The following is a 51,974-nucleotide window of genomic DNA, read 5'->3' as shown; positions in this document are numbered from 1 at the left end:
AAATCCGACTCAGGATCGCTAAGCTGATCAGGGACGCTGGATCGCTTGCGGTGTACTACGTGACACGCCGGTCCTCGCCATCCCGTACAAGGGCCGGGGCTGGACCGGCGTCACCGGCGGGCGGGAACGGCCTGTTCCAGCCCGCGGCCCGGCCGGCGCTGGCCGCCTTCGAGGTCGGCTACGAGGACTACCGGCGGCTCAAGACCCTGGCCTGCGACGGTTTCGCGTTCACCGCGAACTTCGCGCCGGGCCCGCCTGGTGTTCGACGGCACGACGTTCTGCATGCACGACGATCCAGCGGTCGTGCTGCAGAAGACGTGTGCATCCGCCGGGCCGGCCTGGCCGGAGCAATGGTCTGGTCGCTGGAGGGCGACGATGGCGATGCCACGGTGAACGGGACGATCAGCCTCGGCCTCACGGCGCCGTAGCCGTACCTCGCGGTCCCGCTGGTGCCCCTGCCGCCCCATCCAGCAACCCCACCGACGTCGTCGGTGCGGTCGCCGCAGGGGGCGACTGACGGACCGATCTGATCGTTCAGCCCTATGCGATCGCCGAACGCGGCAGAGTTGGCGTCGCGCCACGTGCACTGGAGGAGGGCTCGTGCGATCAACGCACCGACGACTGCTGGCGCTACTCGGTATCACTGCGGCGGTTCCGCTGGCCGAGGTCCTCGTGCTGGTGCTGATCAGGTTCCTCACGGCAGAGGGGCTGGCGCCGCAGAGCACCGCAGTCTGGCCGTACGACTCCTACCACGACATGCGCTGGCTGCTCGTCTACCACAACACCTGGCTCATGTTCGGCGCCGGCCTGCTGGCCCTGATCGCCCTGCGTGGGCTGCTGTCCGCGACGATAGTCAGCCTGGCCTGGCCAGCGCGCAGCCCACGGCCGCCGTACCGGGCGCTGCTCCTGCGCAACATCGGAGTGGCGGCGTTCGGGGCGGTCCTCGTCCTGCCGTTCGCCGCCTACGCGGTCGCCGCGTCGGTGGTTTCGCTGTCCTGGTTCCTGTTCTCCGCCCTGATTCCGATGCTGCTGCTCGCCCCCTTCCTGCAGCGGATGTCGGTGGGTCGGGCGTGGTGGCGCGGACTGCCGTCGATTGAACTGGTCGGCTGGTCGCTACTCGACTTCGCCGTGATCACCGTTGGCGGCGCGCTGGTGTGGACCACGCCGGAAGGTTGGACGCCACTCGTCGCCGCTGCCGTCGGCGCGCTCAACGGTCTGCTCTGGCGGCAGACGGTGCACGCGGCCGTCCTGCAACAGCGGGTACGTTGGCCGCGGGTGCCGGTCGTGCCGATCGTCGTGGTGCTCGCCCTAGCCGTTCCGCTGGCGTCGCAGTGGCTCTCCCAACCCGGCAACCAGGCCAACACCTTTACACCGCCGATCTTCACCCGGCCGCTGCCGCCGCGCGTGCCCTACGCGGTGATCCTGCTCGCCGGACACGACTCCGCATACGACGGCCGCCCTGCGGCGGATCCGAACGTGGAGCTGTTCTCGTACGTCGGCCTGGACCCGCACGGTCACCCGCTGTCCTACCGGCCGAACGCCACCCACCGATCGTTGGAGTCCAGCGCACAGTTGCTGGCCGCGCAGGTCGAGGCGGTACACCGGCGGACCGGCCGGCCGATCGCCCTGATCGCACAGAGCGAGGGAGTGGTGGTGGCGCTCACCTACCTCCGGAACCGGCCTGGCCCTCCGGTGCAGGCGCTGGCAATGTTCAGCCCGCTGACCCGCGCCGGCCGCACCTACTATCCTCCGCCGGACGCCAGTACCGGTTGGGGGCTGGCCGCCGGGTGGCTGCTGCGGGTGATGTTCAAGGTGACGACCATCGGCAACCGGGCCGCCAGCACACCCGACGAGCCGTTCGTCCGCTCGCTGCTGGACCAGGCGCCCTTCTACCGCTTCCATATCCTGTGCCCGATCCCGGGCGTACGCGTTGTCGCGTTCCTGCCCACCGTGGCCGCGGCCGAGGCCCCACCCGGCCAGACGATCCCGATTCCGGTCGTCGAGGTACCGACCTTCCACGCGGGAATCATCGGCCGGATGAGCGCCAACGACATCCTGACCACCTTCCTCGCCGGCGCCGAGGTCAACCACCCCCGCCGCGAGTTCGGCCCCCTCCAGAAACTCGGAGATGCCTGGCTTGCACCCACCCTGGCGATCACGCTGAACCCGGTCTGGCGGCCCACCGCGCAGCCCGGCCCGCCCTTTACGATGGCCCGGTTCTGCCACCGGTGAGCGTCTCAGGTCTTCTACCTCACGGTGACCGACATCGGCGCGCTGAGCCGGCCCTCGTTCCCTCTGCGATCCAGCCCGGACACGCAGTAGGACAGCGGGAGCGACGACGCGACGTTGCTGGCTGAGACGATTACGGCAGAGCGGGTGCCCGAGTTACGGCATGCCGTCACGGCCGCCGCAGCAGCTGCCGGCCTTGCCGACGTAGAACCCCGTGTACAACCATGTCATGACGACGACGATCCCGATCAGGTACGCCGGCTCGGCCAGCCAGAGCCGGGTCAGCCGGTCCAGACCGACCGCCTCGAGGAGGTTGTTGAGCACACCACCCGCGTTGGACGGCGCAAAGACGTACTTCCAGACGATCGCGATGACCACGACCGACACCACTTGCGGAAAGAAGTAGACCACCTTGTATGCGGTCGACCCGCGCACCCCGGTGACCGCCCCACCCCGTCCCTGGCCGCCTACATTGAGCATGGACGCCAGGAACAGGGAGAGCAGCAGAGTCAGGACTGGGACGACCCAGGCGCGATGCCGACCTGGCGCTACCGGCTCGATGGCGAGTCGATGCCTTCACCTCTTCGTCGTTCGGCGGCTGATGTCTGCGGCATAGCTTGTCCAGTCGCCGGCGCTGGCGCGTTGCCAGGCCCTTCTCGTGGACTCCGCAGTCAGGTACCGGACAGCACCCACGTGTTCGATCGATTAACGTCAACGCTTCGCGGCTCAATCAGTCCATCGGGGAGGACACCATGAGCAGGCGACAGATGCTTTCGTGCGGCACGGCATTGTTGGCGCTGTCGTTGACCGGTTGCACAGCTGATCGCGAGAAGCCGGAACTGACGACGAAGGATGCCTTTACAGAGGCCGTCGAGGCGCTACGGCGGTCACCGGCCGTGCACTACACCTCCGACGTGGGCGGCATGGCGACCACGACACGAGCGACCAGCGGCGGGCATTCCCTGGGCATGATGACCTTTTCTGGCATCGGCATGGAGAGTTTGACGGTTGACGGCAGGACCTACCTCCGCTTCCAGCAGGGCCTTCCGATGCCTGGCGCCACCCGGGCCCAAGCCAGCTTGTTGAGCGGGAAGTGGATCACGGGAGCCGCCGCGGTCAATCCCGTCATCCAGCAGCCCTTCACGCCCCGATCCCTCGCCGACGCGGTCGACGAACGCCTACGCGCCACGGGTACCTCCTTTCCTTCCCGTGGCGAAACAACCTCGGTGGAGGGCAGGAACACCTGGAAGGCCACTACTTCGCAGGCTGACATCTATGTGACCGCTCAGAGCCCGCACCGTTTGGTGCAGATCGCACCGAAGAACAGAGCCGACGGACCCCCGTCACTGCCCAGCCTGCCGAACTTACCGAGCGGAGAGGGTTCTTCTGCCGCCCCTCCCGTGCCTAACCTGCCGTCGCTGCCAAAGTTGCCGACCCTGCAAGGCGCTCGGCGCTTGTCGACCGCCGCGGGCGGCAGCCGCGAATCCCGACAGGTGAGTTGGGGACGCATCACGTCTGCGGCGCCAGCGCCAGCACTGTCCGGGCGCGTCCGACTGGCCGACATGGGACAAGCCGAAGTGAACTCACTCTTCCGAGACCTGGTCAGCAATGCCAAGCAGTTGGAGGAGTCGTTCGACCTGTCCTACCAGTTCACCGCAAAGGGCAGTGCCAAGTTCACGGGATGCGGTCCCGGGGCATGCCGGGTGACCGTCATTGTCAACAGTCGATTCGTCGGCAAGGATCTGGAGGCTCCCAAGACCGCGAGCGCCACCATGACCGTCACCATGACGGGCGACGGCCGACCAGTAGGCGGCTGCACAACCACGGGCACGCTCCCAGTCAACGCAACCGGTCAACTGAGCTGCACCAACACCTCACCGGCTTGGACCAGCTGGTACCTGCGAGCCCGTAATCAGCGGGGTACGCACGTCTACGCGGCGCAAGCCGAAGTCTTAGCGCGTGCGATGACGCGGGTGCAGGTTCAGCGGATCGTCGACGAACTGCAGGAGTGGCTCGATGATGCCCTCAGTCGCCTGCAGCCAACGCCTTCCCCAACCCCAACTGCCGGTCCGGTACCAAGCTCCAGCGCCTCGCCCGCACCTATAACCCCATCGCCGTCCTCCACCAGGGCCGCCTGTTTAGTTTCCCGGCCCTCGGGTGCGAAGAGCAGCGGAGGCGGATGGATCCTCAACACCACCCAGCCGGTGACGCACCGCAACAAGACCACCGCCCCCGCGGGGCGCCCTGGCGCCCGCGCGACCCAAGCCACAGCCTGTCTGACCAAACCCCGAGGCCAGGGAAGCGCCGCCCAAGGCGACATCACCGGCTGGCAGGACGCGCAAATCTTCGCCGCCGCGAACGGCGGCGGCAGGCTCGCCCGATGCCACCTGGTCGCCAACATCCTCGGCGGGAAGGGCATCGCGGTGAACCTTGTCCCCTGCTGGCAGGTCGGGATGAACACCGGGACGCCCAGCATGCGGACATACGAGAGTGATACCCAAGCCGCAGTAGGCAGGCTGACTACAGGTGAAGCGGTGTACTACCAGGTGACACCCCACTATCGGGACGCCACCAGCACCATCCCCAAGTCCGTCACCATGAGCGCTACCGTTCAGATGAGCAATGGAATGACCCGGCCCCTGTTCAGCGGAGTCGTCATCCCCAACGATCGGACCGTCGGCGGAAGATTGCTCAACCTCGGAAACTGAAATCCCCGGGCCACCAGGAGCCGACATGACCCGCACCACCCCACCGCGGCCGGCGGACATCGTGGCGGTGTTCCCTCGGCTGGCCCCGTTGGCACGCACGGCGACCCGGCTGCACCCGCGCCCCGGCTCGCCGTCCCCCAATGGCAGTTCGATCGGCGGTCCGCTGCTGTGGCCAGCCGCCGAGCCGTGGCCGCACTGCGACGGTCCTCACGAACCGGACGGTAGGCCCGCCACGACACCGGCCGACGTTAGGCTGCTGCGACGGATCCTGGCGTCCGCAAATAACCGGCCGCAGGGCGACACGCTGTTCACCCCGGAGGAGCAGGCGGTGGTGGACCGGATCGATGTCGGTCATCCATGGCCCGAGGAACCGATCGCCATGCTGCCGGTCGCCCAGCTTTACGTGCGCGACGTGCCTCTCCTACGCCCGCCTGAGCAGGCGGACATGCTCCAGGTGTTGTGGTGCCCCTTCGACCACCCTGAACAGTACATACCCAAGACCGCGCTGTTCTGGCACTCCTCAACCGCCGTCACCGACATCCTCACGGCCCCCCCAGAGCCGGCTGTGGTTCAGCACGAGGGCTACGTGCCAGAACCGTGCCTCGTCCACCCGGAGCAGGTCGTGGAGTACCCCGCACCCCTGGAGTTGGACCGGGACCTGCGCGAGCAAGTAGAGCAGTGGAGCGCGCGCCACAAGGCTGGCGCCGAACCAGGCAGCGCCTACGACCAGGCAGAGGCGGCTTTCTACCAGTACGAGTTGTCCGTCGCACCCGGCTGGAAGGTCGGCGGCTGGGCTCCCTGGACCTTCACCGACCCCCACCCCCAGCACTGCCCCGCCTGCAACACGCAGATGGTGCCGCTGCTGACGATCGCGTCGAACGAATGGGACGACAGCAACCACAGCTGGATCCCGTATGAGGACCAAGCCGCCGCCTCACACACCACCTACCCCGACCCGGCACACCCGGCCATGGTGTCCATAGCCGGGTTCAACCAACAGATCTACGCCTGCCCCGCCTTCCCAGACCACCCACACACAGAGCTGATGCAGTAACGGCCCCCGCAGACGCAAATGTCAAGGTTGATCTTGTTCCCTCCTGACCGTTGACAGCTCGTCCAGCCGCCGCTGCCCCCAACTGCTCCATAACCCGCCTCCAGACGCATGCGACCGACATTCCAACCCTTCGTCGAGCAGCTTGCTCTGAACCGCCGCGGCAGTCCGCGCCCGATTCAACCGAGCCTGGCAAGCAGACGTGCCCGCCCGGCCCGGGCTGCGCATCCTGGACATGTTCGCCTCAGCCATCGCCGGACGGGTGCGGGGCCATGTACGTCATCGGCGAGGACATCGCACAAACCGACCCCGACAGCGGCAACGTGCGCGTGGCACTGGCCGCCTGCGACCTCGTCATCAACCACGACCTGTTCCTCTCCACCACCGCCGAACACGCCGACGTGGTGTTCCCGGCGGTGCCCTTCCTCGAAAAGGACGGCACCTTCGTCAACTTCGACCGCCGCATCCAACGAGTCCGCCCCGCGCTGGACCCACCCGGGCAGGCCCGCAGTGACTTCGACATCCTGCACCTGCTGGCCCGCACGATGGGCGCCGACCTCGGCTGCCCCACCCCTGCCGACGCGATGGCCGAATGCGCCGCACTGACCCCCACCTTCGCCGGCATCTCACACCCGACTCGACCGCGACGGGCCACTGCACTGGCCCTGCCGCAGCACGAACCAACCTAGCGAGGGGGACGCCTCTACCTCGACTCATTCGCCACCCCCGACGGCCGGGCCGCGCTGGCCGCCCGCCCGTACCTGCCGCCCGGAGAGCAACCAGACACCAGCTTCCCGTACATCCTCATCACCAGGCGTCGGCTGGTGCACTACAACAGCAGTCGATGAGCCGCCGCACCCCGAACCATCAACTCCGCCCGGACGAGGTCCTCGACCTGCACCCCGACGACGCCGCACGGCTCGGACTGAGCGACGGCGACCTGGTCCAAGTGACCAGCCGCCGCGCAACCGTCACCTTCCCCGTCCACCTGACCGACACGATCGCCCCCGGCCAGATGTTCACCGCGTTCAACTTCCCCGACACCCCCACCAACGCCCTCACCTCCGACGCCACCGACACCGAAACCGGCTGCCCCGAATACAAAATCACCGCCGTATCCCTGAGCCCTCTCCGCATTGGGCGGTGTCCCTATCGGGCCCCGGCTCGCGCCGTCGTCGACCCCCGCCAGCGTCCAGGAACCGATCAGCCCGACTGGGTCCACCTGCAGCCCACCCGCAGTCGACTCGGGAACGGCGGCCTGGCCCTACCTGCAGCGGTCGTCTCCGGCTGAGCCCGTTCGCCGCAGCCCGCGAGCAACGCCCCAACCGCCACCACTGCGACCAGCCACCTGTTCCGGCTCATCTTCTCTCCCGTCCCACCGGCCATCCGGGGTGCTGATTCCCTCACGCCTGTTGCTTGGACGGTGTCGGCCAGCGGTTGCTGACGTAGGTGATCCACTCGTGTTGCCAACCGACGAACGCGGGCCGCGGCCACCACGTGCCGCCGTCGAGCAAGGGGATCGCGACGGCGAGCGGGTACTCCCGGTACGAGCCGATCGCCTCTCACTGCAGATTCCTGGATGCGGCAATCAGCCTCGACACAGCCAGCAGTCTCAACGAAAATGCTTGGATGAGACGCCGGTCGTGGTATCTGTGGGCGACAATCGCAGCGGTTGGAACGGCCTGCCTGATCACGGCTTCCCTCATCTGGGGCGGCCAGGCGATAGAGTTTGCAAGCTGGATATCCGGGATTGGCAGTCTTGTCCTGGCGGCAGCGGCTCTGCTGACGGGCAGACCCGAAAAGGCGCCTGCGGAGCCGACCTTGATCGTGTCCACCCACGAGGACCCGACTTCTACCCTGTATGACGACGCGGGGAGCCTGCGCTACACAGCTCGACACGACGGCGGAATGCTGTTGATCGAGCCGGAGATCCCCTATCTGAATTCGGTACGCGATGGCGGCGAAATCACGCCACTACACTATTGGCACAGCCCGTGGGAGGAGTCGTTCCACTGGCCGATCCTCGATATCAAAATCGTCAACAACTCGAACAGGACAGTTCTGTTCCACGAGGCGGCGCTGCACGTCAAGGCGTCCCAATACGCACGGACGTGGGGCTAGGCAGACTCGTCGAGGACTCGTCAGGTCACCAGCTGTGGCGGCTGGACAGGGCCGAGTACGCGACATTGCGACTTCGCGCTCTCGGCCCGTTTCCCGACGGGCATGTGGAGCTCGCCGGAACGCTGCAGTACGACCAAGCCGAGATAGACGGGTCGCACACTCGTCGCACGAACGCGATTCGATCGGCAATATCCCTCAACGAGCCCGGGGCCGGTGCACCACTTCCGCCGTCACACAAGTATCTCGTGCAACTCCGTAGCGATGGTAAAAATTACATCGAGACTCTCCCGGTGTCCCATTCTTTGGCACCAGGAGAGAGTGACCGACTCCTCATCAGCATCGCGGCGGATCGGTCATCGGTGCATGAACTGAGCCTGCAATTACGGTACAACGATGACGGGGTGGTCGCCTCCGGTCCGATCAACTTGACGCTCTTCCGCTCAACCGCCGACGAGATGCCCGCCTCGCCCGTCGATCATCATGAACCTGTCTGAGAGGTGAGACCCTCGGTGTACCGCGCCGGTGGGTGTGAGGGTCAATGACCGGGTCGTGCGGATGGCGCAGGAGCAGGCCGGGCGGGCACTTCGCTCGGCGTCGTGGCGTGCTGGCCTGACCTCCGGTGTGCTGGCGACGTGGCCCGCCGATCCGCGTCAGCGCACCGCGCAGCATTGCGGTCCGGCCGCTCGGATACGAAACGGGGCGCAGCGCCTGGATCTGGTCCGGGTCAGGCCGATACGAAGGTGTGCGCCGGGTAGATCTCTGGCGGCACCTCGACGCCGACTTCCTTCAGGACCGGCATGAGGCGGTCGCCGAAGCGGCGGGCAGCCTCCTCGGACTCCCACACGTCGACTACCCGGAAGCCATGATCGCCCTGTCCGGCGATGTGCACCAGCAGACCCTCGACGGGCCAGTCTTCCGGCTTCTCCATGCGGCTCTTTCCGCCGCTGAGCTTGCGGACGGTTTCCTCGTATCGCTCTTGGGTCAGGCTCGGCCCCTGATGAACAACTACGACTCGCACAACGCCCCCTCGTTGATTTGCCACTAAAAGCGCAGAATACTTCAGATGGGTACGGGTTGGTTCGGGTTCTGCCACCCGCTGCGGCAGCGCGGCACGGCCGCCGTAGCGGTCGCGGTTCGGCCCGGCGGTACCCGGCGTCGCCTGCGTGAGACGGCGCAGGGCTTCATACCGTCTCAGTTCCTGCGTGCCGCTTGCGGCCCGCCTTGGCCTTAACCCCCGGGCAGCGGCGGCCGACGAAGCCCAGAAGCGCCCCCAGCAGGAGGACCGCTCCGCCGTACCATGGCCACCCCTCGCGGTCAGGGCAGTGCGGCCTCCAGCACGCCGTCGGTGATCCGCGTGGGCAGCACCTGCTGGTCGGTGCTGGACGGGCCGTGCACGACCTCTCCGTCCTTCATCTGGAACGTGCTGCCGTGCCAGGGGCAGACGACACAGGCCTGCCCGTCGACCTGGATCATCTTCCCCTGGTCGAGCGGCCCGCTCTGGTGGGCGCAGCGGGCCAGCATGACGGTGATGTCGGTGCCGTCGCGGTAGACCACCACGGGCACGTTGTCGACCCGCCGGGCCAGCATCTGGCCTTCCTGCAGCGAGTCGACCTCGGCCACCCAGCGCCACCCGTACTCGACCCGGTGCATGTCCGGGGCGCCCTGGTTGACCTGCGCGGTCTGCTTGTAGACGAGGTGGCCGCCGAGGTAACCGCCCGCGCTCACCGCCGTCAGGCCGAACAGACCAAACATGCGGCCGAGCTGGTGCCGCCCCCGCAAGCGGGCGGCGAGCGAGCCCGCGTACAGGGCGACGGCCAGGGTGTTCGTGGCAGCGTGCACCAGGCCGACCCGCCGTTCCTCCTGCCAAAGCCAGGACCAGTCGTTGATGCCGGTCAGCGCGGCAGGCAGCGCGCTCACCGTGCCGACCGCGACCAGGGTCGTAGCGGCTCGCTCCTGCCCTCGCGTCCGCCGCCCCGGCATCAAGTCGAGGACAACACTGCTCATCCACGCGCCCATCGGAACCTGCACCAGCGCCGGGTGCAGCGGATGGCCCAGCCACACCCCGTGCAGCGCATCCTTGACCCGTTGCGGCCGCAGCAGCGACCACACCTTCGGCTGGAGCCGGTCCCCCACCCGGTCCAGCGCGGACGCCCGCTCCAGCTTGTTCATCAGCCCGGCACGCATGGCGCCGCCCTTACCCCGCGATTGCTCAAACACTCAACCCCAGTGCCCCCTCGGGAACCGGTGGCGGAGCTGCACCAAAGATCCCAATCGGCCAACCAGCTTGCTCAGGCCGGCCAACCACCGCCGATCCGATCGGCCAGCAGACCAAGCGCGCCCACCGCCCGAGACGACCCGCACCGGCCTGGAGGTGGTCTGTTGGCCGTCCGGCGACCTCGCGCCCGCCGCATCGCTGCCCAGCGAAGTGCGACTGGCTCAGGAGTATGGACTGAGTCGGACCGTGCCGTGCGTGCGGGCGGGCAGTGGTGCGGTCAGCGAACGCCGGGTTTGCACGTCCCGGATCGCACGGACGAACTCGCGGACGTGGCCGGGTCGACGTGGCCGGTGTCGCTGTACGTGTCCTTGAGGTAGCTCCCGACGATGACGGCGTTCGGCCCGGTGTGACCCGAGTTCGGCCGGACGACCACCTCGCATGCGGTTTCGACCGCTCGGCGCGGCGCGATACCCGTTCAGCGCTCTGCTCGGTCGATCCATCGCGGGTCTCGTAGCTGCTGGTTGCTGCCCGGATGGAGCGACTGATACCAATGCGCCATCCGTCGATCACCTCCAATGCGAAAGGAGGTGGAGCCGCTCACTCGTTCTCAGACAATGCGGGCCCGACAACGTCCAGACGCACCCACGGGCTGTCCTCTATGGACCTGCGGGTGGGCTGCCACGTAGTTGACAGGGAGGCCGAGATCAGATGGCAAAACAGTTGGCAAGAAGGAGGACCATCGCTGCAATAGCCGTGACGACGATGGTGGTCGCCATACCGGCACCGTCCTACGGCGACAGCCACGAGGGTCCTGCGGCAGGTCTGACGAACTACATTCCCGACGAACCGTTGCCCAACGCCCCAGTACCGCCGCAGGAGCGGCTCGATGCCCTCGGCATCAGCGGTTACCCCGACCGCCTCAGCGTCCGTCCCGGCGAGTCGGTCCGCATCATGGTCAGCACCAAATCCCCCACCTTCAGCTCGAAGATCGTCCGGGTCAGCCACGGCGATGCGGATCCGGCCGGACCCGGCATCCAGGAACAGGTCATCGATACTCCGGTGAACGGAACGTATCCCGGCAAGGACCAGCGGCTGCCACTCGGGTCGTACGTCACCGTCCCGGACAACAGCAAGCTCAGGCTGACCGGCAGCTTCAGTATCACCGCCTGGATCGCTCCCACCACGATCCCCGGCTCGCCGTACAACCGGACGGCCCTGAAACGCACACCAGTCGGCACCCCACGAATGCAAGGACTGGTCACCAAGTGGTCCGAGGCCGACCACGCCGGGTACGGCCTCTTCATCGACGAGCTTGGCGGCCTGGCCCTGCGTCTCGGGTCATCCGGTGGGGCGGAAACGGTCTCCACCGGCGTGAAGCTGAAGCCGTGGGCACCGGCCATGGGCGGACCTGAGATGTACTTCAACAGAAACCCACGACCAATGCACGTCAACAACTCGGGCTGGTATTTCGTCGCGGCGACGTACGACGCCCGCACACGCAAGGTCACCCTGACCCAGAAGCCGGTGTCGACTCTCCCCGACGACTCTCTGGCGGCCGTCACCAAACAGGTCTCCACAGCTCAGCTCTCCACCACAGGTGCACCGCTGCTGATGGCGGGTTCCTGGAACCGCCGCGACGACGCCCAGCCGTCGGGGCTGTACAACGGCAAGATCGAGTCGCCCGCCGTCTACGACCGGGCACTCAGCTCGAACGAGCTGGCTGCCTTGAGCGACGGCAGGCGCCCAGCGCGTCCGGTCGCCGCCTGGGACTTCTCCCGGCAGATGTCGACCGACCAGGTGGTCGACGCCGGCCCACACCGGCTGCATGGTCGGGCGGTCAACGTGCCGGTACGGGCGCTGACCAGCCACGACTGGGATCGCCGGACCATGAACTACAACGAGGACGCGTCCCAGTGGGGCGCGATGTATTTCCATGAGGATGACCTCGGTGACGCGGCCTGGTCGCCGAGCTTCACCTTCCGGGTCCCGGACAACGCCCGCAGCGGGGTGTACGCCGCGCGACTCGAAGCCGGCGACAGTATTTACCATGCGACATTCGTCGTGCGTCCGAAGAAACCGACGGCGAAGATCGCCATGCTCGTGCCGACCCTCAGCTACCTGGCTTACGGCCAGACCGGGGGCACGATGAGCCAGTACTCCGACCACGCCGACGGCAGCGGGTACGTGTATTCGTCGGCGCGCCGCCCGATCGAGAACCTGCGGTCGATGGCGACGGGCCGCAATGGCGAGGGCAGGCCGTGGCAGTTCGAGGCCGACACGCACATCTTCCACTGGCTCGACACGAAGGGGTACGACGTCGACTACCTCACCGACCACGACCTGAACGCCGAGGGCCAGGCACTGCTCAACCACTATCAGACGGTCATCACCGGCACCCATCCCGAGTACATCTCCACCGCCGAGATGAACGCGTTCAAGGGCTGGCTCGACGACGGCGGCCGCCTAATGTACCTGGGTGGCAACGGCTTCTACTGGGTCACCTCGCTGGACCGCGCGGCCGCCTACAGCGAACTGCGCCGACACGACGGCACCGAGGCGTGGCAGGCGGCACCAGGCGAGTACTACCACAACACCACCGGCGAGTTCGGCGGACTATGGCGGTTCCGCGGCCGGCCACCGCAGGAACTGGTCGGCGTGGGGTTCAGCGCCCAAGGCTTCGGTCACCCGAGCGGCAGCGCACAGTACAACGTGCCGTTCGATCGAGGCGAAGCCAGCTACTCCGCCGCTGGGTCGTGGGTCTTCGACGGCGTCACGGCAAAGGAGGGCATCGGCGGCGACCTGCCGAGCCTGCAGTCGCCTGGCGGCCCGATGGGTGAGGAGGTCGACCGCGTCGACTACTCGCTCGGAACACCGGCCAACACGGTCGTGCTCGGCACTTCGCAGCCATTCGGAAAGCAGTACATGCATGTGGTGGAGGAGATCAACACGTCGTCGTTGTTCGAGGGCGGCGACACCAACCCGATGGTGCGAGGAGACGTCACCCTCGTGCGCTACCCCAACGGCGGCGCCGTCTTCTCGGCCGGGTCGATGGTCTGGACCGGAAGCTTCTTCCACAACAACTACAACAACGACATGACCAGGATCACCGAGAACGTCCTGAACAAGTTCACGTCTGGGGCGCCACTGCCCGGCGCGAGCTGATTGGTGGCCTGGGGGCAGCCCACGAGGTGGCTGTCCCCAGGCTCGGGCCGCCGACGATATCCGCCCGTGTCTTCCCCAAGGTGAGGTGGATCCTGCCGTGTACATCAGTGTTCGCAACCCACAGGGCACTCCGGTCACCTCGCGCGCCGTCCGCCGCGGCATCCCGCAGACCGTCCTCGTACTCGGTGCGGTGAGCCTGCTCACCGACATCTCCACCGAGATGGTCACCGCGGCGCTCCCACTGTTCGTCACCGTCGGCCTCGGGCTCTCACCGTTGGCGTTCGGTGTCCTCGACAGCGTCTACCAGGCCGGCACGGCCGCGGCCCGGATCGCCGGCGGCTTCACCGCCGACCGCCTACGGCGCCCTAAAGCCGTCGCCACCGTCGGCTACGCGCTCGGCGTGCTCGCCAAACTCGTGCTGCTGCCGGCGGCGAGCCTCGGCGCGCTGTCGGCGGCGGTCGGCGTGGACCGGATCGGCAAGGGGCTACGCACCGGACCCCGAGACGCACTGATCGCCGGCTGTAGCGCCCCGGAGGCCCTCGGCAGGTCGTTCGGCATGCATCGGGCGCTCGACACAGCTGGCGCGCTGCTCGGACCAGTGTTCGCGTTCTACCTGTTGACGGCTGCGCCTCGCGACTTCGACACGCTCTTCGTGGTCTCGGCGTGCATCGCCGGACTCGGCGTGCTGCTGTTGGTCAGCAAGGTACGTGAGGAGCGATCCGCCGCCGAGGGGGCACCCCGGATCAGTCTCGCCGGTGCCGCCCGCCTCGTAGCTCAGGGTCGCAAACTTCGGCGGATGCTGCTCGCCGCCGGCCTGCTGTCTGCGATGACCATCAGCGACGCGTTCCTCTACCTCACGTTGCTCGAACGGGGGGCCGTGTCATCCCGGTTGTTCCCGTTGCTGTTCCTGGCCACCAGCCTGGTGTACCTCATCGGGGCGATCCCGCTCGGTCGGTTGGCTGACCGGTTCGGCCGCATCCAGATGTTCCTCACCGGGCACCTGCTGATCGTCGGCGCCTACCTGGTCGCCGCCGGTTCCGACGGGTTACCGAGCGTGGGGCTGGCGCTCGCGCTGCTTGGCCTGTACTACGCCGCTACCGACGGCGTCCTGCCCGCCGCGGCCGCCACAATCGTCCCGCCGCAGTGGATGTCAACCGCCATCTCCACACTGCAGACATGTGTTGCCCTCGGCCGTAGCCTGGCCGCGATCATCTTCGGCGCCCTGTGGGCCGCCATCGGCCCGGGCACCGCGCTGTGGCTCTTCACCGCAGGGATGGCAGTCGTCCTCGCGCTCACCACGCCGGCCCTGCTACGTCGGCCATCGGAGGTCTGAGAATGCCGAACATCGCAAGCCGGGCCCGCCGAGCTGCCGAGCCGACGCTGGGTCCCACTCCGCCGCACCGGAGCCGGTCACGGGCCACCATGGCCGTCGCCGTACTGCTCGTCGGTGTGGCGGTCGGAGCCGTCGCGGTGTCGATACTCGACCGACGTGGTGAGTCGGGCGCCGGAGCAGCGACCGCGGACCTGTTCGCAACGGAGCACATCGTCTTCCGCTCCCTGCAGTCCGGGCCCGACCACGGCCGGATCGCCTACGTCGAACCGCACGACCCCACATCCACCCGGCGACTCGCGGATCCCCGCTGCATTCGGGTCGCCGCCGCGGCGCACCGGGCGGTCTGCCTCCGCCCCGGGGCCACCCCGCTGCAACCGTACGAGGTCGTCGAACTCGACCAGAAACTCAACCCGACAGGCGATCACGCGCTGAACGGCGTCCCGAGCCGGGCGCGCGTCGCACCCGACGGCCGACATTTCGCCACCACCACGTTCGTCAGCGGCCACAACTACATCTCGCTCGGGTTCTCCACCGAGACGCTCATCTACCGCGTGGGTGGTGAGGTCGTCGCTAACCTCGAGAAGTTCAGTTTCCTGATCAACGGCGAGCAGGACGAAAGTGTCGACCGGAACATCTGGGGAGTGACCTTCTCCGCCGACTCGAACACGTTCTTCGCCACCGTGGCGTCCCGGGGCCGCACGTACCTGACCCGAGGCGACCTGACCAAACACACGCTGACCGCGTTGCGAGACAACGCGGAATGCCCATCGCTGTCCCCCGACGGACGACGGATCGTCTACAAGAAACGGGTCGATCCAGTCGCCGACCGGGCCTGGCGCTTCCACTCGTTCGACCTGGCAACCGGCACCGAAACCCCGCTCGGCGAAACACGCAGCGTCGACGACCAGGTCGCCTGGCTGGACAGCGAGCACATCATGTACGCCGTGCCCAAGGCCGGTGAGGGCGGCGCCGCCGACATCTGGAGCGCGCCCCTCGACGGCGGCGAGCCGAAGCTGCTGATCCCGGACGCCGACTCGCCAACCCTGGTCGGCACCACATGACGGCCCCGGAGTGGGCCACCCCCGCGGAGCTCTCAAGCCACGTCGGTCAAGCGCGTGGCCAGAGAGTTGATCTCGGATCCCAGTCAATGAAGCGCCCCCATAAGCGGGCCAGGAAGCGTGAAAGGAAACAACCATGTGTGAAGAGCACAGTCACCTCACCACCGAAGAGGAACGGACTGCCCGCCGCATCACCACAACACGACGCAGCGTGCTCGCAGGAGCAATGGCGTTGGCCGGGGCCGGGCTCACCAGCGGCGCCGCCCACGCCGCCAGCTCGAACAACCCCGGCGCAACCGCCGGGAAGCGGCCACTCACACCGGAGCCGATAGTGCTGACCGGGGCGAAGCTGCTCGACCCTCTGACCGGGGAAGTCGCCGAGAACGCCGTCATCGTGTTCGAGCGGGGCAAGGTGGCGCTCGTCGGTGCGGCCGGCACGGAGGCCGCTGCCCGACGGTCCCTCGGCAAATCGGTGCGTGTCGTCGATGTCGCGGGCCGCTTCGTCCTTCCGGGGCTGCTCGACGCCCACGTACACGTCTCCACCGTCGCCAACGCCCAACGTGCGCTGCAGAGCGGAGCGACCACGCTGCGATCTGCGTCCACAACCTTTTTCCAGGACATCGGAGTGAAGGCACTCGCCGACTACCAGCCGCAGTCAGTGCCACGCATGGTCCCGGCCGGATTGTTCGTCACACCCAACCTCGGCGATGCCATCCTCGCCGATCCCGCCCTGGCACCGCTATCCACCCGACCCGACGGTATTCGTGATCCCCAAGACCTCGCATACCTCACCGGCGTGAACATCGATCGCGGCGCCGAGGCAGTAAAGACCCGAGCCACCGAGCGGGCAGGCCTGCCGGAACAAGACCCTCGACAGCAGGTGTACTCCTACGAGCAACTCGCCGCCGTAGTGGCCGCCGGGCGGCGCCGCAAGACCCCCGTCCTCTGCCACTCTCACGGGGAGGAAGGCTGCTACGACGCAGTTCGAGCCGGCGTCTCGAGCCTCGAACACGGGACATGGGTCAACGAGCAGACCCTGGACCTGATGGCCCGCAAGGGCACGTTCTTCACCCCGACGTTCTCCGCGGTCGTTGACCTCGCCGAGCCGGCCGGAGAGTACACCGACCCCAGGCTCGTCGAGCGGGGGCGGGAGATGCTGCCCGTACTACAGGCAGCGGTGGCCGCAGCGCACGAACGAGGCGTGCCGATCGTGGCCGGCACCGACACCAGCTACACCCCGGCGACGCTGTCGAGTATCGGTGGGGAGGTCGCCTACATCCACCAGGCGGGAGTGCCGCATCTCGACGCCATCCGTGCGGCCACCACCAGCGCGGCTCGCCTGTTCGGCCTCGACGGAAGAGCCGGACGCCTCGCCCGCGGCCACTACGCGGACGCCATCGTCGTCGACGGGGATCCACTGTCGGACATCACCGCGCTGCAACGCCTACCCATGGTCATCGCAGGCGGCGCCGTCGCGAAGGATGAACTCACCACCTGACTTACCCCCATCCCTTCAGCCGGTGACCTCAGCACGACCACCGCTAGAGTGGACCCGCCCTCAGGCAGGGCCCACTCCAGCAAGGGCCCCCCGACTGGGTGCGGCGCGACCTCGTCGATCGCCACCAGCCCACCGCCCTGATCACCGAGGTCCCGCCGGAGCCAAGTAGGCTGGGCCGCCAGGCTGGCGGTGGAATCGAACTGCACCGGGCTCGGGGAGAGTGACCGGCCAAGGCTGTGCCGGTCTCGGCGACCCAATGTCCACCGGACCAGATGGCTGACAGCCTCCGCTAGCAGAAAGGCGGGAGTAATGGCTGACGGCACCGGCGTGGTGGTACGTCGTGCGGGTCAAATGGCCGAGTTGACGCTCGATCGGTCGGCGGCCCACAACGCGCTCAACACCGTCATGGCCGAGGCGATTGCCTCCACCTGTGCCGAGTTGGCCGAAGATCGCAGCGTCCGAGCAGTCGTGGTGGCTTCCTCGAGCCCGACGGCGTTCTGCGTCGGTGCGGACCTGAAGGAGCGCAGCGGTTTCAGCGACGCCGACCTCCTGCGGCAACGGCAGGTCTTTCGTGCCGCGTTCGGCGGTGTGCGCGCGCTTCCGATGCCGGTCGTGGCTGCCGTGCACGGGTATGCCCTGGGTGGCGGGTTCGAGTTGGCCCTGTCCTGCGACCTGATCGTCGCCGATGAGACAACCGTTCTCGGCCTGCCCGAGGTGCGGGTCGGCCTCGTCCCCGGCGGCGGCGGCACCCAACTGCTCAGTCGCCGGATCGGCCTGGCCCGGGCGGGCGACCTCATTCTCACCGGCCGCCAGGTACGCATCGACGAGGCCGAACGCCTCGGGTTGGTCGACCGGCGGGTGCCGGCCGGACAGTCCCTTTCCGACGCGCACCAACTGGCCGAACAAATTGCCGCCAACTCGCCGGTCGGGTTGCGCAACGCCAAGCGCGCACTGACCTACGGCTTCGATTTGCCGCTCGCCGCCGGGCTGGAGGTCGAGGATTCGGCCTGGCACGCGACGGCGTTCTCGAGCGACCGCCGGGAGGGCATCGCCGCCTTCACCGAGAAGCGGGTGCCCCGCTGGCCCGGCGTGTGACCATCAGGACCGCAGGTCCGCCTGGATCTCCAACTCGATCTGCACCTTCTCGCTGATGGCCATCCCGCCGCCCGGAACGGGTCCGTTGTAGCTGACCCCGAAATCTAAACGGTTGATCTCCGTCATGGCGGAGAAGCCGGCTTTCCTGGCGCCCTGGCTGGTTGCTACGAAGGCCGGGACGTCGACCGCGAGGGTAACTGCCCGGGTGATGCCGCGGATCGTCAGGGCACCGTCGATGAAGAACTCGCCGTCAGCCTCACGTACGGCGGTGGAGGCGAAGCTCATGACCGGGTGGTTCGCAACGTCGAGGAAGTCCGCAGAACGGACGTGTTCGTCGCGCGTTTCATTACCCGTGTCGATCGAGGTGAGGTCGATTGACGCGGTCACCGACGAGAGCCTCGGGTCGTCCGCCGTGATGATCACTCCGCTGACCTGGGTGAAGCGGCCCCGCACCTTGCTCACCATGAGATGGCGGACGACGAAGCCGACGTAGGAGTGGGCGGCGTTGATGGTCCACGTGCCGACCGTGTAACCCGGAATGTTCAACTCGTTGGTTTTCATCCTGCTCCCTGCGGTGCCACTGGCCGTACGGCCGGATGTCTGCTCGGCGCCGCCGAGCCCTGGCAAGTCCCGTACCTGTCCTATCGCGCCCGCATCGGCTGGTCGGCAAGCTCCGGGTACTCCCGGCGGATCAGGTCCACCTCGTCCATGGCACACCCGGGGACGGCGATGAGCTCCGAGTCACCACAGACGCGGGGCAGCTCGACTGCAGCCTCCTCGGCGGTCAGCTCCGGCGAGAAGTAGCCCTGGTTCGCCCCGAACACCAACCGGCTGATCCGCCCGCCGCCGGCCGAGATGACCTCGCCGGACACCGCGCAGTCGGGGTGTGCCAGGGCAACGACCGCGGCGGCGACCCGTTCCGGCGGCACCATCGGCGTCAGGTGCTGGTACACCTCGCCCGCCATCCGCGAGGCCGCAACCGGCGCGATCGCGTTGACCCGGATGTTGTGCGGTGTGCCCTCCTGAGCGAGGGTCCGGGTGAGCCCGATGACGCCCATCTTCGCCGCCGCGTACACCGACGATCTGCGCTGCCCGAACACGCCCACTGCCGAGGTGGTGGTGATGATGGAGCCGGACTCCTGGGCCACGAACCGCTCCCACGCCGGGGCGATCACGTGAAACGCACCGATCAGGTGGACCGCGAGCACCGGCTCGATGTCCGCCGTGGACACCTCGGCGAACCACTTGGCACGCCCGATGCCGGCGTTGTGAATCAGGATGTCGATCCGGCCGAACGCCTCCATCGCCGCGTCGATCACGGCGCGCCCGCCAGCCGCGTCGGCGACGCTGTCGGTGGTCGCGACCGCGATGCCTCCGGCCTCGTTGATCTCACCGGCCACCTGCTCGGCAGGTACCGGCGAGCGGTCGTCGCCGGAAACGGATGTCCCGTTGTCGTTGACGACGACCCGCGCCCCGCGGCGCGCCAGCTCCCGTGCGTAGGCCGCGCCGAGCCCTCGGCCGGCCCCGGTGATGACCGCGACCTGCCCATCGAACGACAGCATGCTTCCTCCCTCATTTGCCGACCATCGCGGTCAGACGATCGTTCGGCCACCGTCGACGGCGTACACCTGGCCGTTGATGTAGGACGCCTCGTCACTGGCGAGGAACGTGACCATGGCGGCCACGTCGCTCGGCTGGCCGAACCGGTTGACGAGCAGCGACGACTCGATGAAGGCCCGGCGCTCCGGGTTGGCCAGCACCGGAACAGTCGCCGGGGTCTCGATCAGCCCCGGGGCCACCGCGTTGGCGCGGATGCCCTTCTTGCCGTAGTCGAACGCGACGGAGCGGGTCAGGCTGACCACCCCGCCCTTCGCCGCGCAGTAGGCGGCGTACTGCGGAGAGCCCATCAGCGCGGCCGACGACGCGGTGTTGACGATCGCCCCGCCGCCACCCTCGATCATCGCCGGGATGGCGTACCGACAGCCGAGAAAGACTCCCCCGAGGGTGACGTCGACGGTGCGCTGCCAGTCCTCGAAGCTGATGTCGACCACGGGGGTGTTGATCGGCCCCCAGTACGCGTTGTTGTGGAGAACGTCGAGTCGACCGAACGCCGAGACGGCGGCACTGACCATCGCGGACACGTCGGCAGGCTGCGAGACGTCGACCCGCAGCGCGATCCCGACGCCGCCACCGGCCTCGATCTCGTGCACGGTCTGCTTCGCGGCCTCGACGTCGATGTCGGCCACCAGGACCGAGGCGCCCTCGGCCGCGAAGCGAACAGCCGTGGCCCGACCGATACCGGAACCGCTGCCGGTCACGATCACGGACTTCCCCGCGAAACGGTCGCCGCTCATGCCGTCGGCCGGTACGGGTCGAGCGGACGGCTGGCCGCCTTGTCCAGGTATTCGTCGAGCCGGACGATCCGCCCGTTCTCGATGGTCACCACGAAGCACGCGTGCACCTCGATTGGGTCACCGGCTGGGGTGACCGCGCGCAGGGTGTGCTGCTGCACGTACCCCTTCGGCGTGGGCAGGCGGCGCACGTCCTCGTACCGCAGGTCCGTCGCCACGCCGTGCAGCCAGGTCAGCACCCGGATGTTCTCTGCCGGGCCGATGCAGACGTTGTCGTTGTTGTGCCAGATGACGGCGTCGGGTGCGTAGATCTCAGTGACGATCGTGTCGAAGTCGGCCTGCTCGACCGCGGTGATGAATCGGCTGGCGATCCCCTCGGTCACGGGATCCAACTCGGAAACGACGGGGGTGGTCATGCTGGTCTCATCCTTCCTGGGCATACTTTCCGGGCAGGCCACCTGCGATCCGCCGCTGCGGGCGTCGCGTGCCGACGGCGAGCGCGACGAGTCGGTCCAGACCGCCGGAGGCGAACATGATGGTCACGATGAACAGCCCCGCGTACAGGAACGTGGACAGCGTCCCCGGTCCGAGGATGCTGTCCCCGGTGCCGCTGATCAGCGGGATCGACTGGGCCTGCCGGGCGATCAGCAGCGGTAGCGCGGACACGAAGACGGCGCCGGGGATGGCGCCCCGGATGCTGCCCAGGCCGCCGATGACGACCATGATGAGCAGGTTCACCGACGCGTCGAAGCCGAACGATTCGGGCACCACCCACCCGGTCAGCAGGGCCAGCAGCACGCCCCCGGTCGCCCCGTAGACCGCGGCGATGACGAAGGCCGAGGCCTTGTAGCGCCAGACGGTGATGCCCATCGCCGCGGCGCCGATCTCGCTGTCGCGCATCATGTGCAGGGCGAGGCCACCCCGCCCAGCCACCATCCGGCGGGCGACGAGGTACGCGCCGGCCAGCACGGCCAACCCGAGCATCCACAGCTTTTCGGCCTGGTGAAACGGCACGTTGGCGATTACCCAGGTGGTGTCGTCGGAGAAGTCGAGCGGGCCGAGCCGCAGCGGCGGCACCTCGCGGCCGCCCGGGCCGCCGGTCAACGCACCGAAGCGCTGCATGACGTGACTGGCGATGAACACCAGTCCGAGCGACGCGACACCGAGGTACAGCCCGCGCAGCCGGGCCGAGATCGGGCTGCACAGCGCGCCGAGCAGCGCCGTCAGCACGATCGCGCCCAGGGCGGCCAGCCATGGCGGCCAGCCCAGTCCGGTGACCTGGCCGGTGCTGGCGCCGCCGAGGAAGGAGTACAGGTAGGCGCCGCTGCCCATGAACACGGCGTGGGCCAGGGACAGCTGGCCGGCGACGCCGACCTGGATGGCGAGGCCGATGGCGGCCACCGCGTAGGCCATGGCGGTGAGGCCGACCTGGAGCCAGAACGGCCCGACGTAGAAGGGGGTCGCCACCGCGACGACCAGCAGCCCAACGGTGAGGGCCTGGCCGCGACCTGGTAGGCGCCGGCGACGTGGCTCAGACACGGGACACCACCTTCGTACCGAACAGCCCGTCGGGCCGCAACAGCAGCACCGCGAAGAGCACCACATAGGCGACCAGTCCGGAGGCGCCGCTGCCGAAGCCACCCAGGTGGCCTTCGTAGGTGGCGGTCACCGATTCGGCGATCCCGATGGCCAGACCACCGACGAGCGCGCCGGGAATCGAGTCGAGGCCACCGAGTACGGCCGCCGGGAAGGCGCGCATGGCGCTGTTGGTCAGCGACGGTTCCACCCCGGGTGCGGGGAAGCCGGCGAGGAACATTCCGGCCAGCGCGGCCATCGCGCCGCCGATCGCCCAACTGGTCCAGGACACCCGGCCCATCGGTACGCCGACCAGTGCCGCGACCTCCCGATCTGCGGCGCTGACGCGGAGCGCCAGTCCCCACCGGGTGAACCGGAACAGCAGGAGGAAGCCGGTCAGCAGGGCAGCCGCCACGGCGAGCGCCGCGATGCGGGAGACCGGTACGGTGATGCCGGCGAACTGCCAGACCGAGGCTGCCCACGGATCGTGCAGCGGGAGGGTGTTGTCGCCGATGCGGCGGGTGATCTCGGTGACGGCGAGGATGTTCACGCCGAGGCTCAGCACCGACAGCCCGAGGTGGCTTTTGTCCTTGGAGAACCGCAGGATCACCAGCTGGGTGAAGGCTCCGAGTGCCGCGGCGGTCACCACGCCGGCGAGCAACCCGACGAGGAATCCGCTCTTCGCGCTCACCGTCGCGGTGACGTACGCCCCGGCGAGCAGGAAGGAGCTGTGCGCGAAGTTCATCACCCCGGTGGCTCGGAAGATGATCACGAACCCGAGGGCGATGAGCGAGTAGAGCGATCCGAGCGAGACGCCGTTCAGCACGGCTTCCAGGAATCTAGTCACGAGGTGCTTCTTCCACTTCATCTCCGAGGTACGCCGCGATCACGGCCGGGTCGGCGCGCACCTCGTCGGGTTTCGCGTCAGCGATGACCCGGCCCGACTGCAGGACGGTGACCCGGTCGGCCAGGGTCATCACGAAGTTCATGTCGTGCTCGACCAGCAGCACCGTGAGGTCGGCCTCGTCCCGGGCGCGCCGCACGGCGTGCGCCAGCTGCGCGGATTCGGTGTCGTTGATGCCGGCCACCGGTTCGTCGAGCAACAGCACCGACGGGTCGGCGCATAGTGCGCGGGCGAACTCGACCCGCTTGCGGATCCCGTACGGCAGCGGGCCGACCCGTTCGTCGAGAATGTCGGTGACGCCGGCCAACTCGGCGGACCGTTCGATCACGGTCCGGTCGGACCGCTCTTCGCGGCGTGCCCGGGGCAGACCCAGTCCGGTGGCCAGGAATCCGGCACGGTTACGGTGGTGCCGGGCCACCCGCATGCACTCGGCGACCGTCAGGTTTTCCGGCAGCACCAGATTCTGGAAGGTGCGCGCGATCCCCCGCCGGGCGATGCGCGCGGCTCGGAGCTGGTCGATGCGCTCGCCCTGGTGGGCGACGGTCCCCTCGGCCAGCCGGTACACCCCGGTGATCGCGTTGAAGCAGCTCGACTTGCCCGCCCCGTTGGGGCCGATCAGCGCGTGGATCGATCCCCGGGTGACCGAGAACGAGACCTGGCTGACGGCGTTGACCCCGCCGAAGCGGACGCTGACGCCGGACAGTTCGAGCTCTGGTGGCCCGCTCATCGCCGGAGTCTGCCGGCGGTGAGCGAGGGGCTGTCGAAGAGCGGTCATGACCTCTCCCTAGCTCGGCCGCCGAGGCTCAACTCGGCCAGCACCCGGCCGTCGGCGAAGTCCTTCGGCCGGCCCTGTGCGACCACCCGGCCCCCGCCCAGCACCGCGACCCGGTCCGCGACGCTCAACGCGATCCGGGTGTTCTGCTCGACCAGCAGCACAGCCATGCCCTCGTCGCTGATCTGGCGGACGGTGGCCGCGATCTGACGGGCCACCAATGGCGCCAGGCCCAGCGAAGGCTCGTCGAGCAGCAGCACCGAGGGATGACTCATCAGCGCCCGGCCGATGGCGAGCATCTGCTGTTCGCCGCCGGAGAGTAGACCGGCGCGACCGCGCGCGCGCTCCGCCAGGACGGGGAATAGGCTGTAGATGGTTGCGCGCCGGGCCGCGATCTTCGCCGCGCCCCGCACGGCCAGTGCGCCGGCCATCAGGTTTTCCTCGACGCTGAGGTTCGCGATGATCCGGCGCCCCTCGGGGACATGGGCGAGACCGGAACGCACCACGGCGACGGCGTTGGCGCGCAGCAGGTCGCACGTGGCGTGGTGCGCGGTGCCGGCCGCCGCCTTCCCGCCGTGCATGCCCAGCGTGGCCGAGAGAGCGCGCAGCAGGGTCGTCTTGCCCACCCCGTTGTTGCCGAGCAGGGCCAGGATCTCGCCTCGCTCGACTCGCAGGCTGACATTGTTGATGACCTGCGCGGATCCGTATCGGACCGTGAGGTTCTCGACGGCTAGCACCATGTCAGGCACGCTCTCTCGGCACCGGGCCGCTCAGGATCCCGGCTGGTACTGCTTGGCGAAGTCGGCGGAGTAACCGGCCTGCACCAGCTTGACTCCGTCGAACGCGTCGGCGTCCGGCTTGAGGATGTTGGTGGTACGCGAGGCGGGCTGCCCTGCCTTGCTGAAGTCCAGGTCGACCTGCAGGCCACCGGAGTCGACGGAGGTCAGGCTCCGCAGCGCGGTGATCAGGCCGTCGCGGGTCAGGTCCTTGTTGTCGCACGCCTTCTCGAGGATCGCGTTGAAGACCTGGGCGAAGACGTATCCGGCGCCGGCGCTGGCGGTGACCAGGGTGTCGGGGAACTTGGCCTTCCACGCATCGCCGAAGGCCTTCGCGGCGGGGTTGTCCGACGACAGCGGCACCGTGTTCGAGGTGAGGACGACCTTGTTGAGCAGGGCGTCCTTCGCCGGGGTCGCCAACGCGGCGGCCGAGATCAGGTTGGTCGCGAGGATGGTCGCGTCGTATCCGGTGGCCTGGACGACCGAGGCGGCGGCGACGGTCTGGGTGCCGGCGGTGCCCATCACGATGACCTTCGCGCCGGCCGCCCGGGCGGCGTTGACCTGGGCGGTTACCTCGGTGGCCGACGGGGCCACCTCCTGCTCGACGACCTTGACGCCGAAGTGCTTGCCGGCGGCCCGGGCACCGCTGAGGACGTTCAGCCCGATGCCGGTCGGGTAGTGGATGACCGCGAGGGTGTCCCCGGCGGCCAGCTTCTTCTGCTCGATCAGGTAGCTGATGCCGTTGATGGTCTCGATGTCGTACGGGCTGCCGGGTATCGCCGCGGTGGGGATCGACAGCAGGCTGCTGTCGTAGCTCGACGGCAGCACCACCATCTTGTCCTTCTTGATGGACTGCTGTACGGCGAGGACGTCGGCGGCGCCGGAGAAGTTGGTCAGGCCGATCACCTCGGCGTTCACCGTCGGGAAGAGGCTGACCGAGTTCTGCACGTTGTACTTGTTGTCGTACGCCACTAACTCGATCTTGCGGCCGCACACGCCGCCCTTGGCGTTCTGCTGTTCGAAGAACAGTTGGCTGCCGGCCAGGCCGTTCTTGCCGAGCGGGGCGATCGGGCCGGACAGGTCGGTCAGGACGCCGACCTTGATGGTGTCGGCGGTGACGCCGACGCCGGTCTTGACCGCCCCGGCCGGCGCGTTGCCCGCGTCGGTGCCCGAGTTGGCCTTGCTCGAGCAGGCCGAAACGGCGGTCGCCACGACGGCGATCGCCACAACGGTCCGCGCTGCGCGAAATCGCAGGGTCATCGTTTCCGTCCAAGGAGTTTTTGGGCAGGCTCGCGCCTGGTGGGGGGTGTTTGTGGCTGCGCCGCTACGGAGGCGCGCGGGTGATGAGGTCGGACGGACGAGGTCAGACCCGCTGCGCCGCCCGATCGGCCATCCAGGTGGCGTAGACCTGCTCGGCGACTGCCGCGTCCGCGTCGGTGATCGCCTGGGTCTGGCAGGTCACCTCGAGGTGAATGCCGTTGGGGTCGAAGCAGTAGATCGAGTACCAGACCCCGTCGTGGTCGACAGGCCCGCGTACGGCCACGCCGTGCTCGGTGAGCTGTTGCTTCATCGCGTGGACGTCGTTCACGCTGTCGACCTGGAGCGCGACGTGCTTGGCCCACCACTCCAGGCCGTCCGGCTTGCGTTCGTACTCGCCGGCGACGTCGAAGAATGCGATCGCCTCGCCGCTGGGCATCGCGTAGAAGACGTGCAGGAAGGGGTTCATCTTCTCGCCATTGGAGGTCTCCCGGGCGTCCTCCCGTACGGCGTGGGAGAACTTCAGACCGACGGCCCTGGTCCAGAACTCGTGCGTCGCCGGCATGTCGAGGGCCTGGAACGCGATGTGGTTGGTTCGGGTGGGGGCTGGCATGGGGTGGCCTTTCTGATCATGCTGTCGTTCTCGGACGGGGGACCCGAGGGACTCAGGCGGAAGGGACGGTTCAGGAAGTCAGCGGGGGATGTACGGCCAACGCAGCGAAGGCCTGGTCGTAGGCGCCGCTCGTCGATGGCGCGACAAAGGGGTTGATCAGCGAGCCGACGCCGGCGATCTCCGAGCGGACGACGTCGCCGGGGCGAAGGAACAGCTGTGGGGTGCGGAAGAACCCAACGCCGGCGCAGGTGCCGGTGAACACCAGGTCGCCGGGGCGCAGGGCCGTGACGGTGGAGAGGAAGGCCAGCAGCTCGGCGACGTTGTGGATCATGTCGGCCGTGGTCCCCTTCTGGACGACCTCTGCGTTGAGCCAGCAGGTCATGGCGAGGGCGTCGCGGTCGGGCAACTCGTCGGGCGTCACCACCCAGGGGCCGATCGGCGCGAACCCGCGGAAGGACTTGCTCAGGCTCAGCTGCTGGGCCTGCTGGACCCCGCGCGCCGACAGGTCCTGCCCCACGGTGACCCCGGCGACGTGGTCCCAGGCGTCCCTGGCCGCGATCCGGTCGGCGTGCCGGCCGATGACCAGGACCAACTCGACCTCGTAGTCCACGCTGTCGGTAGGCAGCGCGATCGGGTCGAACGGGCCGGTAATGCAGCTCGGGAACTTGGTGAACGTCATCGGCAGCGGGCGGGTGCCGGCTCGGCCGATTTCCGCGAGATGGTCGGTGTAGTTGAGCCCGACGCCGAAGACCTGACCGGGCAGCGGCACCGGGGCCTGTAGCCGCGACGCCGCTATCGGGACGTACCGCAGCTCCGGCTCGGCGGCCAGGAAGCGCCGGAAGCCAGCGAAGTCGGCGAAGATCGCGGTGGTGGTGCGGAACGGCTCACCGAGATAGGCCACCTGGACCGTCGAAGCCGGGTCGACCCGGTCGTCGGTCGGTCGGACCAGGACAGCCCTGTCATCGACCCTTCCGATGCGCATCTCGACCCACGCCCTTCCGCCGCTGACCACGAATTTGTTTCAAGCAGGTGTTACGCATCTAACAACGGATGGCATGCGCGCGCAAGCATTTCTCGCAAGCTACTTGCGCGCGCATGCTACTGTGACGCCTCAAGCCGGATCAGACGGCCCGTCGGGTCCGCGAATCCAGCCGGCCCAGCCGGGCCGGGAGATCGGCCGCCGCAGACATCCGCCCCGCCGGAGCGCGCAAGGCGTCACATCGAAAGCAGAGGTATCCCCCATGCCGCTGTGCACCCCGCTACTCGACGCCGAAATCGCCTTGCCTCACTGGCGGATCGGCGCGGGACCCCGGCAGATCGCGGCCGCCGATCCGGACGAGGACGCGGTCACCCTGGCCTGGGCGGCCGGCCGGACCCTGCTGGACCGACACACCGGCCGGAGCGTCACGGCCCTGCTGTTCGGGAGCACGTCGGCGCCCCTGACCGACGGAGCCAACGCGGCGACCCTGGTCTCCGCCCTGCGGCTCGACCCCCGGGCCGTCCTCACGCAGGAGTTCTCCGGTGGAACCTCCGCCGGCGGCGCGGCCCTGGCCGCGGGCGCGGCCCTGGCCTCCACCCGGCCGGGAGCCGTGCTCGTCCTCCTGGCCGACAGCCGCACCTCCGCAGCTGGCGGCCCGCTCGGCAGCGGCGCCGCCGCCGTCCTGCTCGATTCCACCGGCGACCTGACGCTACGGATCACCCCGCTGGGCCCCGCATCCTCACCGGCCATCGCCTATGCCCGCGCAGCCGGACTGGTCACCGCGAATCCCCCCTTCACCAGGTGGGCCGCCCCGGCCAGCGCCCGGATTGCCGGCCTGGGCGACCTGGGCGCGGCGGGCGCCTGGATCTCGCTGATGACCGGCGGCGGGCAGGCCGACGAGAACGGCCTGACGGCGGACGTCGACCAGAGCTGGCGGGTGGCGGTGACCGGGCCGGACCACGCACTGGGTGCCCTCCGGCGCGCCGTCCCGGCGCGCCGGGGAGCACCGCCCCGGCTGTCCGGCCCGCCGCCGACCTTCCGGCCGTACTACTCGGCTCCCCAGCACTGGCGCGACGGCGACGAGGAGCTCGCACTGGTCGGCATGAGGTGCGCCGAGTGCGACGCGCCGGAGTTTCCCGCGGCACCGTCCTGCCCCGTGCACGGCCCGGCAGCCGCACTGACGCCGGCCCGTCTCGCGCTGTCCGGCACGGTGTTCACCCGCACGCGCGACCACGTCTTTCCGGTCGGCGGGCCACTGACCATGGCGGTGGTCGACCTCGCCGACGGCGCCCGGTTCTACGGACAGGTGGTGCCGGGCCGGGACGTGGCGATCGGCGACCCGGTGGCGCTGGTGCTGCGCCGGATGCCGACCGCCGCAGACGCCGCACCCCGCTACTTCTACAAGATCACCCCGACGGGCGGTACCGATGCCGATCAGTAACCAGGTAGCCGTGGTAGGTACCGGCGTGACGCGCTTCGGCGAGCTGTACGACCGCTCGTACCTCTCGCTGGTGCACGAGGCCGCCACCGCCGCAGCGGACGACGCCGGGGTCGAGGTCGGCGCGCTCGAAGCGGCCTGGCTCGGCACCGCCGAGCCGCAGCTCGGCGCGCTCGTCGGCGACTCGGCCGCAGCCGTCACCGAGGCGCTCGGGTTCGCCCCCCGACCGGTGACCCGGGTCGCCAACTTCTGTGCGACCGGGATGGAAGCCGTACGCGCCGCCGCACTCGCCGTGGCCGCCGGAGAGTACGAGGTGGTGCTCGCCGTCGGCGCCGAGAAGATGCGCGACCTGGCGCCCCGCGAATCCCTGGTCGCCAAGACCGTCGAGCAGTCGCATCCGGTCATCGCCAAGGGACGCACCGCCCCCGGGCAGTTCGCCCTGGTCGCCAGCCGGTATCTGCACACCTACGGGTACGGCCGGGACGCCCTCGCGGCGGTCGCCGTGAAGAACCACCAGCACGCGACGCACAACCCCAAGGCGCACTACCGCACCCCGCTCACCGTCGAGCAGGTGCTGTCGGCGCCGATGGCCGCCGAGCCGCTCGGGCTGCTGGACTGCACGCCGACGACGGACGGGGCGGCAGCCGTCGTGATCGCCTCGCGGCGGTGGGCCGAACGCAACGCCCGCCAATGGGTGCTGATCCAGGGCATCGGGATCGGCTCCTACGCTGGCTACTACCCCGCGCTCTTCCGCCGCGACAACGACTTCCTCGGCTTCGCCGCCACCCGCGCCGCGGCGGCCGCCGCGTACCGGCAGGCCGGCATCACCGACCCGCGTGCCCAACTCGACCTCGTCGAGTGCCACGACTGCTTCACCATCACCGAGATCGTCAACACCGAGGATCTGGGCCTGTTCGCGGCGGGCACCGCCGCTGCCGAATTGCTCGCCGGCACCACCACCCTTGGCGGGGAGTTGCCGGTCAACGTCTCCGGTGGGCTGCAGTCCTGTGGGCATCCCGTCGGCGCCACCGGGGTGCGGATGGTCGCCGAGGTGACCGACCAGATCCTCGGCCGCGCCGGCAGCCGCCAAGTCCACCGCGCCCGCCGCGGGTTGGCCCACAACCTCGGCGGCCCGGGTGCGGTCGCCGCCGTGACCATTCTGGGGGCGGCATGAGCACGCCAGTTTCCCTGCGCGGCTACCGGCTGGCCGACACGGCCGACCTGCGCGCCGACGTACGCGAGTTCGTCGCTGCGGAACTGGCCGAACGGCGGTGGTCGGCCCGCTGCGACGCGTGGCTGCTGGGTTGGGATCCCGAGTTCAGCCAGCGCCTGGCCGCCCGCGGCTGGGTGGGCATGGCGATCCCGCAGGAGTACGGCGGCCGGGCGGCCGGGGCGCTGGCCCGCTTCGTCGTCACCGAGGAACTCCTGGCCGCGGGCGCCCCGGTGGCCGCGCACTGGATCGCCGACCGGCAGAGCGCTCCCCAGTTGCTGCGCTTCGGCACCGAGCAGCAGCGGCGGCTGTTCCTCCCCGAGATCGCGGCCGGCCGGATGTACACCGCGCTGGGGCTCTCCGAACCCGACAGCGGCTCGGATCTCGCGTCGGTGCGCACCGCCGCGACACGGGTGCCCGGTGGCTGGCGGGTCACCGGCCGCAAGGTGTGGACGTCGGGTGCCGCGCACGCCCACCTCCTCACCGCCCTGGTGCGCACCACCCCGCTCGAACCGGGTACGCCACGTCAGGCCGGTCTCACCCAGTTCCTCATCGACTTCGACTCCCCGGGTGTGCAGGTGCACCCGATCCGCCTGATCAACGGTGAGGCGCACTTCGCGGAGGTGGTGCTGGACGACGTGTTCGTCGCCGACGACCGGGTGCTGGGCACCGTGGGCGACGGGTGGCGGCAGGTCACCGCGGAGCTGGCCTACGAGCGGTCCGGGCCGGAACGAGTGCTGACCACCGCGCCGCTCCTGCTGGCTTTCCTGCGCGACGCGGCCCGCACCGGCATCGCCGAGCCGGCGGCGCTGGGCAGGTGCCTGGCCCGGCTGTCGACGCTACGCCGGATGACCGCCTCGGTCGCGGTGGAGCTGACCGCCCGGCGCACTCCGGAGCTCGCCGCCGCGCTCGCCAAGGACCTCGGCACCCGCTTCGAGGGCGAGGTGGCCGAGGTGGTCCGCCAGTGCCGGACCGACCAGGGCGGCGACGAGGTGAGCAGACTGCTCCGCGAAGCCATCCTGCAGTCCCCCGGGTTCACCCTGCGGGGCGGCACCACCGAGGTCCTGCGCGGCGTGATCGCCAAGGGAATGGGGTTGAGATGAGGGCACTGGCCCCGGCCGAGCACCTGGGCGAGCTCGAGGATGCCGTCGATGATCTGCTCGGCCGGCACGACGTGGCGGACCCGGCAGCACGCCCGGCCCTGTGGCGGGCACTGAGCGAAGCCGGCTTCACCCTCCTGTCCATCTCCGAGCGGGCCGGCGGGAGCGGCGGGGATCTGGCCGACGCCGCCGCGGTGCTGCGCCGCTGCGGATACGCCGGGCTCCGGCTGCCGCTCGTGGAGACGCTGCTGGCGGCGTGGCTGTGCGAGCAGGCCGGCCGGCCGATCCCCGAGGGGATGAGCGCGTGCGGCGTCGCCGAGGCGGGGACGGCCGCCCAGCTGACGTGGGCGGGCACCGCCGCCGACTGCGTGCTCCTCGTGCACGCCGAGGGGGCGTACTCGGTCAGCCCGGCCACCACCGTAGCCACGGCCGAGACGACCCTCGCCGGCGAACCGGTCGGCACCGCCACCGCCGGGCCCGGCGCCCCGACCTCCGTACGGGCCGAAGAGTTGCGGCTGCGCGGCGCGGTGCTCCGCGCGGCGATGCTGCTCGGTGCGGCGCAGCGGGCGCTGGACCTGGCCGTGCAGTATTCCGGCGAACGGGTGCAGTTCGGCAAGCCGATCAGGGCGTTCCAGGCTGTCGGGCACCTTTTGGCCGGCTGCGCGGGCCAGGTGGTGGCGACGTCGGTAGCCCTGGACGCGGCGTTGGCGAGCCTGAGCGACCCCGGGTGCGACCCCGAGCGGCAGGAAGTGGCCGCGCTGGTGGCGGTGGTGGAGGCGACCCACATGGCAGGCCGGTTGGCCGCGGCCACCCATCAGGTCCACGGGGCGATCGGCTTCACCGCCGAGCACCCGCTGCACCTGAGCACCACGGCTCTGTGGTCCTGGCGCGACGACTACGGCAACGAGTTCGAGTGGGCAACCCGACTGGCCCGCATCGCGACGGCCCACGGCCGCGAGGCGTGGGATCTACTGGCGGACTAGGAGTTTTCATGGCCCTTCGTTACGCGGTCTCGGACGGGATCGCCACCATCACCCTCGACCGGCCGGAGAGGCACAACGCGTTCACCTTCGAGATGATCGCCGACTGGGCCGAGGCGCTGACCCGGGCGCAGGACGACGACGAGGTGCGGGTGGTGGTGCTGACCGGTGCGGGATCGGCGTTCTGCTCCGGCGTAGATCTCGACTCGCTCGCCGACGTGGCGGCGACCCCGCTCGGCAGACGCACCATGCTCACCCGGCGAATCCACAAGGTCGCTTTCGCGGTCGAGGCACTGGACAAGCCACTGCTGTGCGCGATCAACGGCGCCGCGGTCGGTGCCGGCCTGGACATGGCCCTGATGTGCGACATCCGGTTCGCCGGCGAGTCGGCGCGGCTCAGCGAAGGCTACGTGAAGGTCGGGCTGGTGCCGGGCGACGGCGGATGCCACTACCTGCCCCGGCTGGTCGGCGCCGCGCGGGCGCTGGAGCTGCTGTGGACCGGCGACGTCCTGTCCGCAGCCGAAGCCCTGTCGTACGGGATGGTCAGCCGGGTCTACCCCGACGCGGAGTTGCTGCCGCAGACACTGGCCTTCGCGCGCCGGCTGGCCGACGGCCCGCCAGTCGCGCTCGGGCTGATCAAGCGTGCGGTCTACCACGGGCTGCGGGCCAACGACCTGCGGACCAGCCTCGACCTGATCGCGTCACACATGGGCGTGGTCACCGCCACCGCGGACTCCGCCGAGGCGATGGCGGCGTTCCGGGACCGGCGCAAGCCCCGTTTCGTCGGTCGCTGACCCGCCGCCCGGCGGTCACCCGCCGGCCACCTCGACCAGCTTGGCCTTGTGCGCGCTACGTTCGAAGGTGCCGGCGGGCACCACGGTCAACCGGGGACGGATGGCCAGCCGCCGGTGCATCGCCTCGGCCAGCCGGCTCGCCAGCTCGTCGTGACGGTCGGGGGACACGCCTACCCCCGCCTCGACGGTGACCCGCAGCGGCGGCACGACCCGAGGCGGCGGGCCGTCCAGCGTGATACGCAGTTCACCGGTCAGCTGTGGGACGAACGAGGTGACGATGTCCTTGACAGCGGCCGGGTACACCTTGACCCCCTTGACGATCAGCAGGTCGTCGGTCCGGCCGATCACCTTGATCCGTTCCCCGGACACTCCGCAGCGGCAGGTCTCGGTGAACACCTGGTACATGTCACCGACCGAATACCGCAGCGGCGGCGCGGCCTGCCAGCTCAGCGCAGTCTTGACCCGCTCGCCGATCGTCCCGTCAATGACCGTCAGGCCTTCCTTCGTCTCCGGATCGACGAGCTGGGTGGTGACGCAGTGGTCCGGGGCCAGGACGTGCATCCCGGTGTACTCGTCACTGTCACAGGACGCGTTGATGACCCCGTGGACCCCACCGAGGACGTCGTGGACCCGCGCGCCGCCCCACCCGTCGGACAGCTTCTGCCGCACCGCGGGCAGCCCGGCGCCGGGCTCGCCGGCACAGAGGATCACCTCCACCCCGAGCGAGGCCGCCGAGCGGCCCAGGCATTCCGGCGCCCGCTCGATCAGGTGCTCGGCGAAGCTGGGCGTGCAGGCGAGTACCCGCGGGCGCAGCACGGCGAGCATCCGCAACAGCTTGCTGGTGCCGCTTTCGGCGCCGACCGCGACGGTCCGCAGGCCGAACGCCTCGCCGGCTCGCACGAGCGGCACGCCGGCGAGATACATCGACAGGCCGAATCCGACGACCATCCCGTCGCCGGGGCGCAGTCCGATGAACCGGAACGCCCGGGCCCAGGTCTCGTTGGTGATGGCGATGTCGGCGGCGGTGAAGGCGTACAGGACCGGGGTGCCGGTGGTGCCCGAGGTGGACGACACCGACACCACCGCGGCAGGATCGGCGCAGAGGAAGTCGCCGAACGGGTGCCCGTCCCGCTCGAGGGTCGCATCCTGGAGTCGCCGGTGTTCCGCAGGCGACAGCAGGATCGGCAACTGGTTGAGGTCGTCCAGGGTCCGCACCCCGGTCGGATCGATCCCCAACTCCTCGAACCTGCGCCGGTAGAAGGGGCTGGTCAGGCAGTACGCGATCTGCTGCCGGAGCCGGGCGTCCTGATCAGTGCGCTTCATCGTCTGCTCCCTCGGCGAATTCCGCCAGCGCCGCCGCCACGGCCGGCGCGGCGTTGACGAGTCGGGGTACGCCGACGATGACCGCCAGCGCCTCCAGCACTCCCCACACCTGTTTCTCGGTCAGTCCCAGCCGGCGCGCGCGCTGGACGTGCACCGCGAACGAACCTGTGGGCGCGCCCACGGCCGTGAGGGCCGCCAGGGTCACCAGTTCGACCTGCGCCGGGGCGAGCCCGCTGGCGCTCTGCAGGCCGACCCGGGCGGCCCGCAGCAGGTCCAGCGCGCCGGGGTTCTGCGCGAACAACGGCGCCAGTGCCTCGGGTACGTGGACCGGGGCCGGCTCGGCGCTCACCGGGCTACCTCTGTTCGCGGCTGCGGGGCTCGCGGCACCAGCTCACTCCTCGCGCTCACCGGTCCGACCCGTCGAAGTGGTCGACCACGCTCTGCGCCGCGCGCTGGCGCAACTCCACCAGTGCCTCCTCGGAATAGAAGGCGACGTGCGGGGTGAGGATGACGTCGTCCCGCTCCCGCAGCGGATGGTCGCCTTCGAGCGGTTCGGTCGGGAAAACGTCCAGTCCCGCGCCGGAGAGCTGCCCGGAGTCGAGTGCGTCGATGACCGCCTCGACGTCGACGACGGCGCCACGCCCGGTGTTGACCAGGACCGCGCCGGGACGGACCTTGGCCAGCAGGTCGGCGTCGACGAACCGCTCGGTGTCCGGTTTGAGCGGCAGGTGCACGCAGACGATGTCCGCGTCGGTCACGTCCTCGCCCACCCGCAGGCCGAACCCACGGAGCCGGTCGGCGACGGCGCTGCCGATCCGGCCCATGCCGAGGATGGCCACCGTCGTACCGGTCAGGCGACGCAACGGCAGGGTGGCCGGTCGGGTGCCCCACTCCCCCGCCCGCAGCGCCCGGTCGTACTGGGGCAGCCGCCGCCACAGGGCCAGGGCGAGCGCGACCGTGTGCGTGGCCACCTCGTCCACGCAGTAGTCGGGTACCCGGGTGACCGCCACGCCCCGCCGCTCGCACTCGACGACGTCGATGTTGTCCAACCCCACGCCGGTGCGGGCGACCACCGAGAGCCGGTCCGAGGCAGCGATGACCCGACTGGTGACCTGCGCGAAGCAGGTCAGGATGGCATCCGCCCCGGCGGCCTCGCGTACCAGGGTCTCCTCGTCGCCCGCGGGAGCCAGCGAGACGGCGAAACCAGCCGGTCCGAGCACGGCGGCCTCGATGCTGATGTCGGGCCAGGCGATGTCAGTGATCAATACCCGTCGGTCGCTCATCGCACCCACCCCCCGTAGTGCACGTTGTCGAACGCCTCGATCTCCAGCAGCCGGTTGTACTTGGCCAGCCGCTCCGAGCGCATCACCGATCCGATCTTGATCTGACCCGCGTTCCAGCCCACCGCCAGGTCGGCGATGATGTCGTCCTCGGTGTCACCGGAGCGGGCCGACACCACGGTCGCGTACCCGTGGGCGCGCGCCTCCCGGACCGTCTCGTAGGCCTGCTTCAGGGTGCCGATCTGGTTGGGCTTGATCAGCACTGTGTTGGCGACCCCGAGACCGGCGGCCTTGCGCACCCGCACCGGGTCGGTGGCGAACAGGTCGTCGCCGACCAGCTGGATCGAGCCCAGCAGCGACGACGCCCACTGCCAACCGTCCCAGTCCTCGTCACCGAGCGGGTCCTCGATCGACACGATCGGATACTCGGCGACCCAGGCCTCGAGCAGGCTCAGGAACTCCTCCGGGCGCTCGATCTGGGTGGCCGCCACGTCGATGGCGATGCCGACCGGCTCGCCGACCCGTTCGATCGCCTCGGCCAGGATCCGCAGCGGCTCCGCGTCGTCCCCACCGAGGACCGCCAGGCCGCCCTCGTCCGCGACGAGCTTGGACATGAGCCGGCCGTAATGCTCCTCGGTCAGCTGGGCGGCGGCCCGGCGCACCTTCCAGATCACCTCGAGCGCGTCGGAGAAGGTCGGCGCGGCCAACGGAACCGCGAGGAAGTCCTGGATCCGCACGCCGCCCTCGGCGTGCCGGCCGCCGGAGAAGATGTTGACCATCGGGCAGGGCAGGCAGTAGTCGTCGCCGTCGGCGAGGTAGCGCCACAGCGGCACCCCCGCCGCCGCGGCGGCGGCCTTCGCCGCCGCCTGGGAGACGGCCAGGGTCACGTTCGACGGCCCGGACAGCCGGTCGTCGACGGTGCCGACCTGCCGCCCGACCAGGTCGGCCGCGACGACTGTGTTGATCGACTCGACCGCCTGCCGGGTGCCAAGGCCGCCGTACCGCTCACCGCCGTCGCGCAGATCCGCGACCTCGAACTGCCCGGTCGAGGCGCCGGTCGGCACCATCGAACGGCCGACGAACCCGCCCTCCAGGAAGACGGCGCAGGCCACGGTCGGGTGTGCCCGCGAGTCGAGCACCTCCCACGCCCGTATGCTGATCACGGCATGCTCGGCGGCGCCGTTCGCGGGCACTGGCTTGGTCACCAGAACGTCCTTTCATCCGGCCAAGTGGCGTCGAGTAGAAGTGCGCGTCCGACGGTGTCGAGTTTCGTGAATGACTCCGCGGTCAGGTATTCCAGCCGCGACTTGCCGTGCGTGCGGGCGAGCAGCAGCGCGCCGGTCACCTGGCGTACCCACTTCTCGTCGGCCTCCTGGTCAACGGCGCGCACCACCGCGGCGGCCCTGGCCAGGTCGGCTGCGGCCGCCGGCCGGTGCACCGATTTGGCGAACAGGTGGCTGAGCAGGAAGGCCAGGTCGAACACCGGGTCGCCGGCGTGGGCCACCTCCCAGTCGAGTACGACCACCCGCGGCTTCGGCCCGCTGCTGTCGACCAGGAGGTTCTTCGGCGACAGGTCACCGTGCACGACATGGGTCCGGGTGCTGGTCAGCCGGTCGACGACCGAGGCCAGAGCCGGTTTCAGCTCCGGGTGGCTCTTCGCCACCCACCAGAAGTACGGGTCGAGCCGCAGCCGGTGGAAGCGGTCGACGCCGCCGATGCCGTCGGTGGGCAGCAGCCGGATGACCCGCAAAGCCTCGGCGACCTGCTTGACGACCGCCAGGTCGACCCGGCCGGCCAGCAGTTGCTCCTTCCACGGGGTGCCCTGCTCGAAGCGCTGCACCAGCACATGGTGCAGCTCGTCCACGTGCAGCACGGCCGGTGCCAGCCCGCGCGCCAGCCGCATCGCGGTGGCTTCGGCGAGCACCCGGTTGGTCCCGGCCTGCCAGTCGAACGGTACGTCCAGCCGACGGCGTGGCCGCTTCACCACGGCCGGGCCGACCCGAACGACGTTCGCGGAGACACCGCCGACGAGGACGCTTCGCGGCGCGGTGTCCGGGCTGACCAGCCCTCTCCCGACGAGATAGCGCAGCCAGCCGTCCGGGTCGTCGTCGCTCGGGGGCTCGGGCGGATCGTCCCGGGCGGCGAACCATTCCGGCACGTCGACGGCCGGGCGCGGGCTCGGTTCGGGGATCGCCTGCTTCCTGCGGTACTCGGCGGCGACGCTGGCGATCGTGCGGAACTGCACGTCCGGGCACGCGGCGAACTCGCGCACCACACTCTGCACCGCGGCGAACTCCGCGTCCGGGCTGCCGCTCACGCCTGGGTGTACGACCAGCACGAGGAGCTGGTCGTCGCGCTGCCGGGCCTGCTCGAGCAGTGATCGCCAGCGGTGCGGCAGGTCGGCCGGGGTCGCCGGGTCGTCCGGGTTGAGCTGGTAGGCCCAGTAGTCCACCGCGGGCCAGACGAACGGGACGTTCACCACGCTGCTGCTGTCCAACAGCGCCGGGCCGGTGCGCGCGAGGGCCTGCGATGGAATGGAGGAATCCTCGGTGATGCCGACCTCCGCGAGCAGGTTCGGGTCGTCATCGACCAGCAGGCCGCCGGGCGCGCGGAAGCTGGGCCGGTCGACACCGGCCAGGCGCAGCGCGGCGACCCCGTCGAACAGGATGCGTCGTCGCTCGGCCCGGCTCAGTTCCGTCCAGCGTTCGTGCACCCAGCCGTGCAGGCCCACGTCGTGACCGCTGGCCAGCAGCGCGCGGATGGCCTGCGGATGGTGTAGCGCGCTCCAGCCCTCGCAGAAGAAGGTGGCCGGCGCGCCGACCTCGTCGAGCAGGCCGAGCAGGCGCGGAAACCCGATGCTCAGGTCGTGGCGACGGGAATCGGGGCTGCTGGCCCGCCCCAGCCGTACGTCGAGCGCGGCACCGAGATGGTCGAAGGTCAGGCAGACCGACACCGGCCGGGTAGTCATGGCTGATTCGACTCCTTGGTACGCCAGGGCCCGCCCGTAGCCGATTGGGCGATCGAGTTCGGTAGATTCAGTGTGCATCGCCTCGGAGGCTGCCTCAGAGGCGATGCATGAGCATGCATGCAATCACATTCTGAATGCTGGCGCAAGCATGTTAGGCTTGCCCCCGAAATGTGGCCTCGTAGCCGGCGCCGGAGAAAGGGCTAAGCAGTTGGCTCAGCACGACGCATCCGACGTCATGCAGGTGTGGCGTGAGCTGTCCCGGCGACTGCGGATCGCGCAGGAGTCGCTCGACCTGACCCTACGGGCCGCGGGCGCAGGCAGCCTCGCCGACTTCGAGGCGATCGAACTGCTGGCCACCAGCGAGGGCGGCGCCCTGCCCCAGCGGCAGGTCCAGGACGCCCTCGGCCTGAGCCAGTCCGGAACGTCGAGACTGGTCACCCGGTTGGAGAAGAGCGGCCTGCTCAAGCGCGTCACGTCGGCCGCCGACGCCCGCGCGGCAAACCTGGAGATAACCCCGGCCGGGCGAGCCGTTGTGGCACAACACCGCCTCGACTTCGAACAGCGCGCGCTCGCGGCGCTGCAGTCGCTGGCCGAGTCGCTGGCCACACCCGGCGGGTTCCCCACGCCGGCGCTGGAGCCGGCCGCCGAGCCTGGCGGCATCCTCCAGTTCGGCGAATCCCTCCTGTCGCTCGGCGCGCAGGCGGTCACCGTCGCCGACGCCATTCACGTTCGCGACGCGCTGGAGCCGCTGGTCCTCATCGAGGCAGCCCAGTACCGTACCGACGAGGACATCGCCGACTGCGAGCGGATCTTGGCCGAGATGGCCGCTCGGCTCTCCGACGCCAAGCGCTTCTACCAGGCCGACTGGTCACTGCACCGGCGGCTGGCGGGCCTGTGCCGCAACACCCTGCTGCGGACCGTCTACGAAGGCCTGCTCTCGACCCTGGAGAGCCACGTCGACGACGTCGTGCCCACCGAGGGACTGCGCGACTACCTGCGGCGGCGCCTCGTGGTGCACACCGAGATCATCGACGCCATCGCCTCCGGCCGGGTCGACCGCGTACGCGCCGCCGCCAACGCGCATGCCATCACCGGTCTGAGCGCCCACGTCGGCGTGGCCTCCTAACGGGTCCCATCGACACATCCACCCATTGCGCATGCTCAAGCATGCATAGTACGGTCAGGCTCGCACCGAAAGCTTGCTTGAGCATGCGAATGGGGTCTGCCCGTGCAGCGCACAATTTTCGACGACAGCCACCTCGCCTTCGCCCGCATGGTCCGGGACCTCCTCGACAAGGAGGTCGAGCCGTACGCGCTGGCCTGGGAAGAGGCCGAGGCGATCCCCACGTCTCTGTACCGTGCGTTCGGCGCGGCCGGCATCTTCGGCACGCAGATCCCGGAAGAGTTCGGCGGCGCCGGCGAGAGCAGCTTCACCTACAACGCCATCGTGCTGGAGGAGATCGCCCGCGGCAGCGTCGTGCTCGGGCCGGCGACCCTGCACCACAACGTCGTCATCCCGTACTTCCTGCACTACGCCACCCCCGAGCAGCAGCGCCGCTGGTTGCCCGGCATGGCCAGCGGTGAGCTGATGGGCGCCATCGCGATGACCGAACCCGGCGGCGGATCCGACCTCGCCGGACTGCGCACCACCGCCGTCCTCGAGGGCGACCACTACCGGCTCAACGGCGCCAAGACCTTCATCACCGGCGGCGCCAACGCCGGGCTGATCATCGTGGTCGCGCGTACCGGGTCCGGCCCCGACCGCCGCGACGGGCTCACCCTGCTCGTCGTGGAGAACGGGACGCCCGGCTTCGAGCGGGGCCGCAAGCTGCGCAAGCTCGGCCTGCACGCGCAGGACACCGTCGAACTGTTCTTCACCGACGTCCGGGTGCCGGTCAGCAACGTACTCGGCGAACCGGGCAGCGCGTTCCAGTACCTGACCGGCAACCTGCCCCAGGAACGCCTCGCCATCGCGGTGGGCTCGATGGCGATGGCGGAGTCCATCCTCGCCGACACCATCGCGTACGTCGGTGACCGGGAGTTGTTCGGCCAGCGCCTGTCCAGCATGCAGAACACCAAGTTCGTCCTCGCCGGGCTCGCCACCCAGATCGAGGCCGGCCGCTGCCTGGTCGACCGGGCCATCAGCGAGCACGACAACGGGACGCTCACCGGCGCCGACGCCGCCAAGGTGAAGCTGTTCGCCACCGAGTTGCAGAGCCGGGTCGCCGACGAGTGCCTGCAACTCTTCGGCGGGTACGGCTACATGACCGAATACCGCATCGCCCGCCGGTTCACCGACGCCCGGATCACCCGGGTGTACGGCGGCTCCAGCGAGATCATGAAGACCATCATCGCCAAGTCGATGGGGCTGCGGTGAGCGCGCCGGTGGGCTGGCCCGAGCACCTGCCGGCCCAGCTCGACATCCCGGACTCGACCGTGCTCGCCGTGCTGGCCGGCTCGGCCCGCCGCTACCAGGACCGGCCCGCCCTGCGCTTCGCCGACGCCGAGCTGAGCTTCGCCCGGCTCCACCAGCGGGCCTGCGGGATCGGGCAGCTCCTCGCCGACGCCGGCATCGGCCGCGGCGGCATGGTCGCCATCCACCTCGGCAACGGCCTGGACTATCCGCTCTGCTACTTCGGCATCCTGCTGTCCGGCGCGGCCGCCGCTCCCCTGTCGCCGATGCTGACCCCCGCCGACACCGCCCGCCAGCTCGCCGACTCCGGCGCCCGGGCGATCATCACGGACGCGGCCGGTGATCCGCTGTCCGGCACCGGGCGCGACGGGGTGGTCCGACTGGTGCTGCTCGACGAGGACGCACAACCGGCCCGACGCATCACCATCGGAGCGCCCGCGGCCGCGGATCCCCCGCCAGTGCGCCTCACCGGCGACGACACCGCACACCTCGTCTTCTCCGGCGGCACCACCGGCCGCCCCAAGGCCGTCGTCATCAGCCACCGCAACCTGCTCGCCGAGACGGTGCAGTACGCCTGCTGGCGTACCGGGGCGGTACCCGGGACGGACGACGAGGGCGGGATCGTGCTGCGGCCGGTGCCCGGCGACTTCCTGCTCCGGCCGGGCGAGGCGACCGCGCTCACCGCCGCACCGCTGTTCCACTCCATGGGGCTGGTCGGGCTCAGCCAGCACGTGGCGTCCGGAACCACCCTCGTGACGATGCCCCGCTTCGAGCCCCACCAGTTCCTCGACCTGGTCGAGGCGTACCAGGTCGAGCATCTGCTCGGCGCGCCGTCGATGTTCCACGCGATCCTGGAGTGCCCGACCCTCGCGGGCCGCGACCTGCGCAGCGTGCGCGCGATCGGCTGCGCCTCGGCACCGGTGCCGGTGCCGTTGACTCAGCGGCTGGAGGCGGTGTTCAGCAACGCCCGGGTACGCCAGTCGTATGGGCTAACCGAGGCCACCCTGGTCGCCACTGCACCGCCGTACACCGAGTCCGCGCCGGACAGGTTCGACAGCTGCGGAGTGCCGTTGCCCGGCACCGAGGTGTCGGTGCGGGACGCCGACGGCAACCCGGTGCCCGACGGCACCGTTGGTGAGCTGTGGATCCGTGGCCCGCAGGTGTCCGCCGGCTACCTCAACCGCCCCGAGGAGACCGCCGCGACGTTCGTGGACGGCTGGCTGCGCACCGGCGACCTGGGTCGCCGCGATGCCGACGGCTACCTGGCCATCGTCGGCCGGATCAAGGACATGCTGATCTACAAGGGCTACAACGTCTATCCACGCGAGCTCGAAGAGATCATGCTGCAGCACGAGTGCGTAGCCCACGCCGCCGTGGTCGGCCGTCCCGACGAGCACGCCGGCGAGATTCCGGTCGGCTTCGTCGTGTTGCGCACGCCGTGCCAGCCCGACGAGGTGATGGCGTTCGTCAACGCGCAGGTCGCACCGGTCAAGCGGCTACGGGAGCTGCACGTCGTCAGCACGCTGCCACTGTCGGGCGTCGGCAAGATCCTCAAGACCGAACTCCGCGCCATGCTGGACCGGATCCCGCCGACGGTGACCGCATGAGCGAGCGGCAGCGAGCGAATCATCAACACAGTGCGGCGGTGCCTCATGCCGACGCCACGCGGAGCGAGGTGGCGGGCATCAGCGCCCAGAGCGCCGAACTGCTGTGCACCGACGACGCGGGCGTCCGCTGCGTGACCCTCTCGCATCCGACGCGGCGCAACGCCCTCGACGATGACGCCCGCGCCCGGCTGCTGGCCCTGCTCCAGCGGGCGTTCGCCGACCCGGCCATCCGGGTCCTGGTCATCACCGGCGCTGCCGGAACGTTCAGCGCCGGTGGCGACCTGCGCGCCATGTCCACCGACCCGGCGGTGGCCGCCCCGCGACTGGAGGTCGCGGGCGACATCATCCGGGCCATAGCCGCGGCGCCAATCCCGGTACTCACCGCGGTCGAGGGGCAGTGCTACGGCTTCGGCCTGGCGCTCGCCGCGGCCAGCGACCACATCATCGCCGGTGCCACGGCGAGTTTCTGCTGCCCGTTCCCGAGGGTAGGCCTCGCGGCGGACGGCGGCCTGCACCACACCCTGGCCGCCCGGGTCGGGCGGGGCCGAGCCGCACAGATGCTCATGTTCGCCGAGCCCGTCGACACCCGGCTGGCCGCCGAATGGGGGCTGATCGACCAGGCCACCAACGACGGTGAGGCCCTGCCGACGGCGCTGGAACGGGCACGCACCCTCACCGCCCGGGCGCCACTGTCGCTGTCGACCGCCAAGCGGCTCCAGGCCGACCTCGCCGGCTTGGACGCGGCGTTGCGGGCCGAGGCCACGGCGCAGCTCGACCTGATCACCAGCGACGACTTCGCGGAAGGCGTGGCGGCCTTCCTGGCCAAGCGTCCAGCCACCTTTCACGGCCGTTAGGGAAACCCATCATGGACAGTCCGCACCACCGGTACCTGTCGGGATTGCAGCAACGCGAACTGCGCTACCAACGCTGCTCCGCCTGTGCCCGGACCCAGTTCTACCCGCGCACGCTGTGCAGACACTGCGGCAGCGCCGAGCTGGACTGGCTGACCTCCTCCGGCGACGGCGTGGTGTATTCGGTGACCTGGTTGTACGCAAAGGACACTCCACCCAGCAACATCGCCCTCATCGATGTGGCGGAAGGGTTCCGGATGATGAGCACGGTGACCGGGGTGCCGACCGATGTACCGCTGATCGGGCGAGCGGTACGCGCCGCCATTGCCGACGACGCCGTGGTGCGGTTCGAGCTGGTGGCGCCATGACCGACTCGCTCCGTGGCACGACGGCCGTCGTCGGGGTCGCCGAATCGCAGCTCGGCCTGGTCGCTCCCGGGCTGACTCCGCTCGACCTGATGGGTCAGGCCAGTCACGCCGCCCTCGCCGAGGCGGGCCTGACCACCCGGGACGTGGATGGGCTGTTCACGGCCTCCTCCGTGTATCCGGCAGCCGGTCTGGACACCGCCGAGTACCTGGGTATCCAACCCCGGTACATCGACGGGACGGTGGTCGGCGGCAGCTCGTTCGTCTCGCACGTGCTGCACGCCGCAGCAGCGCTGCGGGCCGGCCTCTGCGAGGTGGCCCTGGTGACGTACGCCAGCACCCAGCGGTCGAACGCCGGCAAGCTGGTCGCCCGCACCCAGCTCAACGCGTACGAGGCACCGTACGGCCCGCGTTTCCCGGTCTCCATGTATGCCCTCGCCGCCGCCCGGCACATGCACGAGTTCGGCACCACCCGCGAGCAGCTCGCCGACGTCGCCGTCGCCGCGCGCGAGTGGGCGCGGCTCAACCCGAAGGCGTTCAGCCGTGACCCGTTGACCCGCGAGGACGTGATCAACGCTCGGATGGTCAGCTCGCCACTAACCGTGCGGGACTGCTGCCTGGTCACCGACGGTGGCGGTGCGGTGGTGCTGACCCCCGCGGAACGCGCCCGGGACCTGCCCCGCCCGCCGGTCTACCTGCTCGGCGCCGGTGAGGCCACCGACCACGCCACGATCAGTCAGATGCCCGACCTGACCACCACCTCGGCGGTGCAGTCCGGTCGGCGCGCGTACGACATGGCGGGACTGTCGGCATCGGACATCGACGTGGTGCAGCTCTACGACGCGTTCACCATCAACCCGATCCTGTTCCTAGAGGACCTCGGGTTCTGCGCCAAGGGCGAGGGCGGCGCGTTCGTGGCCGACGGGCAGATCGCTCCCGGCGGCGTACTCCCGGTGAACACCAACGGCGGCGGCCTGTCGTACTGCCACCCCGGCATGTACGGGATCCTCCTGATCATCGAGGCCGTCCGGCAGCTCCGCGGCGAATGCGGCGACCGGCAGGTGCCCGATGCCCAGACCGCCCTCACCCACGGCAATGGCGGGGTGCTCTCCAGCCAGGTCACCGCCATCTTCGGCACCGAAGCCACCGTCTGAACACGTCACCGCCAAGCACCAGCGAAAGGAACACGCGCATGGCCCTACTCGAAGGACGCAGCGTCGCCCTCACCGGCGGCGCGCAGGGAATCGGCTTTCAGATCGCCAAGGTCGCCGCAGTCAACGGCGCCCACGTCTACCTGTCCGACCTCACCGTCGACGCCGCCCAGGCTGCCGCCGCCGAACTGTCCGCGGACGGCACCCCCGTGGTCGGCCTCGGCTGCGACGTGACCTCCCCAGAGCAGTACCGGGCGCTGGTCGACCGGGTGGTCGGTGAGCGTGGACGACTGGACGTGATCATCAACAACGCCGGCATCACCCGCGACGCGATGCTGCACAAGATGACCCTCGACGACTTCGACGCGGTCGTCGCCGTACACCTCAAGGGCTGCTGGCTCGGCACCAAGGCCGCGGCCGAGGTCATGCGCGAGCAGCGGTCCGGATCCATCGTCAACATTTCGTCGCTGGCCGGCAAGGTCGGCAACATCGGCCAGACCAACTACGCCGCAGCGAAGGCCGGCATTGTCGGCCTGACCAAGGCCGCCGCGAAGGAGCTGGCCGGCCGCAACGTCCGGGTGAACGCGATCCAGCCCGGCATCATCCGTACGGCGATGACCGCGGCGATCCCGGCCGAGGCCCTCGCGGCCAAGGCCCGCGAGATCCCGTTGCAGCGCATGGGCGAGCCGGTCGAGGTCGCCAACGTCGCGTTGTTCCTGGCCAGCGACCTTTCCTCGTACATGACCGGGGCGGTGCTCGAAGTGGCCGGTGGACGGTTCATGTGAAAGGCACCCCGCGCCACCTCCAAGAGCCCTACGAGGTTTCCCGTGAGGTGATCCGGGAGTTCGCGCGGGCGGTGCTCGCCGACGACCCGGTGCACTTCGACGTGGCAGCGGCCCGGGCCGCCGGCCACCGCGACCTGGTCGCCCCGGCGACCTTCGCCGCCGCGTTAGCGCTGCGGTTCTCCCAGCCGGTCCGCCGCGACCCCGGCCTCGGTCTGGACCTGACCCGGATGGTGCACGGTGGGCAGACCAGCTTCCTGCACGGCTCGCTCTGCGCCGGTGACCGGCTGGCGGCCGAGACCCGCATCGCCGAGCTGCGGGCCGCCGGCCGGCACGTCCGCATCCAGACCGTCACCTCGATGCGCGCCGTCAACGGACCGTTCGAAGCCACCATCACCCACACCTGCCTGATCCTCGACGCAGTGGGGGACCTGACATGAGCCTCTCCGTTGGTACCACGTTCGCGCCGGTCGAGTTCGAGGTCACCCGGCAGGCGCTGGTCCGCTACGCCGGTGCCTCCGGCGACTTCAACCAGATCCACTACAACGACACGGCCGCCATGGCGGCCGGACTCCCCGGTGTCATCGCCCACGGCATGCTCACCCTGGCGCTGGCGAACCAGGCGCTGTGCCGGTGGCTGGGCTCCGCGACCGCGGTCATCGAGCTGACCAACCGATTCACCTCGATGGTGACCGTGCCCGGTGCTGGCAGCGCCACGGTGACGGTGACTGGTGCGGTGACGCGCAGCGCCGACGACGAGGCGGAGATCGAACTGTCGGTCACTGCGGGCGGCCGTGAGGTGTTGGGCGCCTCGGTCGCCCGCGTCCGGTATCCCGCGCCCTGATCCACCAGGGTCCGCCATCGTCGGCACCCACCGCCCACGGCATCGAAAGCCCGCCCGGAAGGAACCGCAGTGATCAGGAACGCCTTCACCGAGGCCTTCGGAATCCAGCACCCGATCGTGCAGGGCGGCATGCAGTGGGTGGCGACCGCGAAGCTCGCCGCTGCCGTGTCCAACGCCGGTGGCCTCGGTCTGATCAGCGCGCTCACCCAACCGACCCCACAGCACCTCGTGGACGAGATCGCCCGGTGCCGAAAGCTGACCGACAAGCCGTTCGGGGTCAACCTCACCATCCTGCCGTCGATCTCGCCGCCTCCGTACGCGGAGTACCGGCAGGCCATCATCGATTCCGGGGTCACCATCGTGGAGACCGCCGGATCGAATCCCGCGCCACATGTAGCCGCCTTCAAGGAGGCGGGGGTGCGCGTGCTGCACAAGTGCACGAGCGTCCGGCACGCGGTCAAGGCGCAGTCGCTTCAGGTCGACGCCGTAAGCGTCGACGGCTTCGAGTGCGCCGGGCACCCGGGTGAGGACGACGTGCCCGGGCTCGTGCTGATTCCGGCGGCCGTTCGGAAGCTTACGATCCCGGTGGTGGCGTCGGGCGGATTCGCCGACGCGCGCGGCCTGGTCGCCGCGCTCGCGCTGGGGGCGTCCGGCATCAGCATGGGTACCCGGTTCATGTGCACCGTCGAGTCGCCGATCCATCAGCACATCAAGGAGGCGATCGTCCAAGCCTCCGAGCGGGACACCGAGCTGATCTTCCGAACGCTGCGCAACACTGCGAGAGTCGCGGCCAACACCGTCAGCCGCAAGGTGGCCCAGATCCTCGCCGAGGGCGGACAGTTCGAGGAGGTCCGGGAACTGGTCGCGGGTAGCCGAGGTCGCCGGGTCTACGAACTGGGAGATCCGGACGCCGGGATCTGGACGGTCGGACAGGTCCAAGGACTGATCGAGGACATTCCGACCTGCGCCGAACTCATCAACCGCATCCTGCGAGACACGAGAGCGATGGTGACCGATCACCTGCCCGCGTTGATGCGTTAGCACGACCTCGGCGAGGTTGCGCCGTCCGACGTCGGCTCGCCAACACCGAGTGCGGCTCGAAAACGCGGTTCGGCCTTCTGGAGTGCCGTTCTGTGCGAGTTCGCGCCTGGCGCGGCCGGCATGCTCGTCGGCATGAGCGCGTCGTTGCTGTACCTGCTGCTTCGCCTGATCCTGCAGATGCTGTCCCAGATCGCCGGCGGCGGTGGGCCAAAGATGTGGAGATCCTGGTGCTGCGCCATCAGGTGGCGGTGCTGCGCCGGCAGGTGACCCGCGCCGATCTGCAACCAGCCGACGGGGTGGTGCTGGCGGCGCTGTCGCGGCTGCTGCCCCTCCCGCGCTGGTCGGCCTTCTTCGTCACCCCGGCCACGTTGTTGCGGTGGCATCGTGAACTGATTGCCTGGCGGTGGACGTATCCGCGTGCCCGGCCGGGCCGACAACCTGTCAACGCACAGGTCCGCGACCTGGTGCTGCGACTCGCGGCTGAGAACCCATCATGGGGGCACCGCCGGATCCAGGGAGAGGAGAACTGCTCGGCCTTGGCTACCAGATCGCGGCCAGCACAGATCCTCAACCGGGCCGCCATCGATCCGGCCCCCTGGCGGTCTTCGCGGTATGTGCGATCAGTCGCACCACGCGCCGCCCACCTCGGGGCTCGCCCAGGTGTTTCAGCCGGGTGCTCGCCGCATGCCAGCCATGCTGGCGCCCACACGGGCCATTTCGCCGACTCCCTTTGCTGATCTCGCCAAGGGGATGCCACGTCGCCCAGCACATGCGCCTCCCGGCGGATCGACGCGATTGGCCATGGCTCCCGTTGCGCTAACACCACCGATCCGCAACGTGCGGGGCTCGCCGGGACTGCGGGAACGTGCATCAGACGACCACCGCTGGCACCGCCGGCATCGTCCCGGGCATCGACCTCCACCAGTTGGCGGCCGTGGCGTGCTGACGCTGGCCGATCGAGCCGGCGCCGAACAGGCCCAGCAGGAGCAGGAGGCCGCCCACGACTGACGGCGCCACGCAGTGATCCGGGCACGTGGGCGGCGACATCAAGCATCGCTGACCGGAGTCTTCGCTCGGTCGATCCTGATGTTCTTCACCGTGCGCCCCAGCCGCCTTCAGGGTTGGCGGACCGGACGCGACGGGCGTCGAGGGAACTGTCCGTCTGCATGTGGACGGCGAACCACCGCCATAGTCTCACTAAGCCTTGACTTAATTAAGCTGTGGCTGAGATAGTCCATTGGTGCACGCGTTCGATGTCCTCGGCGACCCGGTGAGGCGCCGAATACTGGAACTGCTCGCCGACGGCGAACAGGCCGCCGGGGCCGTCAGCGAGGTGATCCGGGCGGAGTTCGGCATCTCACCACCGGCGGTGTCGCAGCACCTGCGAGTGCTGAGGGAGTCGGGTTTCGTCACCGTCCGTCCGGACGGTACGCGCCGCCTCTACGCCGTGGAGGCAGCGCCTCTGCAGGAGGTCGACATCTGGCTGGAGCGCTTCCGGCAGTACTGGAGCCAGCGCCTGGACGCGTTGGCCACCGAACTCGCCCGTGGCAAACGCCAACGCCGCCAACAGCACGACAACCATAGAAACGCTGCCGAGTCACCGGATCGCCGTCGGGCAGCCGAGTCAGATAGCGAGGAATCAACGTGATCGACATCGTCAACCAGGTCAACGCCACCCACCGGGAGATCGGCAAGCAGGCGGTTGCCACCGGCGCAGGGCGATCGCTGCTGCTGCGGCGGGTCTACGACGCCCCGATCGAGGACGTCTGGAGCGCCTGCACCGACCCGGAGCGGCTCAGCCGCTGGCTGGGCCCGATCGAGGGTGACCTGCGGGTCGGCGGCACGTTCCAGCTCAAGGACAACGCCGGCGGCGAAATCCTGCGCTGCGAGGAACCCCGTCTGATCAAGGTGACCTGGGTCCTCGGCGAGGGCATGCCGACCGAGGTCGAGGTGCGCCTGGCGCCCGGCGACGACGGCCGCACCGTCTTCGAACTGGAGCACGCCTCACCCGCCGAGATCGTTGACGAGTTGGTGCGCACCTACGGTCCCGGTGGCACGATCGGCATCGGCGGCGGCTGGGACCTCGCGCTACTCGGCCTCGACATGTTCCTCAACGGCGTGAGTTTCGACTGCGCCACCTGGGAGGACACGCCCGAGGCGAAGGAGTTCGCCACCCGCAGCTGCCACGCCTGGGCTCCCGCCATCCAGACTGCCTGGGGAACCAGCGACGACGACATCGCCGCGGCCGTCGCGTTCGCGGTACAGCACTTCGCCCCCGAGACCAGCGCCGACCGCTGATGACCCACGATGCCACCACCGCCGCCGGCAGGGCGCCCGGTGCCGCCGCTGGGTCGACAAAAACGCTGCTGACCTGCGGCGTCGTCGCCGGACCGCTGTACGTCGTCGTAGTCGTCCTGCAGATACTCACCAGGGACGGATTCGACATCAGCCGGCACCCGGCCAGCATGCTGAGCAACGGCGGCCAAGGATGGATCCAGATCGCCAACTTCGTGGTCAGCGGTCTGCTGTTCGTGGCGTGTGCGACCGGGCTGCACCGGGTCCTCGGCCCGGCAGCGCGGCCGGGCGGTACCTGGGGACCACGGTTAATCGGTGCCTTCGGTGCCGGGATGCTGGGCGCGGCCACCTTCTCCGCCGACCCCGCCGACGGCTTCCCACCGGGCACACCGACCGGCCCTCCCACCACGATGAGCTGGCCCGCAGCGGTGCACTTCCTGGTTGCCGGAATCGCCTTTCTCGCGCTCGTCGCCGCGTGCTTCGTCTTCGCCCGGCGGTTCGGCGCGACCGGCCGTCGCGCCTGGGCGGCCTTCAGCGGCGTAACCGGCGCGACCTTCCTCGCCAGCTGGAGCTTGATCTTCGCGCTGCAGGGATCACGCCCGGCCAACGTCGCCTTCGCCCTCGCGATCGCCCTCGCCCTGGCATGGGCGTCGCTGCTTGCCGCGCACCATCGGACCCCAACCGGCGCCAGGGTGAAACCGAGCGGCACCACCGGCGCGCAGCCCCAGTAAGTGCGCCGAGCGGTCGCGCCCGGCCCACAGCGAACGCCGACCGACGCGGACGAACACCGGATGGCACCCGCTGCGCGAGTGACCTACGTGATAGACAGGAGAATGAGGTGGCTGAGACGACGGTGGCCGAGGTGATGGCCGAGTTGGCCGCGCTCGAGGACCCGAAGACACGCGAGGTGAACGAGAAGCACGGTGACGATCACGGCGTGAACCTCAGCAAGCTGCGCGCGCTCGCGAAGCGGCTGAAGACGCAGCAGGACCTCGCGTGCCGGCTCTGGGAGACGGATGACACTGCGGCGAGACTGCTGGCGATCCTGATCTGTCGCCCGAAGGCGTTCGAGCGTGACGAGTTGGACGTCATGGTGCGCGAGGCGCGCGTGCCCAAGGTGCACGACTGGCTCGTGAGCTACGTGGTGAAGAAGAACCCGCACTCCGAAGAGTTGCGCCTGGCCTGGTCCGCCGATCCGGATCCGGTGGTCGCGAGTGCCGGCTGGGCGCTGACCACCGAACGCGTGACGAAGCAGCCCGCGGGCCTCGACCTCGCAGGACTGCTCGACGTCATCGAGGCGGAGATGAAAGACGCCCCGGATCGCCTGCAGTGGGCGATGAACCACTGCATGGCTCAGATCGGGATCGACCACGCCGAGCACCGCGCCCGTGCAATCGACATCGGTGAGCGCCTGGAGGTGCTCAAGGACTACCCGACTTCCCCGGGCTGCACGTCTCCGTTCGCGCCCATCTGGATCACTGAGATGGTGCGCCGACAGCACGACAAGTAGGAAGGTTCCTACCCACGCTCGTGCGACCCCTCCGAACGCGGCAACACGATCGACAGACGTTGGCTATCGAGGCGACCAACGTGCCCGGCTTGACAGCGAACAGGAAATCAAGCGGACCACAATGATCGGGAATGTCGCGTTTGAAGCCAGTTTGCGTTCGCGCCCCGCATCACGGAGCCATAACTCGCTACCCTCGGAGCCGATTTCGCGGAGGAAGTAGATCTTGTCCTGCGAAACCCAGGCTACTTTGTTCACCCACGGCCGCCCTAACGCTGACGGTGTGCAACCGCCCACAGCCACAAGACGCGCACACCGCCAGCGTTAA

The 51,974-nt window shown here is 69.4% G+C and carries 51 protein-coding genes and 1 pseudogene; 32 read left to right on the top strand and 20 right to left on the bottom strand.

Features of this window, described 5'->3' with window-relative positions; genetic code table 11:
* Together FXF52_RS26230 and FXF52_RS26225 are read left to right on the top strand one after the other, a co-directional pair.
* Nucleotides 1-428: pseudogene (locus FXF52_RS26230) on the top strand (hypothetical protein); the annotation flags it as partial.
* A 172-nt stretch (nucleotides 429-600) separates the two neighbouring features.
* Nucleotides 601-2,232: a hypothetical protein gene (locus tag FXF52_RS26225; RefSeq protein WP_148800999.1), complete on the top strand. Its 1,632-nt coding sequence runs from the start codon at nucleotides 601-603 to the stop codon at nucleotides 2,230-2,232.
* 153 nt (nucleotides 2,233-2,385) lie between these two features.
* Here the strand turns inward: FXF52_RS26225 and FXF52_RS26220 are convergent, their stop codons facing one another.
* On the bottom strand, nucleotides 2,386-2,709 hold the full coding sequence (locus tag FXF52_RS26220; protein WP_148800998.1) for a sugar ABC transporter permease: 324 nt from the start codon (nucleotides 2,707-2,709) through the stop codon (nucleotides 2,386-2,388).
* A gap of 272 nt (nucleotides 2,710-2,981) precedes the next feature.
* Between FXF52_RS26220 and FXF52_RS42550 the strand changes: the two genes are divergently transcribed.
* The 5 genes from FXF52_RS42550 to FXF52_RS26200 all read left to right on the top strand — a co-directional run bounded on the left by FXF52_RS42550 (nucleotide 2,982) and on the right by FXF52_RS26200 (nucleotide 8,109).
* Nucleotides 2,982-4,937 carry a DNA/RNA non-specific endonuclease gene (locus tag FXF52_RS42550; protein ID WP_222870687.1) on the top strand — a complete coding sequence of 652 codons (1,956 nt, stop codon included), beginning with the start codon at nucleotides 2,982-2,984 and terminating at the stop codon, nucleotides 4,935-4,937.
* A gap of 328 nt (nucleotides 4,938-5,265) precedes the next feature.
* Nucleotides 5,266-5,991, top strand: a complete 726-nt coding sequence (locus FXF52_RS26210; RefSeq protein WP_222870686.1) for a hypothetical protein — start codon at nucleotides 5,266-5,268, stop codon at nucleotides 5,989-5,991.
* A 50-nt stretch (nucleotides 5,992-6,041) separates the two neighbouring features.
* Nucleotides 6,042-6,677, top strand: coding sequence for a molybdopterin oxidoreductase family protein (locus FXF52_RS42545; RefSeq protein ID WP_370518025.1), 636 nt, complete (start codon nucleotides 6,042-6,044; stop codon nucleotides 6,675-6,677).
* A 155-nt stretch (nucleotides 6,678-6,832) separates the two neighbouring features.
* Nucleotides 6,833-7,279, top strand: coding sequence for a molybdopterin dinucleotide binding domain-containing protein (locus tag FXF52_RS42540; RefSeq protein WP_222870684.1), 447 nt, complete (start codon nucleotides 6,833-6,835; stop codon nucleotides 7,277-7,279).
* A 338-nt stretch (nucleotides 7,280-7,617) separates the two neighbouring features.
* A complete protein-coding gene (locus FXF52_RS26200) occupies nucleotides 7,618-8,109 on the top strand; it encodes a hypothetical protein (RefSeq protein ID WP_148800996.1) in 492 nt (163 codons plus the stop codon).
* 724 nt (nucleotides 8,110-8,833) lie between these two features.
* On the opposite strand, the gene FXF52_RS41835 is transcribed toward FXF52_RS26200, so the two are convergent.
* Nucleotides 8,834-9,037, bottom strand: coding sequence for a hypothetical protein (locus tag FXF52_RS41835; RefSeq protein WP_187413702.1), 204 nt, complete (start codon nucleotides 9,035-9,037; stop codon nucleotides 8,834-8,836).
* 386 nt (nucleotides 9,038-9,423) lie between these two features.
* The gene (locus tag FXF52_RS26190; protein ID WP_148800994.1) at nucleotides 9,424-10,293 is read right to left on the bottom strand and encodes a Rieske 2Fe-2S domain-containing protein; all 870 of its coding nucleotides are present in this window, start codon (nucleotides 10,291-10,293) and stop codon (nucleotides 9,424-9,426) included.
* A gap of 793 nt (nucleotides 10,294-11,086) precedes the next feature.
* Between FXF52_RS26190 and FXF52_RS26180 the strand changes: the two genes are divergently transcribed.
* The 5 genes from FXF52_RS26180 to FXF52_RS26160 all read left to right on the top strand — a co-directional run bounded on the left by FXF52_RS26180 (nucleotide 11,087) and on the right by FXF52_RS26160 (nucleotide 18,470).
* Nucleotides 11,087-13,486, top strand: a complete 2,400-nt coding sequence (locus tag FXF52_RS26180) for a LamG domain-containing protein (RefSeq protein ID WP_255472359.1) — start codon at nucleotides 11,087-11,089, stop codon at nucleotides 13,484-13,486.
* A gap of 97 nt (nucleotides 13,487-13,583) precedes the next feature.
* The gene (locus tag FXF52_RS26175) at nucleotides 13,584-14,819 is read left to right on the top strand and encodes an MFS transporter (RefSeq protein ID WP_148800992.1); all 1,236 of its coding nucleotides are present in this window, start codon (nucleotides 13,584-13,586) and stop codon (nucleotides 14,817-14,819) included.
* Between the two features lie 89 nt (nucleotides 14,820-14,908).
* Nucleotides 14,909-15,880 carry a hypothetical protein gene (locus tag FXF52_RS26170; RefSeq protein ID WP_222870683.1) on the top strand — a complete coding sequence of 324 codons (972 nt, stop codon included), beginning with the start codon at nucleotides 14,909-14,911 and terminating at the stop codon, nucleotides 15,878-15,880.
* A gap of 328 nt (nucleotides 15,881-16,208) precedes the next feature.
* Nucleotides 16,209-17,375: an amidohydrolase family protein gene (locus FXF52_RS26165; protein ID WP_222870682.1), complete on the top strand. Its 1,167-nt coding sequence runs from the start codon at nucleotides 16,209-16,211 to the stop codon at nucleotides 17,373-17,375.
* Nucleotides 17,376-17,684: 309 nt separating this feature from the next.
* Entirely contained in the window at nucleotides 17,685-18,470 is a 786-nt protein-coding gene (locus FXF52_RS26160; protein WP_148800989.1) for an enoyl-CoA hydratase/isomerase family protein, read from the top strand.
* A 3-nt stretch (nucleotides 18,471-18,473) separates the two neighbouring features.
* On the opposite strand, the gene FXF52_RS26155 is transcribed toward FXF52_RS26160, so the two are convergent.
* The 11 genes from FXF52_RS26155 to FXF52_RS26105 all read right to left on the bottom strand — a co-directional run bounded on the left by FXF52_RS26155 (nucleotide 18,474) and on the right by FXF52_RS26105 (nucleotide 27,700).
* Nucleotides 18,474-19,031: a YceI family protein gene (locus FXF52_RS26155; RefSeq protein WP_148800988.1), complete on the bottom strand. Its 558-nt coding sequence runs from the start codon at nucleotides 19,029-19,031 to the stop codon at nucleotides 18,474-18,476.
* Between the two features lie 80 nt (nucleotides 19,032-19,111).
* Entirely contained in the window at nucleotides 19,112-20,032 is a 921-nt protein-coding gene (locus FXF52_RS26150; RefSeq protein WP_148800987.1) for an SDR family NAD(P)-dependent oxidoreductase, read from the bottom strand.
* Nucleotides 20,033-20,062: 30 nt separating this feature from the next.
* Nucleotides 20,063-20,824 carry an SDR family NAD(P)-dependent oxidoreductase gene (locus tag FXF52_RS26145; protein WP_148800986.1) on the bottom strand — a complete coding sequence of 254 codons (762 nt, stop codon included), beginning with the start codon at nucleotides 20,822-20,824 and terminating at the stop codon, nucleotides 20,063-20,065.
* Nucleotides 20,821-21,237, bottom strand: coding sequence for a nuclear transport factor 2 family protein (locus tag FXF52_RS26140; protein WP_148800985.1), 417 nt, complete (start codon nucleotides 21,235-21,237; stop codon nucleotides 20,821-20,823). Before FXF52_RS26140 ends, FXF52_RS26145 begins: the two co-directional genes overlap by 4 nt.
* 7 nt (nucleotides 21,238-21,244) lie before the next feature.
* Nucleotides 21,245-22,360: a branched-chain amino acid ABC transporter permease gene (locus tag FXF52_RS26135; RefSeq protein WP_187413700.1), complete on the bottom strand. Its 1,116-nt coding sequence runs from the start codon at nucleotides 22,358-22,360 to the stop codon at nucleotides 21,245-21,247.
* Nucleotides 22,353-23,243, bottom strand: coding sequence for a branched-chain amino acid ABC transporter permease (locus tag FXF52_RS26130; protein ID WP_148800983.1), 891 nt, complete (start codon nucleotides 23,241-23,243; stop codon nucleotides 22,353-22,355). The genes FXF52_RS26135 and FXF52_RS26130 overlap by 8 nt, the downstream gene beginning before the upstream one ends.
* The gene (locus FXF52_RS26125; protein ID WP_148800982.1) at nucleotides 23,236-24,027 is read right to left on the bottom strand and encodes an ABC transporter ATP-binding protein; all 792 of its coding nucleotides are present in this window, start codon (nucleotides 24,025-24,027) and stop codon (nucleotides 23,236-23,238) included. The genes FXF52_RS26130 and FXF52_RS26125 overlap by 8 nt, the downstream gene beginning before the upstream one ends.
* 44 nt (nucleotides 24,028-24,071) lie before the next feature.
* Nucleotides 24,072-24,812 (bottom strand): ABC transporter ATP-binding protein, encoded by a 741-nt coding sequence (locus tag FXF52_RS26120; protein ID WP_148800981.1) that lies wholly within the window; start codon nucleotides 24,810-24,812, stop codon nucleotides 24,072-24,074.
* Nucleotides 24,813-24,842: 30 nt separating this feature from the next.
* Complete coding sequence (locus tag FXF52_RS26115; RefSeq protein ID WP_148800980.1) at nucleotides 24,843-26,108, bottom strand: ABC transporter substrate-binding protein; 1,266 nt, start codon at nucleotides 26,106-26,108, stop codon at nucleotides 24,843-24,845.
* A 103-nt stretch (nucleotides 26,109-26,211) separates the two neighbouring features.
* Entirely contained in the window at nucleotides 26,212-26,718 is a 507-nt protein-coding gene (locus FXF52_RS26110) for a VOC family protein (RefSeq protein ID WP_148800979.1), read from the bottom strand.
* Nucleotides 26,719-26,788: 70 nt separating this feature from the next.
* Nucleotides 26,789-27,700, bottom strand: coding sequence for a fumarylacetoacetate hydrolase family protein (locus tag FXF52_RS26105; RefSeq protein WP_148800978.1), 912 nt, complete (start codon nucleotides 27,698-27,700; stop codon nucleotides 26,789-26,791).
* A 259-nt stretch (nucleotides 27,701-27,959) separates the two neighbouring features.
* Between FXF52_RS26105 and FXF52_RS26100 the strand changes: the two genes are divergently transcribed.
* Genes FXF52_RS26100 through FXF52_RS26080 form a run of 5 tightly spaced genes read left to right on the top strand, consistent with a single transcriptional unit; the run spans nucleotide 27,960 to nucleotide 33,219 of the window.
* Nucleotides 27,960-29,138, top strand: coding sequence for a Zn-ribbon domain-containing OB-fold protein (locus FXF52_RS26100; RefSeq protein WP_148800977.1), 1,179 nt, complete (start codon nucleotides 27,960-27,962; stop codon nucleotides 29,136-29,138).
* A complete protein-coding gene (locus FXF52_RS26095; RefSeq protein WP_148800976.1) occupies nucleotides 29,125-30,309 on the top strand; it encodes an acetyl-CoA acetyltransferase in 1,185 nt (394 codons plus the stop codon). The genes FXF52_RS26100 and FXF52_RS26095 overlap by 14 nt, the downstream gene beginning before the upstream one ends.
* On the top strand, nucleotides 30,306-31,448 hold the full coding sequence (locus tag FXF52_RS26090) for an acyl-CoA dehydrogenase family protein (protein WP_148800975.1): 1,143 nt from the start codon (nucleotides 30,306-30,308) through the stop codon (nucleotides 31,446-31,448). Before FXF52_RS26095 ends, FXF52_RS26090 begins: the two co-directional genes overlap by 4 nt.
* A complete protein-coding gene (locus FXF52_RS26085) occupies nucleotides 31,445-32,428 on the top strand; it encodes an acyl-CoA dehydrogenase family protein (protein WP_148800974.1) in 984 nt (327 codons plus the stop codon). Before FXF52_RS26090 ends, FXF52_RS26085 begins: the two co-directional genes overlap by 4 nt.
* A gap of 8 nt (nucleotides 32,429-32,436) precedes the next feature.
* Nucleotides 32,437-33,219 (top strand): enoyl-CoA hydratase/isomerase family protein, encoded by a 783-nt coding sequence (locus FXF52_RS26080; RefSeq protein WP_148800973.1) that lies wholly within the window; start codon nucleotides 32,437-32,439, stop codon nucleotides 33,217-33,219.
* 15 nt (nucleotides 33,220-33,234) lie between these two features.
* Here the strand turns inward: FXF52_RS26080 and FXF52_RS26075 are convergent, their stop codons facing one another.
* Genes FXF52_RS26075 through FXF52_RS26055 form a run of 5 tightly spaced genes read right to left on the bottom strand, consistent with a single transcriptional unit; the run spans nucleotide 33,235 to nucleotide 38,790 of the window.
* A complete protein-coding gene (locus FXF52_RS26075) occupies nucleotides 33,235-34,542 on the bottom strand; it encodes a phenylacetate--CoA ligase family protein (protein WP_148800972.1) in 1,308 nt (435 codons plus the stop codon).
* The gene (locus FXF52_RS26070; RefSeq protein WP_148800971.1) at nucleotides 34,529-34,891 is read right to left on the bottom strand and encodes a carboxymuconolactone decarboxylase family protein; all 363 of its coding nucleotides are present in this window, start codon (nucleotides 34,889-34,891) and stop codon (nucleotides 34,529-34,531) included. Before FXF52_RS26070 ends, FXF52_RS26075 begins: the two co-directional genes overlap by 14 nt.
* 55 nt (nucleotides 34,892-34,946) lie before the next feature.
* On the bottom strand, nucleotides 34,947-35,825 hold the full coding sequence (locus tag FXF52_RS26065; protein WP_148800970.1) for a C-terminal binding protein: 879 nt from the start codon (nucleotides 35,823-35,825) through the stop codon (nucleotides 34,947-34,949).
* A complete protein-coding gene (eno, locus tag FXF52_RS26060; protein ID WP_222870681.1) occupies nucleotides 35,822-37,027 on the bottom strand; it encodes a phosphopyruvate hydratase in 1,206 nt (401 codons plus the stop codon). Before eno ends, FXF52_RS26065 begins: the two co-directional genes overlap by 4 nt.
* Nucleotides 37,024-38,790, bottom strand: coding sequence for a phosphotransferase (locus FXF52_RS26055; protein ID WP_187413698.1), 1,767 nt, complete (start codon nucleotides 38,788-38,790; stop codon nucleotides 37,024-37,026). The genes eno and FXF52_RS26055 overlap by 4 nt, the downstream gene beginning before the upstream one ends.
* A 208-nt stretch (nucleotides 38,791-38,998) precedes the next feature.
* Between FXF52_RS26055 and FXF52_RS26050 the strand changes: the two genes are divergently transcribed.
* The 11 genes from FXF52_RS26050 (at nucleotide 38,999) to FXF52_RS41830 (ending at nucleotide 48,581) form a co-directional block, all read left to right on the top strand.
* Nucleotides 38,999-39,916, top strand: coding sequence for an FCD domain-containing protein (locus FXF52_RS26050; protein ID WP_187413697.1), 918 nt, complete (start codon nucleotides 38,999-39,001; stop codon nucleotides 39,914-39,916).
* 102 nt (nucleotides 39,917-40,018) lie between these two features.
* Nucleotides 40,019-41,167 carry an acyl-CoA dehydrogenase family protein gene (locus FXF52_RS26045; RefSeq protein ID WP_148800967.1) on the top strand — a complete coding sequence of 383 codons (1,149 nt, stop codon included), beginning with the start codon at nucleotides 40,019-40,021 and terminating at the stop codon, nucleotides 41,165-41,167.
* Nucleotides 41,164-42,810, top strand: a complete 1,647-nt coding sequence (locus FXF52_RS26040) for a class I adenylate-forming enzyme family protein (protein ID WP_187413696.1) — start codon at nucleotides 41,164-41,166, stop codon at nucleotides 42,808-42,810. The genes FXF52_RS26045 and FXF52_RS26040 overlap by 4 nt, the downstream gene beginning before the upstream one ends.
* A gap of 38 nt (nucleotides 42,811-42,848) precedes the next feature.
* Nucleotides 42,849-43,664: an enoyl-CoA hydratase/isomerase family protein gene (locus FXF52_RS26035; RefSeq protein WP_187413695.1), complete on the top strand. Its 816-nt coding sequence runs from the start codon at nucleotides 42,849-42,851 to the stop codon at nucleotides 43,662-43,664.
* A gap of 11 nt (nucleotides 43,665-43,675) precedes the next feature.
* A complete protein-coding gene (locus tag FXF52_RS26030; protein ID WP_148800964.1) occupies nucleotides 43,676-44,029 on the top strand; it encodes a Zn-ribbon domain-containing OB-fold protein in 354 nt (117 codons plus the stop codon).
* Nucleotides 44,026-45,180, top strand: a complete 1,155-nt coding sequence (locus tag FXF52_RS26025; protein ID WP_148800963.1) for a thiolase — start codon at nucleotides 44,026-44,028, stop codon at nucleotides 45,178-45,180. The genes FXF52_RS26030 and FXF52_RS26025 overlap by 4 nt, the downstream gene beginning before the upstream one ends.
* Nucleotides 45,181-45,218: 38 nt before the next feature.
* Entirely contained in the window at nucleotides 45,219-45,962 is a 744-nt protein-coding gene (gene fabG, locus FXF52_RS26020) for a 3-oxoacyl-ACP reductase FabG (RefSeq protein WP_148800962.1), read from the top strand.
* Nucleotides 45,959-46,399, top strand: coding sequence for a MaoC family dehydratase N-terminal domain-containing protein (locus tag FXF52_RS26015; protein WP_148800961.1), 441 nt, complete (start codon nucleotides 45,959-45,961; stop codon nucleotides 46,397-46,399). Before fabG ends, FXF52_RS26015 begins: the two co-directional genes overlap by 4 nt.
* Complete coding sequence (locus tag FXF52_RS26010; RefSeq protein WP_148800960.1) at nucleotides 46,396-46,803, top strand: MaoC/PaaZ C-terminal domain-containing protein; 408 nt, start codon at nucleotides 46,396-46,398, stop codon at nucleotides 46,801-46,803. Before FXF52_RS26015 ends, FXF52_RS26010 begins: the two co-directional genes overlap by 4 nt.
* Nucleotides 46,804-46,872: 69 nt before the next feature.
* Nucleotides 46,873-47,844 (top strand): nitronate monooxygenase family protein, encoded by a 972-nt coding sequence (locus FXF52_RS26005; RefSeq protein WP_148800959.1) that lies wholly within the window; start codon nucleotides 46,873-46,875, stop codon nucleotides 47,842-47,844.
* Nucleotides 47,845-48,059: 215 nt separating this feature from the next.
* The gene (locus FXF52_RS41830) at nucleotides 48,060-48,581 is read left to right on the top strand and encodes a helix-turn-helix domain-containing protein (RefSeq protein ID WP_187413693.1); all 522 of its coding nucleotides are present in this window, start codon (nucleotides 48,060-48,062) and stop codon (nucleotides 48,579-48,581) included.
* Between the two features lie 133 nt (nucleotides 48,582-48,714).
* Here the strand turns inward: FXF52_RS41830 and FXF52_RS41825 are convergent, their stop codons facing one another.
* Nucleotides 48,715-48,861 carry a hypothetical protein gene (locus tag FXF52_RS41825; RefSeq protein ID WP_187413692.1) on the bottom strand — a complete coding sequence of 49 codons (147 nt, stop codon included), beginning with the start codon at nucleotides 48,859-48,861 and terminating at the stop codon, nucleotides 48,715-48,717.
* Nucleotides 48,862-49,084: 223 nt separating this feature from the next.
* On the opposite strand from FXF52_RS41825, the gene FXF52_RS25995 reads away from it, so the two are divergent.
* The 4 genes from FXF52_RS25995 to FXF52_RS25980 all read left to right on the top strand — a co-directional run bounded on the left by FXF52_RS25995 (nucleotide 49,085) and on the right by FXF52_RS25980 (nucleotide 51,649).
* The gene (locus tag FXF52_RS25995) at nucleotides 49,085-49,492 is read left to right on the top strand and encodes a helix-turn-helix transcriptional regulator (RefSeq protein ID WP_148800958.1); all 408 of its coding nucleotides are present in this window, start codon (nucleotides 49,085-49,087) and stop codon (nucleotides 49,490-49,492) included.
* Nucleotides 49,489-50,142, top strand: coding sequence for an SRPBCC family protein (locus tag FXF52_RS25990; protein WP_148800957.1), 654 nt, complete (start codon nucleotides 49,489-49,491; stop codon nucleotides 50,140-50,142). The genes FXF52_RS25995 and FXF52_RS25990 overlap by 4 nt, the downstream gene beginning before the upstream one ends.
* On the top strand, nucleotides 50,142-50,870 hold the full coding sequence (locus tag FXF52_RS25985; RefSeq protein ID WP_148800956.1) for a DUF998 domain-containing protein: 729 nt from the start codon (nucleotides 50,142-50,144) through the stop codon (nucleotides 50,868-50,870). Before FXF52_RS25990 ends, FXF52_RS25985 begins: the two co-directional genes overlap by 1 nt.
* 107 nt (nucleotides 50,871-50,977) lie before the next feature.
* Nucleotides 50,978-51,649: a DNA alkylation repair protein gene (locus tag FXF52_RS25980; RefSeq protein WP_222870680.1), complete on the top strand. Its 672-nt coding sequence runs from the start codon at nucleotides 50,978-50,980 to the stop codon at nucleotides 51,647-51,649.
* Nucleotides 51,650-51,974 lie beyond the last annotated feature (325 nt).

Source organism: Micromonospora sp. MP36, assembly GCF_008119785.1.
In the GTDB taxonomy this organism is placed as follows: Bacteria; Actinomycetota; Actinomycetes; order Mycobacteriales; family Micromonosporaceae; genus Micromonospora.
This window is presented reverse-complemented; position numbering and strand designations above follow the sequence as displayed.

Coding starts and splice junctions, on each gene's coding strand:
- FXF52_RS26170 (WP_222870683.1), top strand. CDS start 14,909: ATGGCCGTCGCCGTACTGCTCGTCGGTGTGGCGGTCGGAGCCGTCGCG.
- FXF52_RS26190 (WP_148800994.1), bottom strand. CDS start 10,293: ATGCGTGCCGGGCTGATGAACAAGCTGGAGCGGGCGTCCGCGCTGGAC.
- FXF52_RS26105 (WP_148800978.1), bottom strand. CDS start 27,700: ATGCGCATCGGAAGGGTCGATGACAGGGCTGTCCTGGTCCGACCGACC.
- FXF52_RS26110 (WP_148800979.1), bottom strand. CDS start 26,718: ATGCCAGCCCCCACCCGAACCAACCACATCGCGTTCCAGGCCCTCGAC.
- FXF52_RS26220 (WP_148800998.1), bottom strand. CDS start 2,709: ATGCTCAATGTAGGCGGCCAGGGACGGGGTGGGGCGGTCACCGGGGTG.
- FXF52_RS26160 (WP_148800989.1), top strand. CDS start 17,685: ATGGCTGACGGCACCGGCGTGGTGGTACGTCGTGCGGGTCAAATGGCC.
- FXF52_RS42540 (WP_222870684.1), top strand. CDS start 6,833: ATGAGCCGCCGCACCCCGAACCATCAACTCCGCCCGGACGAGGTCCTC.
- FXF52_RS26120 (WP_148800981.1), bottom strand. CDS start 24,812: ATGGTGCTAGCCGTCGAGAACCTCACGGTCCGATACGGATCCGCGCAG.
- FXF52_RS25985 (WP_148800956.1), top strand. CDS start 50,142: ATGACCCACGATGCCACCACCGCCGCCGGCAGGGCGCCCGGTGCCGCC.
- FXF52_RS26200 (WP_148800996.1), top strand. CDS start 7,618: ATGAGACGCCGGTCGTGGTATCTGTGGGCGACAATCGCAGCGGTTGGA.
- FXF52_RS26030 (WP_148800964.1), top strand. CDS start 43,676: ATGGACAGTCCGCACCACCGGTACCTGTCGGGATTGCAGCAACGCGAA.
- FXF52_RS26180 (WP_255472359.1), top strand. CDS start 11,087: ATGGTGGTCGCCATACCGGCACCGTCCTACGGCGACAGCCACGAGGGT.
- FXF52_RS26080 (WP_148800973.1), top strand. CDS start 32,437: ATGGCCCTTCGTTACGCGGTCTCGGACGGGATCGCCACCATCACCCTC.
- FXF52_RS26095 (WP_148800976.1), top strand. CDS start 29,125: ATGCCGATCAGTAACCAGGTAGCCGTGGTAGGTACCGGCGTGACGCGC.
- FXF52_RS26115 (WP_148800980.1), bottom strand. CDS start 26,108: ATGACCCTGCGATTTCGCGCAGCGCGGACCGTTGTGGCGATCGCCGTC.
- FXF52_RS26075 (WP_148800972.1), bottom strand. CDS start 34,542: ATGAAGCGCACTGATCAGGACGCCCGGCTCCGGCAGCAGATCGCGTAC.
- FXF52_RS26145 (WP_148800986.1), bottom strand. CDS start 20,824: ATGAGCGGCGACCGTTTCGCGGGGAAGTCCGTGATCGTGACCGGCAGC.
- FXF52_RS26140 (WP_148800985.1), bottom strand. CDS start 21,237: ATGACCACCCCCGTCGTTTCCGAGTTGGATCCCGTGACCGAGGGGATC.
- FXF52_RS26025 (WP_148800963.1), top strand. CDS start 44,026: ATGACCGACTCGCTCCGTGGCACGACGGCCGTCGTCGGGGTCGCCGAA.
- FXF52_RS42550 (WP_222870687.1), top strand. CDS start 2,982: ATGAGCAGGCGACAGATGCTTTCGTGCGGCACGGCATTGTTGGCGCTG.
- FXF52_RS26055 (WP_187413698.1), bottom strand. CDS start 38,790: ATGACTACCCGGCCGGTGTCGGTCTGCCTGACCTTCGACCATCTCGGT.
- FXF52_RS41835 (WP_187413702.1), bottom strand. CDS start 9,037: ATGGAGAAGCCGGAAGACTGGCCCGTCGAGGGTCTGCTGGTGCACATC.
- FXF52_RS26155 (WP_148800988.1), bottom strand. CDS start 19,031: ATGAAAACCAACGAGTTGAACATTCCGGGTTACACGGTCGGCACGTGG.
- FXF52_RS26010 (WP_148800960.1), top strand. CDS start 46,396: ATGAGCCTCTCCGTTGGTACCACGTTCGCGCCGGTCGAGTTCGAGGTC.
- FXF52_RS26100 (WP_148800977.1), top strand. CDS start 27,960: ATGCCGCTGTGCACCCCGCTACTCGACGCCGAAATCGCCTTGCCTCAC.
- FXF52_RS26150 (WP_148800987.1), bottom strand. CDS start 20,032: ATGCTGTCGTTCGATGGGCAGGTCGCGGTCATCACCGGGGCCGGCCGA.
- FXF52_RS26125 (WP_148800982.1), bottom strand. CDS start 24,027: ATGAGCGGGCCACCAGAGCTCGAACTGTCCGGCGTCAGCGTCCGCTTC.
- FXF52_RS26065 (WP_148800970.1), bottom strand. CDS start 35,825: ATGAGCGACCGACGGGTATTGATCACTGACATCGCCTGGCCCGACATC.
- fabG (WP_148800962.1), top strand. CDS start 45,219: ATGGCCCTACTCGAAGGACGCAGCGTCGCCCTCACCGGCGGCGCGCAG.
- FXF52_RS26085 (WP_148800974.1), top strand. CDS start 31,445: ATGAGGGCACTGGCCCCGGCCGAGCACCTGGGCGAGCTCGAGGATGCC.
- FXF52_RS26090 (WP_148800975.1), top strand. CDS start 30,306: ATGAGCACGCCAGTTTCCCTGCGCGGCTACCGGCTGGCCGACACGGCC.